The organism is Mycobacterium sp. C31M, from assembly GCF_053345865.1.
On sequence record NZ_JBKFAX010000003.1, the window covers coordinates 1 to 56,122 of the forward strand.

At 68.1% G+C, this 56,122-nt stretch carries 60 protein-coding genes and 2 pseudogenes (1 of these 62 cut by a window edge); 16 read left to right on the forward strand and 46 right to left on the reverse strand.

What is annotated here, in order from left to right; translation table 11 throughout:
• From ACLBYA_RS04860 to rimP, 4 genes are all read right to left on the reverse strand, one after another.
• On the reverse strand, positions 1 to 368 hold a 368-nt coding region (locus tag ACLBYA_RS04860), incomplete at its 3' end, for a translation initiation factor IF-2 N-terminal domain-containing protein (RefSeq protein WP_447708241.1).
• Positions 369 to 468: 100 nt separating this feature from the next.
• A complete protein-coding gene (locus ACLBYA_RS04865; RefSeq protein WP_447708242.1) occupies positions 469 to 795 on the reverse strand; it encodes a YlxR family protein in 327 nt (108 codons plus the stop codon).
• A gap of 80 nt (positions 796 to 875) precedes the next feature.
• Positions 876 to 1,889, reverse strand: a complete 1,014-nt coding sequence (gene nusA / locus ACLBYA_RS04870) for a transcription termination factor NusA (protein WP_447708243.1) — start codon at positions 1,887 to 1,889, stop codon at positions 876 to 878.
• On the reverse strand, positions 1,886 to 2,446 hold the full coding sequence (rimP, locus tag ACLBYA_RS04875) for a ribosome maturation factor RimP (protein ID WP_447708244.1): 561 nt from the start codon (positions 2,444 to 2,446) through the stop codon (positions 1,886 to 1,888). The genes nusA and rimP overlap by 4 nt, the downstream gene beginning before the upstream one ends.
• Positions 2,447 to 2,583: 137 nt before the next feature.
• Between rimP and ACLBYA_RS04880 the strand changes: the two genes are divergently transcribed.
• Together ACLBYA_RS04880 and ACLBYA_RS04885 are read left to right on the forward strand one after the other, a co-directional pair.
• Positions 2,584 to 3,108 (forward strand): hypothetical protein, encoded by a 525-nt coding sequence (locus ACLBYA_RS04880; protein ID WP_447708245.1) that lies wholly within the window; start codon positions 2,584 to 2,586, stop codon positions 3,106 to 3,108.
• Positions 3,105 to 3,587, forward strand: coding sequence for a ferritin-like domain-containing protein (locus ACLBYA_RS04885; protein WP_447708246.1), 483 nt, complete (start codon positions 3,105 to 3,107; stop codon positions 3,585 to 3,587). The genes ACLBYA_RS04880 and ACLBYA_RS04885 overlap by 4 nt, the downstream gene beginning before the upstream one ends.
• A 7-nt stretch (positions 3,588 to 3,594) precedes the next feature.
• Here ACLBYA_RS04885 and ACLBYA_RS04890 read toward each other — a convergent pair whose 3' ends face one another.
• The 5 genes and pseudogenes from ACLBYA_RS04890 to ACLBYA_RS04910 form a co-directional block, all read right to left on the reverse strand.
• Entirely contained in the window at positions 3,595 to 5,352 is a 1,758-nt protein-coding gene (locus ACLBYA_RS04890; RefSeq protein WP_447708247.1) for a proline--tRNA ligase, read from the reverse strand.
• A gap of 21 nt (positions 5,353 to 5,373) precedes the next feature.
• Positions 5,374 to 6,153, reverse strand: a complete 780-nt coding sequence (locus ACLBYA_RS04895) for a VOC family protein (protein ID WP_447708248.1) — start codon at positions 6,151 to 6,153, stop codon at positions 5,374 to 5,376.
• A pseudogene (locus ACLBYA_RS04900) lies at positions 6,036 to 6,411 on the reverse strand (MFS transporter); the annotation flags it as partial. The gene ACLBYA_RS04895 and the pseudogene ACLBYA_RS04900, both read right to left, overlap by 118 nt.
• Positions 6,387 to 6,575, reverse strand: coding sequence for a hypothetical protein (locus tag ACLBYA_RS04905; protein WP_447708673.1), 189 nt, complete (start codon positions 6,573 to 6,575; stop codon positions 6,387 to 6,389). The gene ACLBYA_RS04905 and the pseudogene ACLBYA_RS04900, both read right to left, overlap by 25 nt.
• A gap of 178 nt (positions 6,576 to 6,753) precedes the next feature.
• Complete coding sequence (locus ACLBYA_RS04910) at positions 6,754 to 7,458, reverse strand: TetR family transcriptional regulator (protein WP_447708249.1); 705 nt, start codon at positions 7,456 to 7,458, stop codon at positions 6,754 to 6,756.
• Between the two features lie 177 nt (positions 7,459 to 7,635).
• Between ACLBYA_RS04910 and ACLBYA_RS04915 the strand changes: the two genes are divergently transcribed.
• Positions 7,636 to 8,508: an SDR family NAD(P)-dependent oxidoreductase gene (locus ACLBYA_RS04915; RefSeq protein WP_447708250.1), complete on the forward strand. Its 873-nt coding sequence runs from the start codon at positions 7,636 to 7,638 to the stop codon at positions 8,506 to 8,508.
• Positions 8,509 to 8,616: 108 nt separating this feature from the next.
• On the opposite strand, the gene ACLBYA_RS04920 is transcribed toward ACLBYA_RS04915, so the two are convergent.
• The 7 genes from ACLBYA_RS04920 to mqo all read right to left on the reverse strand — a co-directional run bounded on the left by ACLBYA_RS04920 (position 8,617) and on the right by mqo (position 17,265).
• Positions 8,617 to 10,107, reverse strand: a complete 1,491-nt coding sequence (locus tag ACLBYA_RS04920) for an MFS transporter (RefSeq protein ID WP_447708641.1) — start codon at positions 10,105 to 10,107, stop codon at positions 8,617 to 8,619.
• 129 nt (positions 10,108 to 10,236) lie between these two features.
• Positions 10,237 to 11,454, reverse strand: a complete 1,218-nt coding sequence (cobA, locus tag ACLBYA_RS04925; RefSeq protein WP_447708251.1) for a uroporphyrinogen-III C-methyltransferase — start codon at positions 11,452 to 11,454, stop codon at positions 10,237 to 10,239.
• Positions 11,451 to 12,809 (reverse strand): cobyrinate a,c-diamide synthase, encoded by a 1,359-nt coding sequence (locus ACLBYA_RS04930; RefSeq protein WP_447708252.1) that lies wholly within the window; start codon positions 12,807 to 12,809, stop codon positions 11,451 to 11,453. The genes cobA and ACLBYA_RS04930 overlap by 4 nt, the downstream gene beginning before the upstream one ends.
• Entirely contained in the window at positions 12,803 to 13,417 is a 615-nt protein-coding gene (gene cobO / locus ACLBYA_RS04935; RefSeq protein ID WP_447708253.1) for a cob(I)yrinic acid a,c-diamide adenosyltransferase, read from the reverse strand. The genes ACLBYA_RS04930 and cobO overlap by 7 nt, the downstream gene beginning before the upstream one ends.
• 8 nt (positions 13,418 to 13,425) lie before the next feature.
• A complete protein-coding gene (locus ACLBYA_RS04940) occupies positions 13,426 to 15,279 on the reverse strand; it encodes a magnesium chelatase subunit D family protein (RefSeq protein WP_447708642.1) in 1,854 nt (617 codons plus the stop codon).
• Positions 15,280 to 15,287: 8 nt separating this feature from the next.
• Positions 15,288 to 15,752 carry a GNAT family N-acetyltransferase gene (locus ACLBYA_RS04945; RefSeq protein WP_447708643.1) on the reverse strand — a complete coding sequence of 155 codons (465 nt, stop codon included), beginning with the start codon at positions 15,750 to 15,752 and terminating at the stop codon, positions 15,288 to 15,290.
• A gap of 13 nt (positions 15,753 to 15,765) precedes the next feature.
• A complete protein-coding gene (mqo, locus tag ACLBYA_RS04950) occupies positions 15,766 to 17,265 on the reverse strand; it encodes a malate dehydrogenase (quinone) (RefSeq protein ID WP_447708254.1) in 1,500 nt (499 codons plus the stop codon).
• A gap of 61 nt (positions 17,266 to 17,326) precedes the next feature.
• Here mqo and ACLBYA_RS04955 point away from each other — a divergent pair, with 61 nt between their 5' ends.
• On the forward strand, positions 17,327 to 18,307 hold the full coding sequence (locus tag ACLBYA_RS04955; protein ID WP_447708255.1) for an alpha/beta hydrolase: 981 nt from the start codon (positions 17,327 to 17,329) through the stop codon (positions 18,305 to 18,307).
• 7 nt (positions 18,308 to 18,314) lie between these two features.
• Positions 18,315 to 19,709 (forward strand): mycothione reductase, encoded by a 1,395-nt coding sequence (mtr, locus tag ACLBYA_RS04960; RefSeq protein ID WP_447708256.1) that lies wholly within the window; start codon positions 18,315 to 18,317, stop codon positions 19,707 to 19,709.
• Here mtr and ACLBYA_RS04965 read toward each other — a convergent pair whose 3' ends face one another.
• The 12 genes from ACLBYA_RS04965 to ACLBYA_RS05020 form a co-directional block, all read right to left on the reverse strand.
• Positions 19,710 to 20,525 (reverse strand): class I SAM-dependent methyltransferase, encoded by an 816-nt coding sequence (locus tag ACLBYA_RS04965; protein WP_447708257.1) that lies wholly within the window; start codon positions 20,523 to 20,525, stop codon positions 19,710 to 19,712.
• 88 nt (positions 20,526 to 20,613) lie between these two features.
• Positions 20,614 to 20,934, reverse strand: coding sequence for an ArsR/SmtB family transcription factor (locus tag ACLBYA_RS04970; protein WP_447708258.1), 321 nt, complete (start codon positions 20,932 to 20,934; stop codon positions 20,614 to 20,616).
• A gap of 20 nt (positions 20,935 to 20,954) precedes the next feature.
• Positions 20,955 to 21,683: a FadR/GntR family transcriptional regulator gene (locus tag ACLBYA_RS04975; RefSeq protein ID WP_447708259.1), complete on the reverse strand. Its 729-nt coding sequence runs from the start codon at positions 21,681 to 21,683 to the stop codon at positions 20,955 to 20,957.
• Positions 21,684 to 21,693: 10 nt separating this feature from the next.
• A complete protein-coding gene (locus tag ACLBYA_RS04980; protein WP_447708260.1) occupies positions 21,694 to 22,467 on the reverse strand; it encodes a 3-oxoacyl-ACP reductase in 774 nt (257 codons plus the stop codon).
• A 23-nt stretch (positions 22,468 to 22,490) separates the two neighbouring features.
• A complete protein-coding gene (locus ACLBYA_RS04985) occupies positions 22,491 to 23,861 on the reverse strand; it encodes an aldehyde dehydrogenase family protein (RefSeq protein ID WP_447708261.1) in 1,371 nt (456 codons plus the stop codon).
• On the reverse strand, positions 23,858 to 24,634 hold the full coding sequence (locus tag ACLBYA_RS04990; RefSeq protein WP_447708262.1) for a gamma-glutamyl-gamma-aminobutyrate hydrolase family protein: 777 nt from the start codon (positions 24,632 to 24,634) through the stop codon (positions 23,858 to 23,860). Before ACLBYA_RS04990 ends, ACLBYA_RS04985 begins: the two co-directional genes overlap by 4 nt.
• Positions 24,621 to 25,970, reverse strand: a complete 1,350-nt coding sequence (locus tag ACLBYA_RS04995; RefSeq protein WP_447708263.1) for a glutamine synthetase family protein — start codon at positions 25,968 to 25,970, stop codon at positions 24,621 to 24,623. Before ACLBYA_RS04995 ends, ACLBYA_RS04990 begins: the two co-directional genes overlap by 14 nt.
• Before the next feature lie 101 nt (positions 25,971 to 26,071).
• Positions 26,072 to 26,635 carry an alpha/beta fold hydrolase gene (locus ACLBYA_RS05000; protein WP_447708644.1) on the reverse strand — a complete coding sequence of 188 codons (564 nt, stop codon included), beginning with the start codon at positions 26,633 to 26,635 and terminating at the stop codon, positions 26,072 to 26,074.
• Positions 26,636 to 26,699: 64 nt separating this feature from the next.
• Positions 26,700 to 27,368 (reverse strand): hypothetical protein, encoded by a 669-nt coding sequence (locus ACLBYA_RS05005; protein ID WP_447708264.1) that lies wholly within the window; start codon positions 27,366 to 27,368, stop codon positions 26,700 to 26,702.
• The gene (locus ACLBYA_RS05010) at positions 27,365 to 28,858 is read right to left on the reverse strand and encodes a cobyric acid synthase (RefSeq protein ID WP_447708645.1); all 1,494 of its coding nucleotides are present in this window, start codon (positions 28,856 to 28,858) and stop codon (positions 27,365 to 27,367) included. Before ACLBYA_RS05010 ends, ACLBYA_RS05005 begins: the two co-directional genes overlap by 4 nt.
• A gap of 2 nt (positions 28,859 to 28,860) precedes the next feature.
• A complete protein-coding gene (map, locus tag ACLBYA_RS05015; protein ID WP_447708265.1) occupies positions 28,861 to 29,718 on the reverse strand; it encodes a type I methionyl aminopeptidase in 858 nt (285 codons plus the stop codon).
• Between the two features lie 5 nt (positions 29,719 to 29,723).
• Positions 29,724 to 30,317 (reverse strand): acyl-CoA-like ligand-binding transcription factor, encoded by a 594-nt coding sequence (locus ACLBYA_RS05020; RefSeq protein WP_447708266.1) that lies wholly within the window; start codon positions 30,315 to 30,317, stop codon positions 29,724 to 29,726.
• Between the two features lie 32 nt (positions 30,318 to 30,349).
• Between ACLBYA_RS05020 and ACLBYA_RS05025 the strand changes: the two genes are divergently transcribed.
• Genes ACLBYA_RS05025 through ACLBYA_RS05035 form a run of 3 tightly spaced genes read left to right on the forward strand, consistent with a single transcriptional unit; the run spans position 30,350 to position 33,020 of the window.
• Complete coding sequence (locus tag ACLBYA_RS05025) at positions 30,350 to 31,411, forward strand: DUF1214 domain-containing protein (RefSeq protein WP_447708267.1); 1,062 nt, start codon at positions 30,350 to 30,352, stop codon at positions 31,409 to 31,411.
• The gene (locus ACLBYA_RS05030; RefSeq protein WP_447708268.1) at positions 31,408 to 32,583 is read left to right on the forward strand and encodes a sulfotransferase family protein; all 1,176 of its coding nucleotides are present in this window, start codon (positions 31,408 to 31,410) and stop codon (positions 32,581 to 32,583) included. Before ACLBYA_RS05025 ends, ACLBYA_RS05030 begins: the two co-directional genes overlap by 4 nt.
• Positions 32,584 to 32,639: 56 nt before the next feature.
• A complete protein-coding gene (locus ACLBYA_RS05035; RefSeq protein ID WP_447708269.1) occupies positions 32,640 to 33,020 on the forward strand; it encodes a PaaI family thioesterase in 381 nt (126 codons plus the stop codon).
• Here the strand turns inward: ACLBYA_RS05035 and ACLBYA_RS05040 are convergent.
• The 7 genes from ACLBYA_RS05040 to ACLBYA_RS05070 form a co-directional block, all read right to left on the reverse strand.
• A complete protein-coding gene (locus ACLBYA_RS05040) occupies positions 32,992 to 33,600 on the reverse strand; it encodes a DUF1707 SHOCT-like domain-containing protein (RefSeq protein ID WP_447708270.1) in 609 nt (202 codons plus the stop codon). The genes ACLBYA_RS05035 and ACLBYA_RS05040 overlap by 29 nt on opposite strands.
• Positions 33,601 to 33,612: 12 nt before the next feature.
• The gene (locus tag ACLBYA_RS05045) at positions 33,613 to 35,391 is read right to left on the reverse strand and encodes a penicillin-binding transpeptidase domain-containing protein (RefSeq protein ID WP_447708646.1); all 1,779 of its coding nucleotides are present in this window, start codon (positions 35,389 to 35,391) and stop codon (positions 33,613 to 33,615) included.
• Positions 35,392 to 35,578: 187 nt separating this feature from the next.
• On the reverse strand, positions 35,579 to 36,433 hold the full coding sequence (locus tag ACLBYA_RS05050) for a GNAT family N-acetyltransferase (RefSeq protein ID WP_447708271.1): 855 nt from the start codon (positions 36,431 to 36,433) through the stop codon (positions 35,579 to 35,581).
• A gap of 57 nt (positions 36,434 to 36,490) precedes the next feature.
• Positions 36,491 to 37,654: a flavodoxin-dependent (E)-4-hydroxy-3-methylbut-2-enyl-diphosphate synthase gene (ispG, locus tag ACLBYA_RS05055; RefSeq protein ID WP_447708272.1), complete on the reverse strand. Its 1,164-nt coding sequence runs from the start codon at positions 37,652 to 37,654 to the stop codon at positions 36,491 to 36,493.
• A gap of 21 nt (positions 37,655 to 37,675) precedes the next feature.
• A complete protein-coding gene (locus ACLBYA_RS05060; RefSeq protein ID WP_447708273.1) occupies positions 37,676 to 38,911 on the reverse strand; it encodes a M50 family metallopeptidase in 1,236 nt (411 codons plus the stop codon).
• Complete coding sequence (dxr, locus tag ACLBYA_RS05065) at positions 38,908 to 40,062, reverse strand: 1-deoxy-D-xylulose-5-phosphate reductoisomerase (RefSeq protein WP_447708274.1); 1,155 nt, start codon at positions 40,060 to 40,062, stop codon at positions 38,908 to 38,910. The genes ACLBYA_RS05060 and dxr overlap by 4 nt, the downstream gene beginning before the upstream one ends.
• A gap of 144 nt (positions 40,063 to 40,206) precedes the next feature.
• Complete coding sequence (locus ACLBYA_RS05070) at positions 40,207 to 40,365, reverse strand: hypothetical protein (RefSeq protein ID WP_447708674.1); 159 nt, start codon at positions 40,363 to 40,365, stop codon at positions 40,207 to 40,209.
• On the opposite strand from ACLBYA_RS05070, the gene ACLBYA_RS05075 reads away from it, so the two are divergent.
• From ACLBYA_RS05075 to ACLBYA_RS05085, 3 genes and pseudogenes are all read left to right on the forward strand, one after another.
• The gene (locus ACLBYA_RS05075) at positions 40,325 to 40,873 is read left to right on the forward strand and encodes a fasciclin domain-containing protein (RefSeq protein WP_447708647.1); all 549 of its coding nucleotides are present in this window, start codon (positions 40,325 to 40,327) and stop codon (positions 40,871 to 40,873) included. The genes ACLBYA_RS05070 and ACLBYA_RS05075 overlap by 41 nt on opposite strands.
• A gap of 110 nt (positions 40,874 to 40,983) precedes the next feature.
• Positions 40,984 to 41,589, forward strand: coding sequence for a fasciclin domain-containing protein (locus tag ACLBYA_RS05080; RefSeq protein WP_447708275.1), 606 nt, complete (start codon positions 40,984 to 40,986; stop codon positions 41,587 to 41,589).
• An 83-nt stretch (positions 41,590 to 41,672) separates the two neighbouring features.
• Positions 41,673 to 42,739 (forward strand): annotated as a pseudogene (locus tag ACLBYA_RS05085) (cytochrome c biogenesis protein CcdA).
• 1 nt (position 42,740) lies between these two features.
• Here ACLBYA_RS05085 and ACLBYA_RS05090 read toward each other — a convergent pair.
• Positions 42,741 to 43,586, reverse strand: coding sequence for a TIGR03619 family F420-dependent LLM class oxidoreductase (locus tag ACLBYA_RS05090; RefSeq protein ID WP_447708276.1), 846 nt, complete (start codon positions 43,584 to 43,586; stop codon positions 42,741 to 42,743).
• A gap of 1 nt (position 43,587) precedes the next feature.
• Positions 43,588 to 45,066 (reverse strand): amino acid permease, encoded by a 1,479-nt coding sequence (locus ACLBYA_RS05095; RefSeq protein WP_447708277.1) that lies wholly within the window; start codon positions 45,064 to 45,066, stop codon positions 43,588 to 43,590.
• A 111-nt stretch (positions 45,067 to 45,177) separates the two neighbouring features.
• On the opposite strand from ACLBYA_RS05095, the gene ACLBYA_RS05100 reads away from it, so the two are divergent.
• Complete coding sequence (locus ACLBYA_RS05100) at positions 45,178 to 45,432, forward strand: DUF2631 domain-containing protein (RefSeq protein WP_447708278.1); 255 nt, start codon at positions 45,178 to 45,180, stop codon at positions 45,430 to 45,432.
• Positions 45,433 to 45,495: 63 nt separating this feature from the next.
• Here ACLBYA_RS05100 and ACLBYA_RS05105 read toward each other — a convergent pair whose 3' ends face one another.
• On the reverse strand, positions 45,496 to 46,080 hold the full coding sequence (locus tag ACLBYA_RS05105; protein ID WP_447708279.1) for a hypothetical protein: 585 nt from the start codon (positions 46,078 to 46,080) through the stop codon (positions 45,496 to 45,498).
• Positions 46,081 to 46,175: 95 nt separating this feature from the next.
• Here ACLBYA_RS05105 and ACLBYA_RS05110 point away from each other — a divergent pair, with 95 nt between their 5' ends.
• Positions 46,176 to 46,871 carry a DUF427 domain-containing protein gene (locus ACLBYA_RS05110; RefSeq protein WP_447708280.1) on the forward strand — a complete coding sequence of 232 codons (696 nt, stop codon included), beginning with the start codon at positions 46,176 to 46,178 and terminating at the stop codon, positions 46,869 to 46,871.
• Between the two features lie 27 nt (positions 46,872 to 46,898).
• A complete protein-coding gene (locus ACLBYA_RS05115) occupies positions 46,899 to 47,366 on the forward strand; it encodes an SRPBCC family protein (protein ID WP_447708281.1) in 468 nt (155 codons plus the stop codon).
• Here the strand turns inward: ACLBYA_RS05115 and ACLBYA_RS05120 are convergent.
• From ACLBYA_RS05120 to ACLBYA_RS05150, 7 genes are read right to left on the reverse strand one after another with little or no spacing between them, the layout of a single operon-like run.
• Entirely contained in the window at positions 47,359 to 48,249 is an 891-nt protein-coding gene (locus tag ACLBYA_RS05120; protein ID WP_447708282.1) for an alpha/beta hydrolase, read from the reverse strand. The two genes, ACLBYA_RS05115 and ACLBYA_RS05120, sit on opposite strands and share 8 nt — an antisense overlap.
• A complete protein-coding gene (locus ACLBYA_RS05125) occupies positions 48,246 to 49,706 on the reverse strand; it encodes a flavin-containing monooxygenase (protein ID WP_447708283.1) in 1,461 nt (486 codons plus the stop codon). The genes ACLBYA_RS05120 and ACLBYA_RS05125 overlap by 4 nt, the downstream gene beginning before the upstream one ends.
• A gap of 5 nt (positions 49,707 to 49,711) precedes the next feature.
• A complete protein-coding gene (locus ACLBYA_RS05130) occupies positions 49,712 to 50,416 on the reverse strand; it encodes an SDR family NAD(P)-dependent oxidoreductase (protein WP_447708284.1) in 705 nt (234 codons plus the stop codon).
• Complete coding sequence (locus ACLBYA_RS05135; RefSeq protein ID WP_447708285.1) at positions 50,413 to 51,189, reverse strand: HpcH/HpaI aldolase family protein; 777 nt, start codon at positions 51,187 to 51,189, stop codon at positions 50,413 to 50,415. The genes ACLBYA_RS05130 and ACLBYA_RS05135 overlap by 4 nt, the downstream gene beginning before the upstream one ends.
• The gene (locus ACLBYA_RS05140; protein ID WP_447708286.1) at positions 51,186 to 52,154 is read right to left on the reverse strand and encodes a zinc-binding dehydrogenase; all 969 of its coding nucleotides are present in this window, start codon (positions 52,152 to 52,154) and stop codon (positions 51,186 to 51,188) included. Before ACLBYA_RS05140 ends, ACLBYA_RS05135 begins: the two co-directional genes overlap by 4 nt.
• A complete protein-coding gene (locus tag ACLBYA_RS05145) occupies positions 52,154 to 53,392 on the reverse strand; it encodes a cytochrome P450 (protein WP_447708287.1) in 1,239 nt (412 codons plus the stop codon). The genes ACLBYA_RS05140 and ACLBYA_RS05145 overlap by 1 nt, the downstream gene beginning before the upstream one ends.
• Positions 53,389 to 54,087 (reverse strand): NIPSNAP family protein, encoded by a 699-nt coding sequence (locus ACLBYA_RS05150; protein WP_447708288.1) that lies wholly within the window; start codon positions 54,085 to 54,087, stop codon positions 53,389 to 53,391. The genes ACLBYA_RS05145 and ACLBYA_RS05150 overlap by 4 nt, the downstream gene beginning before the upstream one ends.
• A gap of 67 nt (positions 54,088 to 54,154) precedes the next feature.
• Between ACLBYA_RS05150 and ACLBYA_RS05155 the strand changes: the two genes are divergently transcribed.
• The gene (locus tag ACLBYA_RS05155; RefSeq protein ID WP_447708289.1) at positions 54,155 to 54,961 is read left to right on the forward strand and encodes an SMP-30/gluconolactonase/LRE family protein; all 807 of its coding nucleotides are present in this window, start codon (positions 54,155 to 54,157) and stop codon (positions 54,959 to 54,961) included.
• Between the two features lie 9 nt (positions 54,962 to 54,970).
• A complete protein-coding gene (locus ACLBYA_RS05160; RefSeq protein ID WP_447708290.1) occupies positions 54,971 to 55,792 on the forward strand; it encodes a thioesterase family protein in 822 nt (273 codons plus the stop codon).
• Between the two features lie 79 nt (positions 55,793 to 55,871).
• On the opposite strand, the gene ACLBYA_RS05165 is transcribed toward ACLBYA_RS05160, so the two are convergent.
• Positions 55,872 to 56,122: the 3' portion of a DUF222 domain-containing protein gene (locus ACLBYA_RS05165; protein ID WP_447708291.1), read on the reverse strand. It continues 1,039 nt past the right edge of the window; 251 of the gene's 1,290 nt are visible here — the last part of the coding sequence; the start codon falls outside the window, past its right edge — the gene reads right to left on this strand; it ends in the stop codon at positions 55,872 to 55,874.

The following is a 56,122-nucleotide window of genomic DNA, read 5'->3' on the forward strand; positions in this document are numbered from 1 at the left end:
GCCGGGGCCGGTCCGGGCCGGGGGCCGGGACGCTGCGCCGCAGGTGCGGACGCGGCCGGTGCTGCCGGCGCGGCGGGTGCCGCAGGAGCGGCCGGCGGCGCTGCGGGAGCCGGAGCGGCGGGCTTGGGGCCGGGCCGGGGACCGGGAGTGGGGGCTCCACCACTGGGTGCCGACGGCCGAGCCGCGGGAGCCGACTTGGCGGGCTTTCCGCCGCCGAAAGATTCACGCAACCGGCGGGCGACGGGCGCCTCGACGGTCGATGATGCTGATTTGACGAACTCGCCCTGTTCGTTCAGTCGGGCGAGAACTTCCTTACTGGTGACACCGAGTTCCTTGGCCAACTCGTGCACGCGGGCCTTACCTGCCACTACTTCTCCTCGTCTGGAGGCGACAGCGGTGGTGGGCCGCGCCTCGGGTTTAGCTATGACGCATGGTCATCGGGACTTCACGGTGTGCTCATGTTCTTCGCTACCTGTTCTCTAACCGGTGATCGATGTACTCGACCACCGCTGTGGTGTCCGGCGAACCGGTGATGCGCAACGCCCGACCGATTGCCCGCCGGCGAAGTGCTACGTCCACACACTGCGGATCGGGATGCAGCCATGCACCCCGCCCCGGCAGGTTACCCGCTGCATCGACAGTCACGGCGCATGCGCCGGGCCTGTCGGTGACAGCGGCCAGTCGAAGCAGATCGACGGCCAGCTCTCGTTTCCGGCATCCCACACATGTCCGCACCGGTCCGTCGGGACTGCGGTGCGCACGAGCCGGGGTGGCGGAAGTCTCGCGCTGGATCACGGCTCAGTCTACCGTCAGGAGTTCCCGCAGACAGAATCGCGTGTCGACTGCACCGAAACGAGGGCTGCGACGTGCCTTGTTCAGTCGGCCCCGCCGACGTCAGCCGCCGCGGCGGCGTCACTGCGGATGTCGATGCGCCAGCCGGTCAGCCGGGCCGCCAGCCGGGCGTTCTGCCCCTCCTTGCCGATGGCCAGCGACAGCTGGAAGTCCGGGACGACCACCCGGGCCGCGCGCGTCGACTCGTCGATCACGGTCACCGAGACCACCTTGGCAGGCGACAGCGCATTGGCCACGAAGCGGGCCGGGTCCTCGTCGAAGTCGATGATGTCGATCTTCTCCCCTGACAGCTCGCTCATCACGTTGCGCACCCGCTGACCCATCGGGCCGATGCAGGCGCCCTTGGCGTTCAGCCCGGACACCTTGGAGGCGACGGCGATCTTGGACCGGTGGCCGGCCTCGCGGGCCACCGCGACGATGTCCACCGAGCCGTCGGCGATCTCGGGTACCTCCAGCGCGAACAGCTTGCGGACCAGATTCGGATGGGTGCGCGACAGCTCGATCTTGGGCTCGCGGGCACCACGGGACACCCCGATGACATAACAACGCAGCCGGTCGCCGTGCTCGTATCCCTCACCGGGAACCTGCTCGGCGGGCCGGATCATGCCGTCGGAACCCTTGGCCTCGGTACCGACCCGGACCACCACGTTGCCCCGGGTGTTCTCGCGGGCATCACGCTGCACCACACCGGCGACGATGTCGCCCTCGCGGGCGGAGAACTCGCCGTACATCTTCTCGTTCTCGGCATCGCGCAACCGCTGCAGGATCACCTGACGTGCGGTGGTCGCCGCGATGCGGCCGAAACCCTCTGGGGTGTCGTCCCATTCGCTGATCAGGTTGCCGTCGGCGTCGGTCTCGCGGGCCATGACCTTGACCACACCGGTCTTGCGGTCGACGTCGATGCGCGCATCCGCCTCATGGCCCTCGGTGTGCCGGTAGGCGGTCAGCAGAGCCGATTTGATGGTGTCGACCACCACATCGACCGAAATTCCCTTGTCCGCCTCGATGGCGTGCAACGCCGCCATATCGATGTTCACGTCGCGGCCCCCTCTCCTGACTGTTCGACGAGATCCAACTCACGTCGGTTGGGCTGTGAAAACTCCACTTGGACAATCGCTTTGGCGATATCGCCGATACCGATGGGGCGCACCGCGAAATCCCTGCCCGCCGGCACCACCAACCGCACCACCCCGTCGGCGGCGGCACCGATCCGTCCGGTGAGCGCCGCCCCGTCGGCCAGTGTCAGCGCGACCTTGCGCCCCTTGGCGCGCCGGAAATGCTTCTCGTCGGTCAGCGGGCGGTCGACACCGCGGGAGGTGACTTCGAGCACGTACGGCGCGAACTCGGCATCCGCGACGGTGCCGTCGACGGAATCGAGCAGCTCGGAGGCCAGCCGGGACAGTTCGGCGACCGCGTCCAGATCCAGCGCCTCGTCGCCGTCGGCCACGATGGTGATCTTGGGCGGCCGCAGCGACGCCGCGATCGTCACATCCTCGACTTCGTAACCCGCGCGTGCGAACTCGCCGTCCAGCAGTTCGATCACCTGCTCGCGCGACGGAAGTCGCGCAGACCGCAGCGGGTCATCCGATGCCACGGCGAGCTCCTCATCTTGAGTTGTGCGGACACAGTCTCCGGCCGGTGCGACCGGAGAATCGGTTACCAAACGATACGCCAGCCGCGACGCGCCAATCACCAAACGAACAGTGCAACCCAACATGGCAGGATGTGGGCGTGCCGAGCGCCCTGCCCCACCTCAATCGGCGGCGCCTGCTGCTGGGCACGCTGCCCGCCACCGTCGCCGTCGGCCTGTTGGTATCGACCACGGCCTGTGCACCCGATGTGCCGCCGGCCGATCTGGCCGACCTGCAGACGCAGTTCGACCGGGCCCGAGCCGACAGCGAGCTCGCCGGGGCGGCGGCCACCGCCTTGCGGGGTCCGCAACAGCAGGCCCGGATCGCGACACTGACGGCGATCGCCGCCGAGCGCGCCGCCCATGCCGATGCCCTGGGCGCCGAGATCACCCGGCTCACCGAGGGTGAGTCGCCGGTCACCAACAGCGAGACACCCACCACCAGCGCGGCCCCCGCACCTCCGCCGACCGTCGACGATGTCATCGCGGCGCTACGCGAATCGGCCGACAACGCCACCCAGACCGCCGAGCGACTGGCCGGCTACCGGGCCGGACTGCTCGGCTCGATCGCGGCATCCTGCACCGCGTCCTACCAGGTGGCCCTCGGCGGGAAGGCGAAGCCATGACCACCCCGACACCCACACCGGACCCCGACCGACCCACCGACCCGACGCACGCCGCACTGTTCGACGCGGTGGCGACCGAGCACGGCGCCATCTACGGCTACGGCCATGTCTCGGCGCATTCGACGCCGGAGGACAACTGGTTGGTCGCGGAGGCGATGGCCCAGCACCGCGAACGCCGGGAGCAGGCCCTGGAGTTGCTGGCCGAACAGCAGGTCACCGCGCCGCTGCCGGCACCCGGCTACCAGTTGCCGGCCGAGGTCACCGATCCCGGCGACGCCGCCGAGCTCGCGGTGCGGATGGAATCCGACACCGTCACGGCCTGGCGCGCGGTGCTGGAGCAGGCGCAGACACCGCAGGACCGCGCCTTCGCGGTGACGGCGATGACCCAGGCCGCGGTGCTGACCGCCCGCTGGAACGCCGTCCTCGGGGTCGCCCCGGTGACCACGGCGTTCCCCGGCGGCTCCGAGTCGGCCGGCTAGCGATTCACTAGCCGTTGAGTGCGGCCGCGACTTGGGCGGCCGCGCCCTCGACAGCCAGCTCGCGGGCCTCACCGGTGAACCGGTTGCGCAGCTCCACCTTCCCGTCGGCCCAGCCGCGACCGACGACCACGATCCACGGCATGCCGAGCAGTTCGGCGTCCTTGAACTTCACCCCCGGCGACGACGTTCGGTCGTCGAACAGCACCTCGAAACCCAACCGGGACAGCTCCCCTGTCAGCTCGGTGGCACCCTCTCGGGCGGCGGCGTCCTTGTTGGCGATGACCACGTGCACGTCGAACGGGGCGACCGCCGCCGGCCAGCGCAGACCGATCTCGTCATGCTGCTGTTCGGCGATCACGGCAACCAGCCGGGACACCCCGATACCGTAGGAGCCCATGGTGAGCCGCACCGGCTTGCCGTTCTCGCCCAGCACATCGGCGGTGAAGGCGTCGGCGTACTTGCGGCCGAGTTGGAAGATGTGACCGATCTCGATACCGCGGGCCGAGGTGAGCACCCCCGCACCGTCCGGGGACGGATCACCGTCGCGGACATCGGCGGCCTCGATGGTGCCGTCCGGGGTGAAGTCACGGCCGGCGACCAGGCCCACCACGTGCTTGTTGGGTTCGTCGGCACCGGTGATCCACGACGTGCCGGAGACTACCCGCGGGTCGACAAGGTAGCGGATCCCGTTGTCCTGCAGCGCCTTCGGCCCGACGTAGCCCTTCACCAGAAACGGGTTCGCGGCGAAGTCGGCGTCCTCGAGCAGCGCGAACTCGGCGGGTTCCAGCGCCGCGCCCAGACGTTTCTCGTCGACGTCGCGGTCACCGGGCACACCGATACCGAGCAGCTCCCACTCCCCGCCCGGCTCACGGGTCTTCAGCAGCACGTTCTTCAGGGTGTCCGCGGCGGTGACAGCGCGGCCGTCGAACTGCACCAGCGCGGCGGAGTTCGCCCAGTCCACCAGGGTTGCAATGGTGGGCGCGTCCGGGGTGTCGTGCACGACGGCGGCAGGCTGGCCGTCGATGGGGATATCGGCGGGCGCCCGGGTGACGACGGCCTCGACGTTGGCCGCGTAACCCGATTCGACGCAACGCACGAAGGTGTCCTCACCGACCTCGCTCTCGGCCAGGAACTCCTCCGAGGCACTGCCGCCCATGGCGCCGGACACCGCCGAAACGATCACATAGTCGACGCCGAGGCGGTTGAAAATGCGCTGGTAGGCGTCGCGGTGCTGGTGATAGGCGGTCTTGAGGCCGTCGTCGTCGAGATCGAAGGAGTAGGAGTCCTTCATGACGAACTCACGGCCGCGCAGGATGCCTGCCCGCGGCCGGGCCTCGTCGCGGTACTTGGTCTGGATTTGATAGAGCAGGACCGGGAGATCCTTGTACGAGGAGTACTCACCCTTGACCATCAGGGTGAACAGCTCCTCGTGGGTGGGCCCGAGCAGGTAGTCGTTGTTGCGGCGGTCCTGCAGCCGGAACAGCGTGTCGCCGTACTCGGTCCAGCGGTTGGTGGTCTCGTACGGGGCGCGCGGCAGCAGGGCGGGCAGCAGGATCTCCTGACCACCGATGGCGTTCATCTCGTCACGCACGATGTTCTCGATCTTGCGCAGCACCCGCAGGCCCAGCGGCAGCCAGCTGTAGATCCCGGGCCCGACCGGCCGGACATAGCCGGCCCGGACCAGCAGCTTGTGGCTGGGGACCTCGGCATCGGCCGGATCGTCACGCAGGGTACGAAGGAACAGCTCGGACATACGGGTGATCACGAGCGGCAAGCTTAGCCGGGCCTAGTCGCGTCCCTGCCAGGTGCAGAGGCACGCCTCGTTGCCTTCGGCGTCGGCGAGCACCCAGAACGCCGGTGCGGCGCGGTCGCTGAGCAGCACACCGCCGGCGGCCAGCGCCGCCCGAATGCGGCCGGCGGCCATATCGTGTGTGACGTCGACGTCGATGTGAATCCGATTGCGTTGCGCGCGTGGCCGATCCATCTGCTGGAACCAGATCACCGGGCCGCGACCGGCCGGGTCGCACAGGCCACGGTGCAGATCGGTCACTCCGTGCACGTCGACATAACCGGTGACGGCCTTCCAGAACGGACGCACTGAGGCGATGTCGAGTGCGTCGATCGCGATCTCGAAGGTCTGCAGCTCGGCGCCGCCGGGTTCGATCTCGTTGCCGGCCTCCTGCAGTACCCAGGCCAGCCGTTGCGCCAGTTCCAGGTCCTGCTCGGTCACCGCGCCGATGGTCTCGGACTGCAGCCGCAGCACCGCACGATCCGTGCGCAGGTCCAGGTGCAGATGTCCGGGCGCATCGGCACAGGCCGCTGCGGCCAGCGCCGCCACCTCGGTGGCCGCGGTCAGCGTCGGTACCCGGACCTGGGCGTAGATCGCACCGAGGATCAGCCGCCAGCCCAGCCGGCTGGTCGCATCCGAGATCTGCTGACGGGTCGGGTTCACAGTTCTCCTGCCTCGACGGCTTCCCTGGTGTGCTGCGCACTGGCGATCTGACGGGCGGTGGAACCGATGCCCAGCGCCGCGACCCCGACGAGTACCTCGATACCCGCCACCCACAACAAGTGAATACGTGTGGCCGTGCCCGAGCGCACCGAGTTGGGCCGGGCTCATATCGCGCACCGGGCCCGTCGTACCGCCCAGGTAGAGGGTGCGTGACGTCTGCACGGCCTGGATGACGACGAGCACGATCGGACCGCCGAGGTTGTAGACCATCAGCGTCACCGCCGAGGTCGGTCCGATCTCGGCGGGGCCGACCTCGGTGATCGCGCACAGCGGCAGCACCACCGAGATCACGCCGATGCCGAGCCCGCCCAGCGCCGAGACACTTCGGTCAGCGCCCCGCCCGGGATCAGCCCGAGCACCGCACCGAGGCCCTGCATGGCCGCGGATACCGCCAGTGCCTTGTTGCGGGCGTGCCCGACGGCGTAGGTGGTGGCGATCAGGGCCATACCGGTCGGCGCGGACACCGCGCCCGACATGGCTCCCCACCCTACCGACGGGCAGTCGGCCGTCCTGATCAGCAAGTGATCCACAGGATTCATGCACAGCTGTGGACAAACTACATCGATGTGATTTCGGCGCACAGCGTCACTGCCGATACGTCGCACTGAGACGGCATCATCCAGCCGATACCCTTGAACGCCTGCTTCGAAACCTTCATTCCGGATCTCGCCTGGCCCGCGTGCTGCTGTCCCCCTCGCGCTCGGACAGCAGCCCGGCGAGAGTCAGAAACAGCGGTCGACCGACGATATCGGCAAAGTTCATCCGCATTTCCGCGACTGCGGGGTCGGCGGCATACGCAGCTTCCAGGGCCGGTGTGGGAGTGCTGTGCGGCCATGCGGCGGTCACCGCCATGATGACTGTCGCTGCAAACTGAAAGCCGTCCTCGACTGTCAGCTCCGGCAGGACGCTCGTCACCATCCGTCCGATATCGCTCAAAGCCTGATGCACAGCTCTCTTGTGACGTAACACCACCTCGGTCGAGACGTTACGTTCCAGCACCGCGGCATGCGAACTGATGAGATCGCACAGCATCGGCCGGGCTTCCAAAGTCAGCAGTATTGCTGCTACCAGTCGACTGGAACGCTCTCTGTAGGGGCCGCCGGCAGAGCGGGAAGTCTCCCGCTCGAGGTCGACCAGCCATGCCCTCAACTCGGCGGCGAGCAGTTCCAGCAGGATCGCCTCGCGGGACTCGTAGTACCGCAGCACATTCGACTTTGCCAGCCCAACACGCCGACTGAGTTCGTTCAAGCTCAATGCCGCCACAGGCATCTCGGTCAGCATTCCCGCCGCAGTGTCGAGGAGCACCTGGCGGCGTTGTTCGCGCTGCTCTTCGGTGCGCGCTCGTTGAAACGAGTCCACGCCGCCAGCCTACAGACCACCTGTCTCTTGTTAAGGGACCGACGGTGTGTTAACTTGGCCGCGTTAAGAGACCGTCGGTCTTTAGTTTTATTCGCAATCCATCGGGAGTTGGTTATGTCTTCGTTGATCCGTACACCTTTCGGCGCCCAGAGCACTGCGTCCGAGGTTCTGGCCGGTGTGGATCTCGCCGGCAAGCGGGCAGTGGTCACCGGCGCTTCCTCGGGTATCGGAGTGGAGACTGCCCGAGCCCTCGCCGGCGCCGGCGCCGCCGTTACGTTGGCGGTCCGCGACATCGCCAGAGGCGCTGAGGTCGCGGCGGACATCTCCACAACCACGGGTAATGACCGCGTAGAGGTGGCGCCGATCGAGCTGGCGGACCCATCGAGTGTCGATGCGTTCGTGCAGACCTGGAGCGGGCCGCTGCACATTCTGGTCAACAACGCCGGGATCATGGCGATCCCCCAGCGGACCCTCACCGCCTATGACCAGGAGCTGCACTTCGCGACCAACCACCTGGGCCACTTCCGGCTGGCTGTCGGTTTGCGCCCCGCGCTGGCGGCAGCCGCAGGTGCCCGGATCGTCTCGGTCAGCTCTGCCGGAAACCTCCTATCCCCGGTCAACTTCGATGACCTCAATTACAGCTTCATCCCCTACGACGGGATCAGCGCATACGGCCAGTCCAAGACCGCCAATGTCCTGTTCGCGGTCGGAGTCGGGCAGCGGTGGGCAGACGACGGCATCACCGCCAACGCGCTGATGCCCGGCGCGATCGCAACCGGTCTGACGCGCCATATGGGTCCGGGCTGGTTCGATGATCAGACGGACAGCATGCCGATGAAGGCCAAGACGCCCGAACAAGGCGCGGCAACCTCGGTTCTGCTCGCCGCGTCGCCTCTTGTAGAAGGGGTCACCGGCCGGTACTTCGAAGACGTCAACGAGGCTGAAACCGTCACCGAGCGGGGCGACGGAGGGTCGGGCGTCGCACCCTATGCTGTCGACCGCGGCAACGCCGAACGCCTCTGGAACGTCTCGTTGGAGCTCATCCTCTGAGTGCGGGCCGAGGGTTGGGTCCAGGTCGTGGATGCGTGGCGCAGGAATCGGCGCGCCGGCTGCTGGAGACGCACCTGGGCGAGGCAGTGCCCCCGATGCGGGACTTCCTCAGTTCTCCAGCTCTCCGGCGTCGATCGCGTCCTTGACCTCCTGGGCGTGCGCGACCTCTTCGGCGGTGTAGCGGATGAACAGCGCGGCCGCACCCACCACGACGGCGACGGCGGCGACCCACAGCAGACCGTAGGTGTAGCCCTGGTCGAGCGCGTTGAGCTGCGCCTCGTTCATGTTCTTGACCGGGCCGGTCGTGCCACCCAGGTACAGGGTGCGCGACGTGATGACGGCCTGGATGATCGCGAGCACGACCGGGCCGCCCAGGTTCTGCAGCATCAGCGCGATGGCCGACACCGGACCGATCTCGTCGAACCCGACACCCGCGATGGCCGACACGGTCAGCGGCACGACGATCATGCCGATGCCGAACCCGCCGACGGTGATGGGGATGACCAGGTTCGGGAAGTACGGGATGTCCCCGTGCAGCGTGGAGCCGTAGATCATGGCGGCCAGCACGAGGACACCGCCGGAGATGACCAGCAGGCGCGGGGCGAACTTCGACACCAGCACCGAGGACAACCCCAGGCCGATACCGAGGGCGATGACGAACGGGATGAAGCCGATACCGGCGCGCAGCGCGCTGTAGCCCATCACGTCCTGGACATAGAGACCGATGAGCACCGTGAGGGTGAACATCACGCCGCCGGCCAGGAACACCGCGTAGAAGGTGGCCACCCGGTTCCGGTCGCGGAACAGTGAGAACGGCACGACCGGGTTCTCGGCGGTGCGCTCCACATAGAGGAATGCCCCGAAGAACACCAGGGCACCCAGTCCCGAGGCCAGCGTGACCGGATCCGTCCAGCCGCGTTCGGGGCCCATCGAGAAGCCGAACACCGCGGCGGTGCAGCCCAGGGTGGCAAGGATGGCGCCGGCCGCGTCGAGCTTCATCGGCGCCCGGTCGGTCTCGCGCAGGTGAGTGCGGGCCAGGTACAGCATGATCAGGCCGATCGGGACGTTCACCAGGAACGCCCAGCGCCAGGACACCTCGGTCAGCGCGCCGCCGACCACCAGGCCCATCACCGAGCCGACACCGGTCATGGCGGCGAAGACCGCCGTCGCGGTGTTACGGGCCGGGCCCTTCGGGAAGGTCGTGGCGATCAACGCCAGGCCGGTGGGCGAGGCGATCGCCGCGCCGACACCCTGCAGCAGGCGCGCGATTACCAGGGTGGCCTCATCCCAGGCCACACCGCACAGCACCGAGGCGATGGTGAACAGCGTGACGCCGACGATGAAGGTGCGCTTGCGGCCGATGGTGTCGCCCAGGCGCCCGCCCAGCAGCATCAGACCGCCGAAGGTCAGCACATAGGCCGTGATGACCCAGCTACGGCCGGCATCCGAGAGCCCCAACTCGTCCTGGATCTTAGGAAGCGCGACGATCGCGACGGTGCTGTCCATGGTGGCCAGCAGCTGCATACCGCCGATCGCAATGACGGCGGCGATGAAGTTCCAAGACGGCAGAAACGCCGGCGACTTGCTGTTTTGCTGCATATCCCCCCGGCCCACGTGTACTGGTAAGGCCCGGTCGCTGTCGTCTGCACCGTCTCGGCGGCCGGACTTGCGGCCGGCGTCGTTGAGAGCAGTCATGCCGGGTTACTTTACAGTAGTCTTAGAAATCCTTTAAGTACCGAACCCCGCCACGGGCCCGATGACGATGATGGCAGGGGGCCTAATACCCTCCGAGCGGACCTTTTCCGCAACATCGGTCAAATTCGCCCGCACCGTCCGCTGCGCCGCCGTGGTCCCGTGCTGGACCACCATCACCGGCGTATCCGCAGGTCGACCGCCTGCCAGCAGTGCCTGGGCGAAGAGTTCGATGCGCTCGACGGCCATCAGCAGCACGATCGTGCCGGACATCGCGGCCAGCGCATCCCAATTCACTAACGATTCGGGGTGCCCCGGCGCAACGTGCCCGCTGACCACCACGAATTCGTGGGTGACGTGGCGATGTGTGACCGGGACACCGGCCAGCGCGGGTACCGCTATGGCACTTGTCACACCGGGCACCACGGTCACCGGCACGCCGGCCTCGGCGCAGGCGATCACCTCTTCATAGCCGCGGGCGAAGACGAACGGATCGCCACCCTTGAGACGCACGACGAACTTGCCGGCCTTGGCCCGGTCGATCAGGACATCGTTGATGGCCTCCTGCGCCATGGCCCGCCCGTACGGGATCTTGGCGGCGTCGATCACCTCGACGTGCGGGGGCAGTTCGGCCAGCAGTTCCGGCGGGGCCAGTCGGTCGGCGACGACGACATCGGCGTGCGCCAACAGTCGGCGACCGCGCACCGTGATCAGCTCCGGATCCCCGGGGCCGCCGCCGACGAGCGCCACGCCCTCGTGCACGGTGTCGACCGAACCACCACCGGTATCGGTGATGACACCGCGCTGCAGCGCCTCGTGGATGGCCGACCGGATGGCCGCCGACCGGCGGTGCTCCCCGCTGGCAAGCACCCCCACCGCCAGCCCCTCGTATTCAAAGGACGCCGGTGTCACCGCGGTGCCCTCGCGGGCCACGTCGGCGCGTACGCAGAAGATGCGGCGCCGTTCGGCACCGGCGACGATCGCGGCGTTGACCTCCGGATCGTCGGTCGCGGCCAGCGCGTACCAGGCGCCGTCGAGATCCTCGTCGCGGAAATCACGCAGGGTCACGGTCACCGTGGCGCCGGAATCGCCGAAGGCCTCCACCGCGGGGGTCGCCGCCCGGGCGATCACGTGCACCTCGGCGCCGGCGGCCACCAGTAGCGGGAGCCGACGTTGGGCCACGGTGCCGCCGCCGACCACGACGACTTTGCGGCCTTCGAGGCGCAGACCGGCTAGGTAGGCGTTCTCTGTCACCCGCCGAGCTTAAAGGTTGCCGCCGCGGCCACGAAGCGGGAGCCAGCCTGCGGGTGCGCTGCCGGGTGGGTGTGCAGGTAGCCCGCGTGCACACCGCCGTGGATCGCACCGTCGCGGCCACCGGCCCCGGTGAAACCCCAGGCCGGCACATAGTCCTGCCCGAAATTGACTGTGGTGCGGTGAAATTCGTGCCCCGACACCCGCTCGCCTGCGGTGTGCAGCGACGAGTCGGCCACCGCGACGGCATCGCGGTACCCCAGGGTCAGCTTCTCGGTGAACCGGGCCGAGCCGGCCAGCACACCGCACATCGGCGCACCGTCCAGATCGTCGACCAGATAGGTCAGCCCGGCGCATTCGGCATGGATCGGCGCACCGGCCGCGGCCAGCGCGCGGATCTCGGAGCGCACCCCCGTGTTGGCCGACAGTTCGGCGGTGAACTGTTCGGGGAACCCGCCGGGGATGACCAGACCGGCGGTGCCGTCGGGCAAAGGTTCGGTCAGCGGATCGAAGTCGACGACCTCGGCCCCCGCCGCGAGCAGCAGTTCGCGGTGCTCGGCGTAACCGAAGCTGAAGGCCCGCCCGGCCGCCAATGCGACCCGCACCGGCGCACCGGTGGTGGACGTGGCCGGCGGACGCCACGGCTGGGCGGTGACGGTGACGGCGGCCACCCGGGCCAGCGCGGCGATATCGACGTGCCGGGCGATCAGGTCGGTCATCGCCGCGACGGCCCGGTCGGCGAGCGCGCCGAACTCGACGGCGGTCACCAGACCCAGGTGTCGTGACGGCACCTCCAGTTCGGCGGCCCGCGGGATGACGCCGAGTACCGGTACCCCGGCTTGCTCGCAACCCTGGCGCAGCACCTGTTCGTGGCGCGCAGACCCGACCCGGTTCAGGATCACCCCGGCCATCCGCACCGAGCTGTCGAAGGTCGAGAACCCGTGCAGCAGTGCGGCAATGCTGTGTGCCTGCCCGCGGGCGTCGACCACCAGCACCACCGGCGCGCCGAGCAGTCCGGCGACGTGCGCGGTGGACCCGCGGGCGGGGCCGGCGGCATGCTCACCGATCCGGCCGTCGAACAGTCCCATCACACCCTCGACGACGGCAATATCGGCACCGGCGGTGCCGTGCCGGTACAGCGGGCCGATCAACGACTCCCCCACCAGCACCGGGTCCAGGTTGCGCCCGGGCAGCCCGGTGGCCAGCGCGTGGTAGCCGGGGTCGATGAAGTCCGGGCCGACCTTGAACGGTGCGACGCGGTGCCCGGACCGGCGCAGTGCCCCCATCAGACCCGTTGCCACCGTGGTCTTTCCGCTGCCCGAGGCGGGTGCGGCGATGACGACCGCGGGAGCTACCACTCGATACCCCGCTGACCCTTGCGGCCGGCGTCCATCGGATGTTTCACCTTGGTCATCTCGGTGACCAGATCGGCGGCATCGATCAGGGCCTGCGGTGCGTCGCGGCCGGTGATCACCACATGCTGGGTGCCGGGCCGGCCACGCAGCACCTCGATGACCTCGTCGACGTCGATCCAGCCCCATTTGAGTGGATAGGTGAACTCATCGAGCACGTAGAAGTCATGGCGGTCCTGCGCGATCCGACGCTTGATCTCGGCCCAACCGTCCCGCGCGGCCTCGGCATGATCGACCTCGGACCCGTGTTTGCGCGTCCAGGACCACCCCGAACCCATCTTGTGCCATTGCACCGGACCACCGACACCGTGCTCGTCGTGCAGCTTGCCGAGCTCGCGAAAAGTGCTCTCCTCGCCCACCTTCCACTTCGCGCTCTTGACGAACTGGAACACCGCGATATCGAAACCCTGGTTCCAGGCCCGCAGCGCCATCCCGAACGCGGCCGTCGACTTACCCTTGCCCGGCCCGGTGTGCACCGCCAGCAGCGGAGCGTTGCGCCGGGCCTTGGTGGTCAGCCCGTCGTCGGGAACGGTCAGCGGTTGCCCCTGTGGCATGGTGCCTCCTACGCAGCGGTCTTGACCAGCGAGGTGAGCTCACCGGCCCGCAGGTGCGCCAACCGGACCGCGGGCGCGTCCAACTGCCGCGCCAGCTCCTCGGCCAAACCCAGACGCACAAACGATGTCTCACAGTCGACGACGACGGCGGCCGCGCCCTCGGCCACCAGCATCCGGGCCGCCGTGCGGGCCCGGCCCAGCGGGTCCGGTCCCCCGGTGGCGCGACCGTCGGTCAGCACCACCACCAGCGGCCGGCGCGCCCGGTCGCGGGCCTTCTCCCGTAGCACCACATCGCGGGCCGCCAGCAGCCCTTGAGCCAGTGGCGTCTTGCCGCCGGTGTCGAAGCGGGCCAGCCGGCGCCCGGCGATGTACACCGACGAGGTCGGCGGCAGCAGCAGGTCGGCCTGCTGACCACGGAAGGTGATCACGGCGACCTTGTCCCGGCGCTGATAGGCATCACGCAGCAGCGACATCGTCGCCCCGCCGACGGCGGCCAGCCGGTCGCGCGCCGCCATCGAACCCGAGGCGTCGACGACGAAGATCACCAGATTGCCCTCGCGCCCCTCCCGGACGGCGCGGCGCACATCGGCGACCTGCACCCGCGGGCGGCCGGAGTGTCGCTGATTGCCCACCGCCGCAAGCAGAGTCGCGAACACATGAGTGCCGTACCCCTCGCCCGCGACATCGGTGGCACCGACGGTGGCACCGGTGCGGTTACGCGCCCGCGACCGTCGTCCCGGGGCACCTTCACCCACCCCGGGCACCACCAGGCGCTGGGCGCGGAAGGTCGCCGACGGCGGCGCGCTCGATCGTGTCGGCGGCGGCGCGGCCTTGCCCTGTGGTTCACCGTCGGACGACGAATCAGTCTGCTGTGCGGAACTTTCCGACGGTGCGTCGGACCCGCCGCCGGGCGGTTCCGGGTCCGGTTCGGGTTCCTCGGGCGGTTCGGCGGTCTGCGACAACGCATCGTCGAGGCGCTCGGGGTCCAGGCCCGGGTCGTCGAACGGGTCGCGGCGGCGCCGGTGCGGCAGGGCCAGTTCGGCCGCCACCCGGATGTCCTCCTCCTCCACCACCGTCGACCCGCGCCAGGCGGCGTGCGCCACCGCGGTGCGGGCCAGCACCAGATCGGCCCGCATGCCGTCCACGTCGAAGGCCGCGCACAGTGCGGCGATGCGGCGTAACTCGTTGTCTCCCAACACCACATCCGGGAGCGCCGCCCGCGCGGCGGCGATCCGGCGGGCCAGCTCGGCATCGGCGTGGGCGTACCCGGCAGCGAAGCCCTGCGGATCGGCCTCGTAGGCCAGCCGGGAGCGGATCACCTCGACCCGGGTGTCCACATCGCGCGAGGCGGCGACATCGACGGTCAGCCCGAACCGGTCCAGCAGCTGCGGGCGCAGCTCGCCCTCCTCGGGGTTCATGGTGCCGATCAGCACGAACCGGGCGTCGTGCGAGTGTGAGACCCCGTCGCGTTCGATGTGCACCCGGCCCATCGCCGCGGCATCCAGCAGCACGTCGACCAGGTGGTCGTGCAGCAGGTTGACCTCGTCGACGTACAGCACACCACCGTGCGCGCGGGCCAGCAGGCCCGGGGAGAACGCGTGCTCGCCCTCGCGCAACACCTTCTGCAGATCCAGCGAGCCGACCACCCGATCCTCGGTGGCGCCGATCGGCAGTTCGACCAGCCGGGCGTCGTCGTCCACGTGGGCCAGCACCGCGGCCAACGCACGCACCGCAGTCGATTTGGCGGTGCCCTTCTCGCCCCGGATCAGCACGCCGCCGATATCGGGGCGCACCGCGCACAGCACCAGCGCCAGTCGCAGCTGGTCGTGGCCGACCAGCGCGGAGAACGGATAGGTCGCCACCGTGGCCGTCACGCCAGGGCCCCGGAGGCTGGGCGCAGCATGGCGATATGCGGTATGCCGTCCTCGATGTATTCCTCACCGTCCGGGATGAATCCGTGTGCGGCGTACATGTCCTGCAGGTAGGTCTGCGCGTCGATGCGGCACGGATAGGTGCCCACCTCGGCGATCGCGGCCTGCATCAGCCGCGCGGTGTGGCCGCGTCCGCGGTCGCTGCGTTTGGTGCAGACCCGCCCGATGCGGAACACCTTCTCGCCACCGGGATGTTCCTCCATCAACCGCAACGTCGAGATCACCTGTCCGTCTTCACCTTCCAGCCAGAAGTGCCGGGTCTCGGCGAGCAGGTCACGGCCGTCGAGTTCCGGGTACGGGCAGGCCTGTTCGACGACGAACACCTCGACCCGCAACTTGAGCAGTTCGTAGAGCGTGGCGGCGTCGAGATCCTTCGCCCAGTTGCGGCGCAGCGCGACGGTCATGGCGGGCTCATCGTCATAAGACAGCGGGTACATCCAGCTTGAGCACCTTGGTGCCGTAATCCCAGACCTCCTGGAACAGCCCCGGTTCCCCGGACAGCTTGGTGCCCAGCGAGGGCACCATCTCCTTGAGCTTGGGCAGCCAGCCCTGGTACTGGTCGGCGAAGCAGCGTTCCATCACCTCGAGCATGGCCGGCACCGCGGTCGACGCACCCGGTGAGGCACCCAGCAGACCGGCGATGCTGCCGTCGGCCGCGGTGAGCACCGTGGTGCCGAACTCCAGCACACCGCCGGCGCCTTTGCGCCGGATGACCTGCACACGTTGCCCGGCGATATCCAGTTCCCAGTCGGAATCGACTGCGCTGGGTGCGAATTCACGCAGCGTGTCGACGCGCGCGGCCTCGCTCAGCATCAGTTGCCCGACCAGGTATTTCACCAGCCCGACCTCGGTCAGGCCGACACCGATCATCGACGGCAGGTTGTCGGGTTTGACCGAGAATGGCAGATCGGTGACCTTGCCCTGCTTGAGGAACTTCGGCGACCAGCCGGCGAACGGCCCGAACAGCAGAAACGATTTGCCGTTGATGACGCGGGTGTCCAGGTGCGGCACCGACATCGGCGGGGCGCCCAGCGGCGGCAGCCCGTACACCTTGGCCTGGTGGCCGGCGGTGAGGTCCTGGTTGCCGGTACGCAGGAACTGTCCGCCGACCGGGAACCCACCGAAGCCCTTGGACTCCGGGATACCCGCCTTCTGCAGCAGCGCCAACGCGCCACCGCCGGCGCCGACGAACACGAACTTGGCGTTGATGGTCTGCTTGGACCGGGTCCGGCGGTTGGTGACCTTGACCGTCCAGGTGCCGTCGGACTCCTTGCGCAGATTGCGCACATCGTGGCCGAACAGCGTCGTCATGCCGTGGCCGGCGCTGTAGCCGATGAGCTGGCGCGACAGCGAGCCGAAGTCGACGTCGGTACCGGCCTGCGTCCAGTTCAGGGCGACCGGTTCGGCGAAGGTCCGCTTGGCCGCCATGAACGGCAGGCGCCGGGCGAATTCGTCCTTGTCGTCGATGTACTCCATGGTGGCGAACAACGGGTTGCGCACCAGCGCCTCGTGGCGCGCCTTCAGGTACTGGGCGTTGGCCGCGCCCTCGACGAAGCTCACATGCGGGATCGGGTTGAGGAAGCTGCGCACGTCGGGCAGCACTCCGTTCTCCACCGCGTAAGCCCAGAACTGCCGGGAGACCTGGAACTGCTCGTTGACGTTGATCGCCTTGGCGGTGTCGATGGTGCCGTCGGACTTCTGCGGTGTGTAGTTCAGCTCACAGAGTGCGGAGTGTCCGGTGCCCGCGTTGTTCCACGGGTCGCTGCTCTCGGCGGCCGCACCGTCGAGGCGCTCGATCATGGTGATCGACCAGTCCGGTTCGAGCAGGCGCAGCAGCGCGCCCAGGGTGGCGCTCATGATGCCGGCACCGATCAGTACGACATCCGTCTTGGCAGCTTTCGGGTCAGACACGGACATAAGGTTATCTCCCGGCTGACCGGGAGGACCGCCCGGCCGTTAGGTCACTAGAGTGGCAGGCGTGACCGGCTGGGAGCCCGATGTCTTGCCTGGCTATTGGCAGCGCCAACTGGCCCTGGGACCTGATCCCGACGGGGAGGGTGAGCTGGCGGCGACCCTGGTGTCCCGCGACGAACCAACTCCGCACCCGGACCGGGCCGTGCTGGTGGTGCACGGTTACACCGATTACTTCTTCCACACCGAACTGGCCGATCACTTCGCCGAGCGCGGCCTGGCCTGCTACGCCCTGGACCTGCCCAAGTGCGGTCGGTCCCGGCGCGACGGCCAGACCCCGCACTTCACCTCCAATCTGGCGCATTACGACCGCGCTCTGGATGCCGCCCTCGGTGTCATCGGCGCCCGCGAGGTGCTGGTGTACGGGCATTCGGCCGGCGGGCTGATCGTGACGCTGTGGCTGGACCGGCGCCGACGTCGGCACGCCACCCGCCCGGTCACCGGCCTGGTGCTCAACAGCCCGTTCCTCGATCTGCACGGCCCGGCCATCCTGCGCACCCCGCCCACCTCGGCGGCGCTGATGGCGATGGCCCGGGTGCGCAAGCTCAAGGTGGTCCGCAAGCCGACCGAGGGCGGCTACGGCACATCCCTGCACCGCGATTACGCCGGCGAGTTCGAATACGACCTGGAGTGGAAGCCGGTCGGCGGGTTCCCGGTCACCTTCGGGTGGATCAATGCGATCCGGCGCGGGCAGAAGCGGCTGCACCGCGGGCTGGATGTCGGGGTGCCGAGCCTGATCCTGCGCTCGGATCACAGCGTCGCCGAGGTCGGTGACCCGGACCGGATCCAGCGTGGTGATGCCGTGCTCGACGTCGACCAGATCGCCCGGTGGGCGGGCTGTGTCGGCAACCGGCTCACCGTCGTACCGGTCACCGACGCCAAACACGATGTCTTCCTGTCACTGCCCGGACCGCGGGCGGCGGCGTATCAGGAACTCGACGGCTGGCTGTACTGGTATCTCAAGACCGCCACCTCACACAGCGGATAGGACACGCATGCAGCATTACGACCTGACCATCATCGGCACCGGGTCCGGTAACAGCATCCCGGATCCGGGTGTCGACCCGCGGTACGCCGATATGCGGATCGCCATCTGTGAGGAGGGCACGTTCGGGGGCACCTGCCTCAACGTGGGCTGCATCCCGACCAAGATGTTCGTCTACGCCGCCGAGGTCGCCGAGACGGTGAAGCAGAGCTCTCGCTACGGGGTCGACGCGCATATCGACAAGGTGCGCTGGCCCGACATCGTGTCGCGGGTGTTCGGCCGGATCGACCCGATCGCCGAGAGCGGTAAGACCTACAAGCAGGGTCTGCCCAATATCGACGTGTACACCAGCCACACCAAGTTCACCGGCCGCGACGGGGACCGTTACACGCTGCGCACCGCCGCCGGCGACGAGTTCAGCTCCTCTTCTGTGGTCATCGCCGCCGGTGCCCGTGCGGTCATCCCGCCGGCCATCACCGAGTGCGGGGTGACGTATTACACCAGCGACAACATCATGCGCATCGAGACGCTGCCCGAACATCTGGCGATCGTCGGCGGCGGATTCGTGGCCGCCGAGTTCGCGCACGTGTTCTCCTCGCTCGGGGTCAAGGTGACCGTCGTGGTCCGCGGGCCGGGCATGTTGACGCACTGCGATGACACGATCTGCCACCGGTTCACCGAGCTGGCGGGCGAAAAGTGGGACCTGCGAACCGGAGTCAACGTCACCGGGTCTCGCCCGCATCAGGGTGACGGGGTGATCCTCGAACTCGACGACGGCACCGAACTGGCCGCCGATGCGCTGCTGGTGGCCACCGGCCGACACCCCAACGGGGACCGGCTGGACGCCGAACTGGCCGGTGTCGAGGTGAACGACGGCATGGTGACCGTCGACGAGTACCAGCGCACCACCGCGCGCGGAGTATGGGCGCTCGGTGATGTGTCCTCGGCGTATCAGCTCAAGCATGTGGCCAATCACGAGATGCGGGTGGTGCGGCACAACCTGTTACGCGACTGGGACGACACCGCCGCCATGGTGGCCAGCGATCACCGGTTCGTGCCGTCGGCCGTGTTCACCGATCCACAGATGGCCACCGTCGGGCTGACCGAGACCGAGGCCCGCGAGGCCGGTCACGACATCATCGTCAAGGTGCAGGAGTACGGTTCGACGGCCTACGGCTGGGCGATGGAGGACACCACCGGCATCGCCAAGCTGATCGGCGACCGGGCCACCGGCAAGATCCTGGGCGCACACATCATGGGTTATCAGGCGTCCTCGATCATCCAGCCGTTGATCCAGGCGATCAGCTTCGGTCAGACCGCCAAAGAAATTGCCACCGGCCAGTATTGGATCCACCCCGCGCTGCCCGAGGTGATCGAGAACGCGTTGTTGGGGTTGGTCGAATAGTCAGCGCCGAGTCGCCGTCACCAACAGATATTCGGCTTCCCAGCGCCCGTCACGCTGCGTGCCGGCCAGGTGGTCCAGGAACGCCTGGTCCAGCGCGGCGACCTGTTCGGGTGACTCGGCGTTGAACTTGTAGGCCGCGATGGTGGGCCCGTAGTTGCGCTTCCAGTACTCCCGGAACTCCAGTGGCTCGGTGCAGTGGTCCAGCGTCACCGTCTGTCGCCGCATGGTCAGGTCGGCCACCCGGTCACCCAGCAGTTCGGCCACATGCACCTCGTCACCCCACAGCGGCGCGGGGCTGGCTCCGGGCGGCGGCGGTGGCGCATACGGTTTCATGGTGGCGAACAGTCCGCCGATGAAACCTGTTGGCGTCCAATTGATCAGACCGATGGTGCCGCCGGGCCGGCACACCCGGACCAGTTCGTCGGCGGCCACCTGGTGCCGGGGTGCGAACATCACCCCCACACAGGACATCACGATGTCGAAGCTGTTGTCGCCGAACGGCATCGCCTCGGCGTCGGCCTCGACCCAGTCCACGTCCACACCGCGCGCCGTGGCAGCGGCGCGGCCGGCGGTGAACAGTTCGGGGGTGAGATCGCCCGCCGTGACCACCGCACCGGCTTCGGCGGCCGGGATGGCGGCGTTCCCCGCCCCGGCGGCGACGTCGAGGACACGGTCACCGGGCCCGACACGGCAGGCCCGCACCAGTTCCGGTCCGAGTGCCGGGATGAGTTCAGTGGCTACCGCCACATAGTCACCCGACGCCCACAGCGCCCGGTGTTTGGCCTTCACCGCCCGGTCGACATCGGTTGTGTCCATGGTCACTCCTCCCGATCTGTCAGCGGTACATGTCCATGCTGATCTTGACGGGAGTTCGATGTGTCCGAAATGACGCTTTCGGCCCAGGTCAGTTGTGGCCTGCGCCGATCCAATGCAACAGGTCGTGCACGATATCGTCGTCCAGACGGTAGCTGACCGACCGCCCAACGCGATCGCTACGCACCCAGCCCTGCCCGCGCAGCACCCGGAGTGCCTGGGAAACCGCGTTTTCCGAGCGGCCCAGCGCGGCGGCCAGCTCGCTGACACAAATGCCGGGAACCCGGTGCAGGCTCAGCAGGATCTCCAGGCGGTGGGGATCGGACAGCAGGTCGAAACGTCGCGCCCATTCGGCGGTGTCGACATCCGCGAGCGCCGAGGAGGCCTTCTGCACCACCGAGGCATCGTCCATACCGTGCAATCTAGTCGCGCTCAGTCCAGGAAGCCGTGCAGCAATGCCGACGATCCGGCCAGATGCGCGCACATGGCGTCGGCCGCGGCGGCCGAGTCGCCGGCCAGGATGGCCGCGATGATGGTGTCGTGCTGCTCGTCCGAGTGGGCGATGTTGCGGGCCAGCAACGGGATCTGGTCGAGCAGGGCGTTGATCCGCATCCGGTTCTCGGCGACCAGCGGTACCAGCGATACCGAGCCGGCGGCCTCGGCGATCGCCAGGTGCAACCGCGAGTCCAGCCGTCGGTAGTCCTCGGGCGCGGCCCCGCGCACATCCTCACAACGTGACCGCAGCTCGGCGCATTCGGCCTCGGTCAGCGCACGGGCCGCCGCCATCCGCGCGGCCCCCACCTCGAGGATCTCGCGCAGCCGCAGCGCATCGTCGAGGATCTCACGGGTGACCCCGTGCCCGCCGGGCGGATGCCGCAGATCGGGGAGTTCGTCGGCCAGGAAGGTGCCGCCGTAGCGCCCGCGTTTGGACACCAGGTAACCGGTGTCGGCCAGCGATTTGATGGCTTCGCGCACGGTGTCGCGGCTGACGCCGAGCCGGGCGGCCAGTTCACGCTCCGGTGGCAGCGACTCCCCCGGCGCCAGCACGCCGAGGCGGATCATCTGCAGCAGCCGCCCCACGGTGTCCTCGAATGCGTTGCCCAGCCGGACCGGGCGCAGCAACGCATCACTGGCGGGCTGCGGGTCCGGTCCGGCCGACAACGGATGTGCCTTACAGCGGGGTGACGTAGGCGGAGCTGATGCCACCGTCGACCAGGAACGACGACCCGGTGATGAAGGAGGCGTCATCGCTGGCCAGGAAGGCCACAGCTGCGGCCAGTTCCTCCGGTTCGGCGAACCGGCCGACCGGCACGTGCACCAACCGTCGGGCGGCGCGCTCGGGGTCCTTGGCGAACAATTCCTTGAGCAGCGGGGTGTTCACCGGGCCGGGGCACAGCGCGTTGACCCGGATCCCCTGGCGCGCGTACTGCACGCCGAGTTCGCGCGACATCGCCAGCACGCCGCCCTTGGAGGCGGTGTAGGAGATCTGCGATGTCGCAGAGCCCAGCACCGCGACGAAGGACGCGGTGTTGATGATGGATCCGCGCTGGGCCGGAACCATGTGCCGCAGTGCGGCTTTGGAGCACAGGAACACCGACTTGAGGTTGATGTCCTGAACCCGCTGCCAGGCGTCCAGGCTGGTGTTCTCGATCAGGTCGTCCTCGGGCGGGCTGATCCCGGCGTTGTTGAAGGCGATGTCCACCCCGCCGTGCACCTCGAAGGCGGTGTCGAACAGATTGTCCACCGCGACCGGGTCGGACACGTCCACCTGGACGAAGGTGACGTTCAGGTCGTTGGCGACGGACTGCCCGGTGGTCGGGTCGACATCACCGATGACGACGATGGCGCCCTCGGCCTGCATACGTTTGGCGGTGGCCAGGCCGATACCGCTGGCGCCGCCGGTGATGACGGCGACCTTGTCCTTGAGTCGCTGGCTCAGGTCCACTTACTTCTCCTCTGCTACGTGGCTCAATTGTCGGATTCGCCGACGGCGATGAAAACGTTCTTGGTTTCGGTGAACGACAGGGGCGCATCGGGGCCGAGTTCACGGCCGAGTCCGGATTGTTTGAAGCCGCCGAAGGGGGTGGTGTAACGCACCGAGGAATGCGAGTTGACGCTCAGGTTGCCGGCCTCCACCGCACGCGACACCCGCAGACCGCGCGACAGGTTGTCGGTCCAGATCGACCCGGACAGCCCGTAATGGGTGTCGTTGGCCAGCGCGATCGCGTCGGCCTCGTCCTCGAACGGCAGCACCGTGACGACGGGCCCGAAGATTTCCTCGGTGACGGTGCGGTCGGTGCGCGCCGGGGTGAGGACCGTTGGCGGGAACCAGAATCCGGGTCCGGTCGGGGCCGATCCCCTAAACGCCACCGGTGCGTCGTCGGGCACGTAACCGCGCACCGACTCCCAGTGTTTGCGCGATACCAGCGGACCCATCTCGGTAGCGGGTGAGGTCGGGTCCCCCACCGCCACCCCGGCCACGGCGGGTTCGAACAGTTCCATGAACCGGTCGTAGACGTTGCGCTGCACCAGGATCCGGCTGCGTGCGCAGCAGTCCTGGCCGGCGTTGTCGAAGACACCGTAGGGTGCGGTGGCGGCGGCACGTTCCAGGTCGCAGTCGTCGAAGATGATGTTGGCGCTCTTGCCGCCCAGTTCCAGGGTGACCCGTTTGACGTGGGTGGCGGCCCCGGCCATCACCCGGGTGCCGACGGCGGTGGACCCGGTGAACACCACCTTGCGGATATCGGGGTGACTGACGAAGCGCTCCCCCACCACCGAACCCGCCCCGGGCAGCACCTGGAACAGATCCGGGTCCAGGCCCGCGTTGACCGCGAGTTCGGCCAGCCGCAGAGACGTCAGCGGGGTCCACTCTGCGGGTTTGAGCACCACCGCGTTACCGGCGGCCAGCGCGGGCGCAAAACCCCAGGACGCGATGGTCATCGGGAAGTTCCACGGGGTGATGATGCCGACGACGCCGAGCGGTTCGTTGAAGGTGACGTCGATACCGCCGGCGACCGGAATCTGCTTGCCGGACAGGCGTTCCGGGCTGGCAGCATAAAAGGTCAGCACATCGCGGACATGACCGGCCTCCCATTCGGCCTGCCCGACCGGGTGCCCGGAGTTGGCGACCTCCAGCGCCCCGAGCTCACCGATATGGGCGTCGACGACGGCGGCGAAAGACCGCAGCGCGGCGGCCCGCTCGGCCGGTGCCAGCTTGGCCCAACGCCGCTGCGCGACGACCGCCCGCGCCACCGCATCGTCGACCGCGGCGACATCGAGCAGATCGACCTGCCGCAGCAGCTCCTCGGTCGCCGGATTGATGACGTCACACGTTGTCATGACACGCTTTCTTTTTGAATGTGGCGGGCTGTCGCATGGGTGCGCGCGGCGTCCACCACGGCGGCGAACAGGCGCAGGTCGTCGAGACGTTCCTCGGGATGCCACTGCACCGCGACCGCGAACTGGTCCGGGTGGGTCGTCGGATCCAGTTCGACGGCCTCCACGCTGCGGTCGTCGCTGTCGATCGCGCTGACGATCAGCCCGCGGCCCAGCTGGTCGATGCCCTGGTGGTGGTAGCACTGGGCATCGGTCGACTCGCCGACCAGGCCGGCCAGTCGGGTGCCCGGTACGGTGAGTACCGCAGAGGTGGTGAACACCGCGTTGCCCAGTTGGTGACGGGTGTGGCCGAGCACATCGGGCAGGTGTTGGTGCAGGGTGCCACCGAGCACGACGTTGAGAACCTGTGCGCCCCGGCAGATCCCGAGCACCGGGAGATGGCGGCCCAGCGCCCGTCGTACCAGCGCGAACTCCCAGGCGTCCCGGTCGCCGGCCGGCTCGTCGGTGGTGGTGTGCCGCTGGTTTCCGTACCGCGCGGGGTCGACATCGCGGCCGCCGGTGATGATCAACCCGTCGAGGCCGTCGAGCACCCGGTCGGCGACATCGGGCTGCTGGGGTGGCAGCAGCACCGCTGTGCCGCCGGCCAGGTTGACACCCTGCAGGTAGATCGCGGGCAGGAAGCTGGCCTGCACATCCCACACCCCGGTCTGGGCCTGTTGCAGGTAGGTGGTCAGCCCCAGCACTGGTCGGCTCACCACATCGTCAGAGCCGTTCAAAGCCGCGGACCCTCTCCCAGTCGGTGACGGCGGCGTTGAAGGCCTTCAACTCGACACGCGCGTTGTTGAGGTAATGCTCGACGACCTCGTCGCCGAACGCCTCGCGCGCCACCGACGAATTCTCGAACAGGGTGGCGGCCTCGGCCAGTGTCGTCGGCAGCCGGTCCGCACCGCTGGTGTAGGCGTTGCCCGTCAACGCATCGGTGAGTTCGAGCTGTTGGTCGATGCCGTGTAGACCACCAGCGATCAGCGCCGCGGTCGCCAGGTATTGATTGACGTCGCCACCGGGTGCCCGGCATTCCATCCGCATGCCGAGACCGTGCCCGACCACCCGCAGCGCGCAGGTCCGGTTGTCCAGCCCCCAGGCCACCGCGGTCGGGGCGAAGCTGCCGTCGGCGAAGCGCTTGTAGGAGTTGATGTTCGGGGCGTACCACAGGCTCAGCTCGCGCAGGGTGGCCAGCTGACCGGCGACGAAGCTGCGGAACATCGCCGACATGCCCAGCGGGTCATCGTCATCGGCGAACACCGCGGCGCCCTCGGTGCCGCGCAGGGAGATGTGGATATGGCAACTGTTGCCCTCACGCTCGTCGAATTTGGCCATGAAGGTCAGCGATTTGCCGTGCTGGTCGGCGATCTCCTTGGCGCCGTTCTTGTAGATGGTGTGGTTGTCGCAGGTCCGCAGCGCCTCGTCATAACGGAAGGCGATCTCCTGCTGGCCGAGGTTGCACTCGCCCTTCACGCCCTCGCAGTACATGCCGGCGCCCTCCATCCCGCGCCGGATATCGCGCAGCAGCGGTTCCATCCGGGTCGAGGCGAGCATGTTGTAGTCGATGTTGTAATCGCTGGCCGGGGTGAGGTCGCGGTAGCCGGACTTCCAGGCGTCGCGGTAGCCGTCGTCGAAAACCATGAATTCCAGTTCGGTGCCGACGAATGCGGCCAGGCCGCGGTCGGCCAGCCGGGCCAGTTGCGTCTGCAGGATGCCGCGCGGGGCGGCGCTGACGGCGCGGCCGTCGGTGAAGGTCAGATCGGCCATCAGCAGTGCCGAGCCGGGCAGCCAGGGCAGCAGGCGCAGCGTGCTGAAGTCGGGTGTCATCACCATGTCGCCGTAGCCGGTTTCCCAGCTCGACATGGCGTAGCCGTCGACGGTGTTCATGTCGACGTCGACCGCCAGCAGATAGTTACAGCATTCCGCGCCGTGCGCAGCGACCTCCTCGACGAACAACCGCGCCGAGACCCGTTTCCCGGTGAGCCTGCCCTGCATGTCGGGGAAGGCCACGATGACGGTGTCCACCTCACCGGCGGCGACAAGACGCTCCAATTCGATCTGCGTCAGCATGCTGGCTCCATCCGGTCGGCTCCGGCACGGATCGGCGTTGACCCGGCCGTCACCTCTAAAGGTAGGCCATCAGACCAATGGAGCGCGAGTGGACCCGCAAGTCACCAGGTACTGGTGCGCATCACGATCTCGGCGGCCAGCTGCGCGGTCGACTCGCCCGCGTTGCGGCGGCCCAGTAGTTCGACCAGGCGGAACTCGCCGAAGACGAAGCGCTGGCTGGCCTTGGCGACCGCGGCCGCCTTTGCGGTGCTGACCAACACGGTGGTGGCGACCTCGACCGCCTTGCAGTTCTCGTCCCGGATGGCGCCGGCCTCGTCGGTGACCCGTGGGTGTCCGCGGTCGATCACCACCAGCCCGGTGAACCGGTCCAACCGGTTGGCGGCCAGCTCCCAGGCCACCTCGGCGCCGACGCGGTCGCCCACCAGGGTGCTCCACCGCACGTCGAGTTGATCCATGATGCCGATGACCGATTCCGCGGTCAGCTGCGGATTGTGGGCGATGACGACGGTGCGCAGCGAGGCCGTGTGCAACCGCTGACACACCGACTCATAAGCGGCCGGTGCCAATTGCGCGGAGCCGATCAGCACCACGACGCCAGCGTTCTCGGGGCCGGTGACCTCAACCGCAAACGGGCAACCGGCAACGGTGACCGTGGCGGGGGGCATCTCGGTCACGCTAGGTCATCCCTCGGCTCGGTGCAGGTGTTTTCGCCGGTCTGCACAACGGTGCTCATACCTGCTCCAGACGCTGCGCCTGTTTGCCAGTGGTCTCCAGAAAGGTCTGCGGCAGCGTCGCTTTGACCGGGATGCGTGGGTCCGGCGTGGGGAACGCGACCCCGAACACCGCCATCGAGCCCACGTTCTCGAACGAGAAGTACACGCTGCTGCGCACCCCACCCAGGTCCATCGTCTGCTCGTAGACCAGCGCGCCGTCGCGGTCGGTGTCCAACGCGACGGTGGTCATCGGGATGCCCGGCGCGTCGGGGGCGAAGAACGTCGAGAACTCGGCGCAACGTTCGGCGATCGCCTGCAAAGTGTCCATGTCCAACGTCCAACTCAACACGGTGATGAGCATGCGGGCACCGTCGTAGCCGACGACGTACTTGGCCGCGCTGCCCGGTCCACGTTCGGCGGTCGCCCCGATCGACTTGCTGAATCCCTCACTGCAATTGGGCGGACTGGACAGCATCGGCGGCGGGCCGCCGGCCCCGTCGGGAACACCCGGCGACTCGACGATGCGGTCGACCTGGACACCCTCGGGGAAATCGTCCGCGGTCAGCATCGCCTTCTCCAGGCGTGCACCGGGCCAGGTCGCCGATCCCGAAATGGCGCTGCTGCAAGCGGTCAGCACCACGAGGATGGCAGCCAGCACCGGCAGCAGCACAACCTTGCGCATCATCGCTCCAGGCTACCGACGGACGTGCTGATCACCGGTCGCGGCGGCGGACCCGACAGCAACGCCAGGATGGCATCGAGATCGGCGTGCGCGACCAGCGCGTCGGCCATGAGGTCCAACTGGGCGTCGCGCCGGGCGGTGACGCTGATATCGGTCGCGCCGACGAACCCGCTGCGCCCGGCGGCCGCGGCGACCTCGCTCAGCCATGCCCGTCGGACGCCGTCGTTGTCGAGCAGGCCGTGCCAGTGTGTGCCGTACACCGCGCCGCGGCGAAGGCCCACGCCCAGCCAGTCGGCCTCGGCATGAGAGGCCACCTGGCCATGATGGATCTCATAGCCGTACAGCGGAGATTCCCAGTGCCGCAACGTCTTCTCCGGAGCGAACACGATATCGGCGGCCAGCAGTCCCAGCCCGTCGACGGCGCCGGCCCGCGATTCCACCGGGTCGTCGATGGTGTGGCACAGCATCTGGAAACCACCGCACACGCCGAGCACCGCGCGCCCGGCCGAGGCGTGGGCCACCACCTGCTCGGCCACTCCCGTCTCGCGCAGCCAGGCCAGGTCGGCGACGGTGGCCTTGCTGCCCGGCAACAGCACCACGTCGGCGTCGGCGAGATCGGCCGGATCGGTGACCCAGCGCACCGCGACGCCCGGCTCACAGGCCAGCGCCTCCACATCGGTGGAGTTGGAGATTCGTGGCAGCCGTACCGCAGCGACCCGTAGCCAGTCCCGGCCCAGCGGCGGCAACGGCTGCCCCAGCGATCGACCGGCCTGCACCGACAGCGAGTCCTCGGTGTCCATCCAGAGGTCGTCGAGGTGCGGGATCACCCCGTAGGTGGGGCGGCCGGTGAGCTCGTGTAACTGGTTCAGCCCGGGCGCCAGCAGCGCCGGGTCACCGCGGAACTTGTTCACCAGGAACCCGCTGATCAGCCGCTGGTCTGCGGGCCCCAGTACGGCGACGGTGCCGAAAAGGTGGGCCAGCAGGCCACCACGGTCGATATCACCGACCACCAGGACCGGCAGGTCTGCCGCGACGGCCAGACCCATGTTGGACAGGTCGGTGGCGCGCAGGTTGATCTCAGCGGGCGAGCCGGCACCCTCACAGATGACGACATCGAATTCTTCTCGCAGCGACTGTAATTCGGCGTTGACGACGTCGGCGAGCTGGGTGCGCCGGGTGAAATAGTCGCCGGCGGCCATGGTGCCTGCGACCTGACCGCGCACCACCAGCTGCGAGGTGCGGTCGCTGCCGGGTTTGAGCAGCACCGGGTTGAAGCGCACGCTCGGGGCCAGCCCGCAGGCCCGGGCCTGCACGGCCTGCGCGCGGCCGATCTCGCCGCCCTCGACGGTGACGGCCGAATTGTTGCTCATGTTCTGCGCCTTGAACGGCGCGACCCGAATCCCCTTGCGCGCCAGCAATCGACACAGACCGGCGACCACCATGGACTTGCCGGCGTCGGAGGTGGTGCCGGCGACCAGCAGCGCGCCGCGCAGGCTCACGGCAGGGTCAGGATGTCGGCGCCCTCGTCGGTGACCACCAGGGTGTGCTCGAACTGCGCCGTCCATTTCAGGTCGCGGGTGGCCACCGTCCAGCCGTCGTCCCAGATCTCGTAGTCCAGGGCCCCGAGGTTGATCATCGGTTCGATGGTGAACGTCATACCCGGCTCCAGCACCGTGTCCACCGCGGGCTGGTCGTAGTGCAGCACCACCAGGCCGTTGTGGAAGGTCTCACCGATGCCATGCCCGGTGAAGTCACGAACCACGTTGTAGCCGAACCGATTCGCGTAGGCCTCGATGACCCGGCCGACGATCGAGAGCTGCCGGCCCGGCTTGACCGCCTTGATGGCGCGCATGGTCGCCTCGTGGGTGCGTTCGACGAGCAGCCGGTGCTCCTCGGACACGTCACCGGCCAGGAAGGTGGCGTTGGTGTCGCCGTGCACCCCGTCGATATAGGCGGTGACGTCGATGTTGACGATGTCCCCGTCCTGGATGACCGTCGAGTCCGGGATGCCGTGGCAGATGACCTCGTTGAGCGAGGTGCAGCAGGATTTCGGGAAACCCTTGTAGCCCAGCGTGGACGGGTAGGCACCGTGATCGACCATGTACTCGTGTGCCACCCGGTCGAGGTGGTCGGTGGTGACCCCGGGGGCGACGGCCTTGCCGGCCTCGGCCAGCGCCGCCGCGGCGATCTGTCCGGCCACCCGCATCTTCTCGATCACCTCGGGTGTCTGCACCCAGGGTTCGCTGCCCTCCTTGGCCGTGGGCTTCCAGGCGTACTCGGGTCGCTCGATCGACTTGGGCACCGGCAGCGTCGGTGACAGGTCGCCGGAGCGCAAGGGGGCACGAACAGACATGCCGGTCAGCCTACCGAGATTGCGCCCAGTGCCGTACGCACCCGCTGCGGAAGTGAGCCGCCGTGGGCCAGCCAGTCGTCCAGCGCGATCCGCACCGAGGCCATCGCCAACGCCCCGATCAGTCGTGGCCGGGGATCATCGGGGGCCAGATCGGTGAACCGCGGTGCCACCAGATCGGCGATGGCTCCCTCGTAACCGACGTAGATCTGCAGTGTCCAGGCGTTCAGCGTGGGTGATGACCGGGTCAGTGTCGCCAGGTCACGCACCTGCCCGCTGATGGCCTCGAATCCGTCGCCGAGATCGACGAAGGCCGCGACCACCGCATCGCGCGCCGACAGTTCGGGCGGTTGGGCCGCCACCGACGCGGTGATGACATCCAGCCAGTGCCGAGTCATGCCGTCGGCGACGGCGTCCTCCTTGGCGGCGAAGTACCGGAAGAACGTGGCCCGCCCGACCTGCGCCTCGGCCGCGATGCGTTCGACCGTGGTGGCGGCCAGGCCGTCCGCGGCGACCAGTGCCGCGGCGGCCGCGGCGATGCGGTAACGGGTGGCCTGCCGCTTGCGGATGTTCAACGGGATGGGTTCGGTCATTTCAGCCATGAGACTACGTCTCATTTGAGATTCTGTCTCGTATGACACAAGCGTGCGCACCGAAGTCCTGGGAAGCCTGGCAGTTCGTGCAGAAGATGCTCGGGGACATCACCGCGGTCGTGGCGGCCGACGCCCGTGACGAATACGAACTGCTCGACGGTCTGCGGGTGATCTCCCGGGTGACCGCGCTGTGTTCGGAACTGTCCGTGGAGGCCGATCCGGAACTGCCGTGGTTCATCGACATGTGCTCACCCACCCGCCTGGTCGGCGGACCCAACCCCGACGGCCGCTACCTGCTCGCGATGATCCGCGGTGACCGCAGCTACCGCATCACCGGAACGCGCGGCAGCAGCGCCTATCTGGGTCTGCAGGTGCTCGCCGGCACCGGGATGACGCCACGCCGGATGGCGGGCCATCTCAGCGATACCGATCTGCTGCTCGACGGCGAGACCTTCACGATCATGGTCTCGGCCACCCGACCGGACAACCTTGCCGGCGCGCAGTGGCTGCCCATCCCCGAGGATGCCGCCTCGATCGTGGTGCGCGAATACATCGGTGATGCCACCGCCGAACGACCGGCCGCCCTGCACATCGAGACACTCGACGCCGGGCCGCTGCAGCCACCCACCGACGCCGAGGTCGCCGACCAGTTCACCGCGATGGCGTGGACGTTGATGAAGCTGACCACACTGCACCGCACCATCAAGCCCGAACTGCTGCAGACGCCCAACACCCTGGTCACCGCCGCGGCTGCGGCGCTCGGTGCGGCCGACACCACCCCGGATAACCTGTACATGATCGGCAGCTTCGACCTCGACGAGCAGCAGAGCCTGGTGCTCGAATTCGTCCCACCCGCCACCCGCTACTGGAACGTCACCTGCGAGAACATCTGGCACGAGTGCATCGAACCGCGTCGCAGGCACAGCTCGGTGACCGACCGGGGCGTCGGCCCCGGCACCGACGGAAAGGTGCGAATCGCGATCGGCGCCAGGGATTGCGGTCACGGGCACTGGTTGGACACCGGCGGCCGACGGCGCGGCTTCGTGGTGTTGCGCTGGCTGGACAACCCGGCCGCACCCGAGGTCGAGGTGGCGGTCAGATGAACAGATTCGACTCCGACACCCTGATCACCGCGGCTTGCGAGGCGGCCGGCAGCGACGATTTCGGCGCACCGGACGGCTGGCGCAAGAACCTGGACCGGCTGTGCGACGACCTGGCCGGCCAGGCCCGGCTCAACGATCTCGGCGTGGAGATCGCGGTCATGGACATCGTCGGGCCGCTCACCCATCGACTGCGAATCACCCAGTGGCGCAAAGAGAACCCCGCGGTGGCCACGACGCCGGTGACACGGCCCATCTTCATCGTCGGCCAGCCGCGTACCGGCACCACCATCCTGTTCGACCTGCTGGCCCAGGACCCGGCACTGCGCCCCCCGCTCACCTGGGAGGTAGACGCCCCGTGGCCGCTGCCCCGACCGGACACCTACGCCACCGATCAGCGCATCGCGGCCATCCAGGCCAGTATCGAGATGTCCGAACTGCTGGTGCCGGGCCTGCTGGCCCATCATCCGATGGGCGCACTGGTCGGCCAGGAGTGCGTTCGCATGACGGCCGCGCAGTTCTGCAGCATGATCTTCTCGGTGCAATACCGACTGCCCGCCTACTACCGCTGGCTGTTACACGATGCCGACCACCGCGACGCCTACCGTTACCACCGAATCTTCCTGCAGCACTTGCAGTCCGGGGTTCCCGGCGGCCCCTGCCAATGGTTGCTGAAATCGCCGGCCCACCTGTGGCAGTTGGACGCACTGGTCGCCGAGTATCCCGACGCGGTGATCGTGCAGACCCACCGCGATCCGCTCAACGTGATCTCCTCGATCACGGCGCTGACCCACCATCTGCGCCGGCTTGCCTCCGACCACAGCGATATCACCGAGTGTGCCCAGCAGTCCCGCGAGGAGATCCTCACCGGCCTGCGCCGCTCGATGGCGGTACGCGATTCCGGGGTGCTGGCACCCGGGCAGATCATCGATGTGCAGTTCGCCGATTTCATCCGCGATCCGTTCGCGACCATCGGCACGCTGTATGCGGCATTGGGACGCGAACTGACACCGGAGGCCGAGCACCGGATGCGGGCATATCTGGCCGCTCATCCCGGCGACGGCGGCGGGGCCCGCTACACCTGGGCGGCCACCGGCCTGGATGCCGACGAACTGCGCGCCGAGGTGACCGGCTACCAGGACCGGTTCGGCGTCCCGACCGAGGCGCTGCGCTGATCGGCAGCACTGAGAGCAACCCTCTCCATCTGCGGTAATGGTGTTACCGTGCAGGGATGACCGAGACCGTGCACCTGCTGCGACTGCTGGACTATCGCGAGGTGTCCTCGACCCCGGACCGACTGGTGCTCGAGATGGACAACCGCCCGGACCTGGCCAATGTCCGCGGTGCCCTGCAGGGCGGGCTGGTGGCCACCCTGATCGACATCGCCGCGGGAATGCTGGCCGGAACTGCCTCCGGTGTCGGCTACGACGTGACGACCGCGGATCTCAACATCCATTACCTGGCGCCGATCATGGGCACCGCCCGCGCCGAGGCGACGGTGGTGCGGGCCGGCAAGCGCCTGATCGTGGTGGCCGTCGACGTCACCGACACCACCCGCAACCGGTTGGCGGCCCGGGCCACCCTCACTTTCGCGGTGCTCGAACCCCGTTGATCGGCCGCAACAGCAGCGGTTTCCAGGTCCGGCGCGGGCCGCGGATGTCCACCGACCCGCACACCACCCGGCCGGTGAGCACGACGTGCGGAGTGCCCTCGGCGGGCGCGTCCCGGCGGTGATCGTTGGCACTGCCGACCGCGACCTCGACATCGTCGATCGAGGCGCTCGCCCCGTCGGGCAACCGCAGGTCCAGGCCGCCGAATTTGAGGTCGAGTTCCACCACCACGATCGGTCCGGCGAATTTGGCCCGGGTCAGGTCCAGGTCCACCGAACCCATCCGCCGGTGCAGCGCCAGCCGGGTCGGCACAATCCATTCGCCGTGCCGCTTCAGCGATCCCATCACCCCGCGCAACTCGACCCGGTCGGCGGCCGAGGTGACGATGGCGCCGGGGCCGGGTAGGTCGCCGACCAAGGCCTCCAGATCGCTGTGCAGCCGGGCCGCGGACACCAGTGCCGAGCGTTCCTCGAACTCACCGATATCGATCAGCCCGAGCGCCACCGCGTTGTGCAACCGGCGCAGCGTGCCATTGCGGTCGGCATCCGAGACGCGCAGTGGCGTGAGGTCGTCGTTGTTCATCCCATGACAAGATTAGGCCAGATAGTCCGGGGGCAGGCCGTTGAGCATGTCCCGGCACATCCGCACCGCGTACTCCGAGCTACCGCCTCCGACGATCAGCGCCGCGAAGGCCATGTCACCGCGGTAGCCGGTGAACCAGGCGTGCGAACCACCGTTGAACTCGGCCTCACCGGTCTTACCGCGCACATCCCCCAGGCCGTTGAGGTCCTTGGCCGTGCCGTTGGTCACCACCAGTCGCATCATCGGGCGCAGGCCGTCGATGATCTCCGGGCTCAGCGGCCCACCGACCTCACCGGTCACCTCGGTCTGGCGGCCCTCGATCAGATGTGGCACCGGGGTCTTGCCTGCGGCCACCGTGGCGGCCACCAGCGCCATGCCGAACGGGCTGGCCAGCACCTTGCCCTGGCCGAAACCGTCCTCGGTGCGTTCGGCCAGATCGACCGTCGGCGGTACCGACCCGGTGACCGTGGGCACCCCGTCGACGATGAAATCCGGTCCCAGCCCGTAATCGGCGGCGGCGGTGGTCAACCCGCGCGGCGGCATCACACTGGCCAGTTCGGCGAAGGTGGTGTTGCAGGAGTTCGCGAACGCCCGCGACAGCGGCACGGTGCCCAGGTCGAAGGCGTTGTAGTTGGTCACCGTGCGGTGACCGATATCGAGCGTGCCGGGGCAGCCGAGCAGTGTGTTCGGGGTCGCCATATCCCGCTCCATCGCGGCCGCGGCGGTGACGATCTTGAACGTCGACCCCGGCGGGTAGAGCCCCATCGTGGCGGTCGGACCGTCGGCATCGGCGGCGGCGTTCTGCGCCACGGCCAGGATCTCGCCCGTCGACGGTTTGATCGCCACGATCATCGCCTTCTTGCCGACCATGTTGACCGCATCCTGCGCGGAATTCTGGACCGCCCGGTCCAGACTGATGGTCACCGACGGGGCCGGTGTGCCCGACTCCTCGTTGAGCACGGCGACGTCGACACCGTTCTGGTTGACGCTGACCACCCGCCAGCCGGGTTCACCGGCCAGGTCGTTGCTGACCGCCTTCTTGACCTCCTGCACGATAGCGGGCGCGAATTTCTCGTCGGTGGGCAGCATTTCGGGCTGCGGGGTGGCCACCACCCCGGGGCGGTTGCCGATCGCGGCGAACACCCGGTCGTGGTCGGTCTTGCGCAGGGTGATCAGGCTCAGCGGACTGGTCCGCGAGCTGGCCTCCTCGGCGAGCCGCTGCGCGTCCAGGGTCCCGTCGAAGGGCCGCAGCGCGTCGACGACGGCCCGGGCGGTCGGCATCAGCTCGGCGCCGGCGGCGCGGGCGTCCAACGCGTAGTGGTAAAGGAAGCCGGGCACCAGCACATCGCTGCCGGAGCGTTCATTGACCGAGGCCCGTCGCGGCGGGTCGGCCCGCAGCGCCAGCGTCTGGTTCTCCCCCAGGCCCGGGTGCAGGCCGGTGGCCGTCCAGCGCACCTGCCACTGCCCCTCGTTACGGACCATGTCGAGTTCACCGTCGTAGGTCCAGGTCCGTTCCTTGGGCAGGTGCCAGGTGTAGCGGAAGCTGACGGTGCCGGTGTCCAGGGTGTACTTCGAGCCGGTGATCTGGGTGTCGAGCCGGTTTGCCTGCAGGCCCGCCCAGGCCTCGTTGAGACCGGCCTGCGCGGAGTCGGGCTTGTCGGCCCACTCCGCCGCGGCGGCGGTGTTCCCGGTCGACAGTGCCGCGAAGAACTGTGCGGCAACGGGTTCGGGGCCGTCGGGCTTCGGTGTGCAGGCGCTCAGGGCGCCGACAACCGCTGCGACGGTCAGCATCGCGGCCAGCCGCGAGCGCCGTGTTGCTGATGAGGTAATCGATGCCATTGGGACCGATGTTATGAGTGTGACGAGCGTGATTGTCGGAGGCGCACCGAGACGGAAATGTGACCGCGCCGAAATTGACCTTTTGGTGACGCCGTCCTGGCAGTTCCTCGCCCGATTGTTCGTTTGGGCGGAAAGTCGCTCAGTCCAGCAGGATGGTGGCGAAGGTGCCGACCTGGGTGAAGCCGATCTTGGCGTAGGTCGCCCGGGCCACCTCGTTGAAACCGTTGACGTACAGGCTCGCGATGCGCCCACCGCGCAGCACCGCGGCCGATACGGCGGCCGTGCCCGCCGCTCCGAGACCACGCCCGCGCCACGCCGGGTGCACCCAGACACCCTGTATCTGGCCGACGGTCGGCGACTGCGACCCGACCTCGGCCTTGAACACGACCTCGCCGTGTTCGAAACGCGCCCAGGCCCGGCCGGCGGCGATCAGACCGGCTACCCGTCGGCGGTAGCTGCGGCCACCGTCACCCAGGCGTGGGTCGATGCCGACTTCACCGATGAACATCTCGATGGCCGCCACCAGATAGGCGTCCAACTCCTCCATCCGCACCTGCCGCACTGCCGGGTCGACCGCACAGGCAGGCGGAACCGACAACGCCATCAACGGTTGGTCATCGCGGACATCGCGGGCCGGACCCCAGCCCGATTCCAGGTGCCGCCACAGCGGCAGGACCAGCTCGGCGCGCCCGACCAGCGACGAACACCGACGCGGCGCGGCGAGCGCCTTGGCCGCGAACGCCGCCATGTCGTCGAGGTCACCGCGCAGCGGGATCAGGTTGGCCCCGGCGTAACACAGCGACCGGTCCGGGTGCCGGCGCGTCCACAGCTCACCACCGATGGCATTGGGGTCCACCCCGAAGTCCTGCACCCGGCACGCCACCATGCACGAGGCCACCGGATCGGCGTCAAGGACCGACCGCACCTGTTCGAGATCGCGAACCACCGACACCCGTCGGTCTGCGGTGACGCGGGATAGCGGTGGAGCCGACATTCTTGACTCTTTCTGGGGGCCGGCCGATCGGGGTGGCCCCGCTCACAGGGCCGGAATTCAGCTTACGGTCACAACCGGCGGACCGGAGGGGCTTCCGGCGTCGGCCGCCCCAGTCTCTTCGGCGATGCGCATTGCCTCTTCGATCAGGGTTTCCACGATCTGCGCCTCGGGCACCGTCTTGACGACCTCACCCTTGACGAAGATCTGCCCCTTGCCGTTGCCGGAGGCCACCCCCAGGTCGGCCTCGCGGGCCTCGCCGGGGCCGTTCACCACGCAGCCCATCACCGCGACCCGCAGCGGCACATCGAGGCCGTCCAGACCGGCCGACACCTCGTTGGCCAGCGTGTAGACGTCCACCTGGGCACGCCCGCAGGACGGGCAGGACACGATCTCCAGCCCGCGCGGGCGCAGGTTCAGCGATTCCAGGATCTGGGTGCCGACCTTGATCTCCTCGGCCGGCGGCGCCGACAGTGACACCCGGATGGTGTCCCCGATACCGCGGCTCAGCAACGCGCCGAAGGCCACCGCCGATTTGATGGTGCCCTGGAATGCCGGCCCGGCCTCGGTGACGCCGAGGTGCAACGGGTAGTCGCACTGGGCGGCCAGTTGCTCGTAGGCCTCGACCATGATGACCGGATCGTTGTGCTTGACGCTGATCTTGATGTCACCGAAACCGTGCTCCTCGAACAGCGAGGCCTCCCACAGCGCGGACTCGACCAGCGCCTCCGGGGTGGCCTTGCCGTACTTCTCCAGCATGCGCTTGTCCAGCGATCCGGCGTTGACCCCGATGCGGATCGGAATGCCCGCCGCCCCAGCCGCTTTCGCGACCTCCTTGACCCGGCCGTCGAACTCCTTGATATTGCCCGGGTTGACGCGCACCGCAGCACAGCCGGCGTCGATCGCGGCGAAGATGTACTTGGGCTGGAAGTGGATATCGGCGATCACCGGGATGTTCGCCTTCTTGGCGATGATCGGCAGGGCGTCGGCATCCTCCTGGCGGGGGCAGGCCACCCGGACGATGTCACAGCCCGACGCGGTCAGCTCGGCGATCTGCTGCAGCGTCGAGTTGATGTCATGGGTCTTGGTGGTGCACATGGACTGCACCGAGATCGGCGACTCGCTGCCCACACCGACATCGCCCACCTTGAGCTGGCGGGTCGTGCGGCGCGGCGCGAGCACCGGTGGCGGCGGGGCCGGCATGCCGAGGCCGATGGAGGTCATCTTGGGCAGCTCCTAATGGATCTACTGGAAGAGTCTGATGGGGTTGACGAAGTCGGCGGTGACCGTCAACAGCATGTATCCGGCGACGACCGCCAGCACGACATAGGTGGCGGGCATCAGTTTGAGGTAGTTGACCGGCTCGCCGGCGACTTTGCCGCGGGCTGCACGCATCATATTGCGTAGCTTCTCGTAGACGGCGATCGCGATGTGTCCGCCGTCGAAGGGCAGCAGCGGGATCAGGTTGATCGCGCCGAGCACGAAGTTCAGCTGGGCCAGGAAGAACCAGAACGCCACCCACAGCCCGGCGTCGACGGTGTCCCCGCCGATGATCGAGGCGCCCACCACCGAGATCGGGGTCTCCGGGTCACGCTCGCCGCCGCCGATCGCGTCGACCAGCGCGCCGATCTTGGTGGGGATCTTGGCCAGCGCCTTGGCCAGCTCCACGGCCAGGTCGCCGGTGAAGGCGAAGGTGGCCGGGATGGCCGAGAGCGGGTTGTACTGGGTCGGGCCCGGGGGCAGTGCCGCACTGACACCGATTGCCCCGACGGTCTCCGGGGTCTGCGCGTCGCTGGAGGTGAAGCGCTGGGTCTGCGCGACGTCGATGACGGTGTACAGGCGCTGCCCGTCGCGTTCGTAGACCACCTGCACGGGTCCGTCGAGCCTGCGGATCTCGGCGGCCATATCGGCGAAGGTGGCGACGTCGGTCTCGCCGACCTTGACGATGGTGTCCCCCGGCGCGATCCCGGCCAGCGCGGCGGGACCGGGTCCCGGCTGCGGGCACGGCCCGTACGGGTCCTCGCCTCCCTTGGCGACCTGCGGTGCCACACAGGCGGTTTCGCCGACGATGGCGGTGGTCGGCGGGTGCAGGTTGGGCAGGCCCCAGACGATGGCGATGCCGTAGATGAGGACCAGACCGATGATGAAGTTCATGGCCGGGCCGGCGAACAGCACCGCGACGCGCTTCCACACCTTCTGCCGGTACATCGCGTACGGCCGGTCCTCGGGCGCGATCTCGTCGACGGCGGTCATCCCGGCGATATCGCAGAACCCGCCGAGTGGCACCGCCTTGACGCCGTACTCGGTGCTGCCGAGCTTGTTGGGCCGCCGCGTCGACCACAGTGTCGGGCCGAAGCCGACGAAGTAGCGCCGCACCTTCATCCCGGTGGCGCGGGCCACCCACATGTGGCCGCATTCGTGCAGGGCCACCGAGGCGAGGATGGCCAGTGCGAAGAGCACGATGCCGATCGTGAACATCATCGGCTTCCCACTACCTCCCGGTTGATTGCGCTGCCGGCCCGATCACGGGCCCAGTCCTGCGCTTCGAGTATCTCCTCCACGGTAGCTGGTTGCGCCGCCCACTGATCTGCGGCGTGCAGCACATCGGCAACGGTTCGGACAATCGCCGGGAAACGGATGCGGCCCGCCAGGAACGCCTCCGCGGCCTCCTCGTTGGCGGCGTTGTACACCGCGGTCAGGCTGCCGCCGCGCTTGCCGGCCTCCCGGGCCAGGTCGACGGCCCCGAACACGGTGTTGTCCAGCGGTTCGAACGTCCAGGTCGACGCCGTGGTCCAGTCGCAGGCAGCGGCCGCACCCGGCACCCGGGCCGGCCAGCCCAGAGCCAGCGCGATGGGCAGTTTCATATCGGGCGGGCTGGCCTGGGCCAGCGTCGAGCCGTCGGTGAACGTCACCATCGAGTGCACGATCGACTGGGGGTGCACGACGACCTCGATGCGGTCGTAGTCGACACCGAACAGCAGATGCGTCTCGATCAGTTCCAGACCCTTGTTGACCAGCGTCGCCGAGTTCAGCGTGTTCATCGGGCCCATCGACCAGGTGGGATGCGCCCCGGCCTGCTCGGGGGTGACATCCTCCAGGGCGGCGGCACTCCAGCCGCGGAACGGGCCGCCGGAGGCGGTCAGTACCAGGCTGGCGACCTCATCGGCGGTGCCACCGCGCAGACACTGGGCCAGCGCGGAGTGTTCGGAGTCCACGGGCACGATCTGGCCGGGCGCGGCGGCGGCCAGGGCCAGCGGACCACCAGCGACCAGCGACTCCTTGTTGGCCAGCGCCAGGCAGGCCCCGCTGTGCAGGGCGGCCAGGGTGGGCTTGAGGCCCAGCGCGCCCACGAGCGCGTTGAGCACGACGTCGGCCTCGGTGTTCTGCACCAGCTGGGTGGCCGCGTCCGGGCCGCGGTAGCGGGCCTCGATGGTGGCCGCCGGGTCGGCGACCGCGACCTCGGTGACACCGGTCTCGGCGGCCTGGCGGGCCAGCAGGTCGGCGTTGCCACCACCGGCGGCCAGCCCGACCACCTCGAAGCGGTCCGGATTGGCGGCGATCACCTCAAGTGCCTGGGTGCCGATCGAGCCGGTGCTTCCCAGGATCAGCACGCGCTGACGGTCAGAACTCACCCGACCATTGTGCCCCGCTGACGGGACCAATTCCGGCAAGCACCCATCCGGGCCCGCAACCGCACCGAATAAGGGATGTAGGGCGAAACGGGCTGGCACCGGTCGGCCCGCCAACAAGGAAGTTGAGCTCATGCCTGTAACCCATCATCGGATTGCGTTCGCCGGGATCGCCGCGGTGGCCGCACTGGGCCTGTCTGCCTGTTCGGGCGGCAGCGAGTCCGTGGAAAGCAGTGCCAGTGAGGCCAGTTCGTCGATCACATCGATGACCTCGTCGATGGCGGCACCGGAAACCAGCACCAGCATGGCGGCACCGGCGGGCAATCTGATCGGTTCAGGCTGCGCCGCCTACGCCGAGCAGAATCCGGAGGGCCCAGGCTCGGTCACCGGTATGGCCGCCGATCCGGTGACCGTGGCCGCCTCCAACAACCCCATGCTCAAGACCTTGACCCAGGCGCTCTCGGGCCAGCTCAACCCCGATGTGAACCTGGTGGACACCCTCAACGGCGGTGAGTTCACCGTCTTCGCGCCGACCGATGATGCGTTCGCCAAGATCGATCCGGCGACACTGGAGACGCTGAAGACCGATTCGGCGCTGCTCACCAGCATCCTCACCTACCACGTGGTGCCGGGTCAGGCGAGCCCCGATCAGGTGGCCGGTGAGCACACCACCGTGCAGGGCGCCCCGGTGACCGTCACCGGCGCCGGTAACGACCTGATGGTCGGCGAGGCCGGCCTGGTGTGCGGCGGCGTGCAGACCGCCAACGCCACCGTCTACATGATCGACACGGTGCTGATGCCGCCGGCGGCCTAGTTCGCAACTGGACCGGCGAGACAGCCCGTTCCCCCGACCGGGCTGTCTCGCCCTCACTTACGAAACGCACAACGGTACGAAAACGAAACGATACGAAAAGGAATGACTCGGTGACTCTCACCCTGAACACCCGCAAGCTCGTCGGCGCCGCTTGTACCGCGGCGGCCGCATCCGGTCTGCTGTTCGCCTCGGCCGGCGTGGCGCAGGCCGAGGCCGTCGGCCCCGGCTGCGCCGCCTATGCCGCCCAGAATCCGGAGGGCCCGGCCTCGATCACCGGCATGTCGATGGACCCGGTGGCCGTCGCGGCATCTAACAACCCGATGCTGAAGACGTTGACCCAGGCGGTTTCCGGTCAGCTCAATCCGAACGTCAACCTGGTCGACACGCTCAACAGCGCGCCGTCGCTGACGGTGTTCGCGCCCACCGACGAGGCCTTCGCGAAGATCGACCCGGCGACACTGGAGACGCTGAAGACGGATTCGGCGTTGCTCACCAGCATCCTGACCTACCACGTGGTCGAGGGGCAGGCCGGCCCCGAACAGGTTGTCGGAATGCACAAGACAATGCAGGGCGCCGAGGTGAACGTCACCGCCCCGAACATGGCGATGCCTGCCGAACTGAAGGTCAATGACACCACCAACGTAGTGTGCGGTGGCGTGCAGACCGCCAACGCGACGGTCTACCTGGTGGACACGGTGTTGATGCCCCCGATGTGATCGTTGTAGTCGAATTCAGCCCGGCCGGCTACACCGGCCGGGCTGATTCACATCTAAAAGCATTGCAGTGACGAATAACTCATATGACAACGCTGATCGTGATCGGAATCCTCGGGGGCTTGATCACCGGGATCTCGCCGTGCATCCTGCCGGAGCTGCCGGTGATCTTCTTCTCCGGAACAGGCGATCAAAAGGGTCGGCCCTACCTCGTGATCACCGGCCTGGTGCTGAGTTTCAGCCTCGTCACTCTCGTCGGGTCGGCACTGTTGGCCTGGGCGAACCTGCCGCAGGACACCATCCGCTGGGTGGCCCTGGTGGCCCTGGTGGCGATCGGTCTCGGATTGATCTTCCCCGGCGTGGAAGCGTGGGTGGAGAAACCGTTCTCCCGGCTACCGCAACGCCAGTTCGGTTCCGGTGAGAGCGGTTTCGGATTGGGCCTGGCCTTGGGTGTGCTCTACGTGCCGTGCGCGGGACCGGTTCTGGCCGCCATCGTGGTCGCCGGCGCGACCGGCACCATCGGCGCCGACATCGTCGCCCTGACGCTGGCCTTCGCCGTCGGCGCCGCGCTGCCGCTGCTGTTCTTTGCGCTCGCCGGGCGCCGGATGGCCGAACGGGTCGCCGCCTTCCGGAGGAGGCCAATGTCGTCAGCGGCGCCGAGGATCTCGGTATCACCTATCCGGTGGCGATGGACAACAACTTCTCCACCTGGACCAACTACCGCAACCGTTATTGGCCCGCCCACTACCTGATCGACAAACAGGGTGTGGTCCGGCACATCAAGTTCGGCGAAGGCGACTACGCCACCACCGAAAAGCTGATCCGCCAACTCATTTCCGACGGCGACGACAGCGCGCTACCGGCCGGCGGACAGCTTCGCCCTTCGCGGGACGTGGGCCCTGGACCACCAGGGCATCACCGCACAGGCGGCCGACGCCGCGATCCGGCTGAACTACCACGCCCGCAACGTCTATCTTGTCGTCGGCGGCACCGGCACCGTGCGGATCACCCGCGACGGCGTCACCCGCGAACTGCCGGTCAGCGGACCGCCCAACATGTGCGCACGATCGCCGCCGACGACAGCGACGGGGCGGGCACCGTCGAGGCGTCCCTCGACCCGGGATTGCGGGCGTATTCGCTCACCTACGGCTGAGTCACCGGAACTGCGTGATGATCTTGTCGGCGAACCGCATGGTGGCGTCGCGGTGATCCTCGGCGATCGCCCAGGGAGCACAGAGCACCGCGGTGATCCCGGCCTCCTCGGCGCGGCGGTACAGGTCCACCGACGGCGGGTCCAGCAGCGCCACCAGGACCTCGAACGGTTCGTCGCTGCGGCCGTATTCGCGGCGCAGCTCGGTCAACCGTTGGACGTATGGAAGGGCACCGTCGAGGGTGTAGACGGTGCCGACCCAGCCGTCGCCGAGGCGCGCGGCCCGGCGCAGTGCGGCCTCGGACTCGCCGCCGCACAGGATGGGCACCGGGCCCGGCGGATGCGGTTCGAGCATCATCTCCGGGACCCGGTAGTGCTCGCCTTGCCAGGACACCCAGCCGCCCTGCCACAGCGCGCGCAGCGCCGGGATCATCTCGTCGAGTCGCTTGCCGCGGGTGCCGAAGTCCTGCCCCATCAGCTCGAATTCCTCGCGCATCCAACCGGCCCCGACACCGAGGGAGACCCGGCCTCCGGAGATCTCGGCGGCGGTCGCGACCACCTTGGCGACCTCGACCAGTGGGCGTGACGGGGCCACGTAGACCGCGTTGGAGAACCGCAGTCGTTCGGTCAGCGCCGCCATCGCGCCGATCATCACCCACGAGTCGGGCCACGCGGTTTCCGGTGCCCAGCCGGGTTTCCCGCTCTCCGACGGGTACCGGGAGGTCAGCTCGCGCGGGTAGATCATGTGGTCGGCGCAGATCACCCCGTCGAAGCCGGCTTCGTCCAGGATCTGCGCGAGCGCCAACGCCTTGTCGGTCGCCATGAACGGCGTACCGCTCCAGAACTGCACGTCAGATCTTTTCGTCCAACGCCTGTCGCTGCCCGAGCAGCGAATGCCTGCGGCCGTACAGGAAGTAGACCAGCACCCCGAGCGCCATCCAGGCGATGAACCGGATCCAGGTCAGCGCCGTGAGATTCAGCATCAGCCACAGGCAGGCGACGATCGAGGCGATGGGCAGCAACGGAACCCAGGGCACCCGGAACCCGCGCTTGAGGTCCGGCCGGGTACGGCGCAACACGATGACACCGGCCGAGACGAGTACGAAGGCGAACAGCGTGCCGACATTGACCATCTCCTCCAGCCGGTTCACCGGGAACAGCGAGGCCGCCAGCGCGACGAGCACCGCGACGATCACGGTGATGTGGACCGGGGTGCCGCGGGTACCGGTGCGGGCCAGCGACCGCGGCAGCAGGCCGTCCCGTGACATCGCGAACAGCACCCGCGACAGCCCCAGCATCAGCACCATCACCACGGTGGTCAGGCCGGCCAGCGCGCCGATCGAGATGACCTTGGCCGCCCAGCCCACCCCGTTGAGCTCGAAGGCGGTCGCCAGGTTCGGGTGTCCCTCCCCGGCCGCCTGCATGTCCAGGTACGAGGCCATGCCGGAGAGCACCACCGCGACCGCGACGTAGAGCACCGTCACGATGGCCAACGAGGCGAGGATGCCCTTGGCGACATCGCGCTGCGGATCCTTGGTCTCCTCGGCGGTGGTGGCGACCACGTCGAATCCGATGAACGCGAAGAACACGATCGAGGCACCCGCCAGCAGACCGTAGATGCCGTAGTGGCTGCCGGCCGCACCGGTCAGCAGCGAGAACAGCGACTGGTCCACCCCGGAACCGCCGGCCTCCCCGGATTCGGCGGGCGGGATGAACGGGGTGTAGTTGGCCGCCTTGATGTAGAACGCGCCGACGATCACCACCAGCAGCACCACCGACACCTTGATAGCGGTGATGACGAGGCTGAAATGGGAGGACAGTTTGGTGCCCAGCGCCAGCAGCGTCGCGACCGTGATGACGATCAGCAGGGCACCCCAGTCAAAGTCGAGTGGTCCCACCTCGATGACACCGCCGGAGAACCCGAACACCGTGCCCAGATAACTCGACCAGCCCTTGGCGACCACGGCGGCGCCGACAGCGAACTCCAGGATCAGGTCCCACCCGATGATCCAGGCGACGAACTCGCCGAACGTGGCGTAGGAGAACGTGTAGGCGCTGCCGGCCACCGGCACCGTGGAGGCGAACTCGGCGTAGCACAGCGCGGCCAGCCCGCAGGTGACCGCGGCCAGGAGGAACGACACCGAGATGGCCGGCCCGGTGATGTTGGCCGCAGTCGAGGCGGTGACGGTGAAGATGCCCGCGCCGACGACCACCGAGACGCCGAAGACCGTCAGGTCCCACCATGTCAGGTCCTTGCGCAGCCGGGTGCCCGGTTCGTCGGTGTCGGCAATCGACTGCTCCACAGATTTCCTGCGCAAACGTTCAGTCACGCTGGCAACGTACCCACAACCGGGTGTTTCGCACGCCCCATCGGGCGTAATCGTGGCCGTGTGCCAGAATGGGCGCATTCATTCGGGTTTCACCGAACGTGAGGAGAACGTGTGTCCGGCACCGAGGTCGAGCGTCACAACGGCGTCGATGTAGAAGATGTGCCTTCGGCAGCCTGGGGCTGGTCGGTGGAGAACCCGCGGGTGCTGCACATCATCGGCATCTTCAGCGCGATCTTCCTGGTGACCATGACGCACGGCAACCACGTCGGCCGCGTCGAGGACATCTTCCTGATCCTCTTCGCGGTGGTGCTCCTCGGCATCGTGGCGCGCGACTGGATCGCCCGCAGCCGCGGCTGGTACCGATAAAAGACCCTCTTCTTCACGAGAACGCCCCGGAGCTTCGGCTCCGGGGCGTTCTTGTCGTAGTCGTCAGCGCACGGCCACCAGGTCGGGTCCGTCCGCGGGATACCAGAGCGCGCAGCTGTGGAACTGCTCGGTCGCCGCGACTCGGTCCGGAACTCCGGCCGCGGCCAGGGCATGCGATTTGAAGGCCCGGGCGGCCGGGCTGAGCCGGAACTGCACCCGATCGACCCGGTAGCCGATGTCGGCGGCGCCGCCCTCACCCCACATGGTCACCTCCGCGGATCCTTGCTTGAGCGCCCGGGTGACGTGGCGCTGCACCTCGGCGTCGACACCGAAAGCCCGTGCCGAAACGGCCAGCGCGGCGGGGTCGGTCGGTAGTTCGCGGGCGTGCCGGCCCGCGTGGGCGGTGCGTACGCCGAGGATGTCCAGTGGACGGGCATCGCTGCCCGCGGGCACCACGACGTTGACCTTCCAACCGGCGCGGACCCGGTCATAGAGCCAGCCGCCGGCTCCGCTGACGACGTCGAGGACATCGTCGGCGACGACGGTCAGGTCGTAGGTCAGCAGCGCTGTCGCCGACGCGCGGACTCCGACACCGCGTCGGTCACCGAAGACAGTGCGCTCGTCATGACGCATCGATTGGGCTTTCACGCTGGCTGTCTCCTTCGCGAAACGACAGTGGGCGGGGCCGCCGGAGCGACCCCATCAGCGTGACATTTATTCGACAATCTGTAAAGCTCTTGGCTGTGACTCTCTACGCCGGCCGTGGCCCGTTCAGCCGGGATCCCGCCGGCGTCTTCTTCCCCGCCATCCCCGGCGAGCTGGTGTTCATCGAGCCCCATCCGCGACGTGTCCAGGCCATTGTCAACGGACACAACGTGATCGACACCGAATCCGCGTTGCTGGTACATCGCCGCGATCAACCGTTGAGCTACGCGTTCCCGGCCACCGAGGTCTCCGGTCTACCGACCGAACCGGTACCCGAACGGCCCGGCTATGTGCGGGTGCCGTGGGAGGCCGCCGACGGCTGGGTCGAAGAGGGGCGCCGCCTCGTGCACTACCCACCCAACCCGTACCACCGGGTGGACTGCCTGCCGACCGGGCGCGGGCTGCGGGTCAGCGTGGGCGGCACCGTGCTGGTCGACACCGCCGACACGGTGATCGTCTTCGAGACCGCGCTGGCGCCGCGCCTGTATGTCGACCCGCAGCTGGTCCGCACCGACCTGCTGCAGCGCAGTGCCACCACGAGCTACTGCAACTACAAGGGCCATGCGGAGTACTGGTCGGCGGTCATCGATGGGCAGGCCATCACCGACATCGCCTGGAGCTATCCGAACCCGCGACCGGAATCCACTGCCGTTCAAGGCTTCCTGAGCTTCGACGAAACACGGGTCGACATGATCGCCGAGCTGCCGGCCGGTGGCCCGGGTCGCGGTTGCTGACCTCCTCCCACCCAGAAAGGCACCCCGTTGGGCATCGTCACCACCAGTTCCGAGACCGCATTCGCCCAAACTGCGGAGCAGATCTACGATTTTGTCACCAATCCGGTCAACTGGGCCAAGACCTATCCCGGCGCACCGCGTATCACCGGGGTCGGCGACACGCTGCCGCTGCAGGTCGGTGACACCTGGCAGGAGGCCCACCCCACCGAGGACCGGGTGTTCACCTGGCAGCTCGCGGTCGCCACCCGGCCACGGATGTGGGTGTTCAGTTCGGTGGGCACCCTCGGGGCCGACTACCAGGGCAACGGCGGGTTCGAGGGTCGGATGACGATCGAATACCATTTCAGTGCACCGGATCCCGGCGTCACGCTGTTCAAGCGGACGATGACCATCGAGGCCTATCGGGAAGCGCCGATGGGTGACGGGTTCTTCCGGATCGTCAACCCGTCACATATCGACGCCTACCACGCGGCGGTGGCGCGCGAACTCAGCTGAGTGCGCGGCGCAGCGCCGCGCCCTGGGCGTCGAACAACTGCGTGCTGACCTCCCAGCCGGGCACCAGCGAGTCGAAACCGTGGCAGGTGCCCGGGACGACATGCAACTCGGTGGCGACACCGGCCCACATCAGCCGCAACGCGTAGTCGACGGCCTCGTCACGCAACGGATCTAGCTCCGAACAACTGATGAAGGCCGGTGCCAGCCCGGTCAGGTCAGAGGCGCGGGCCGGCACCGCGCCGTTCGGGGGCTGCTCCCCCGCCAGGTAGTACCGCCACATCAACTCCGTTGCCGGGCCGTCGAATCCGGGCGTGCTGTCGAACTCCTGCTTCGACGGTGTCAGCCCGTCGTCGAGCACGGGTTGGTGCAGGAGCTGATAGACGATGAGCGGTGCCTGCCCGGCGGCCGCACACTGTGCCAGTCCCGCGGCCAGCGCACCCCCGGCGCTGTTACCCGCCACCACCAATGGCTGCCCCTTGTAGGTTTCGGCGGCCCAGCCCAGGACGGTGAGCGCATCGTCGAGGCCGGCCGGATACGGATGTTCGGGCGCCAGCCGGTAGTCGACGCTGATGACCGTGACCTGTGCCCGGCGGGCCAGCTCGACGCATTGCAGGTGATCGGTGTCCAGATTGCCCAGCACAAAGGCCCCGCCGTGGCAGTACACCACCACGCCGGCCTGCCCACCGGCATAGATCCGTAACGGAACGTGTTTGCCCACTGAGGTTTCCGAGATTTGCACCCCGGAACTGTCAACGGTGGCCGCCGACTCGCGGCGGCGCACGTTCAGTCCCTCGCGTACCGCAGGCAGCAGTTCGGCGGAAAGATCTGTCCGTGCGTCCAGCAGATGTCGCAGTGCCGGGGCCAGCCGATCGTGGATCGTCATGGCCGGTCGAAGGTGTACGGGCCGGGACGGAATCGGCGGGTCATCTGCCAGAACGCTCGGGCGCTGCGCGGCCACTGCGTGACCACCCGGCCATTGGCCGCTCGGAAGTAACTGTTACAGCGGGTCAGCCAGACGGTGCCCTGCATCCAGCCGTCGATGCGCGTCAGATACTCGGACATGGCCTCCGGGCGCACGGCCACATAGGTTTTGCGGCGCCGACGCAGATGCCGCAGGGCCCGCACGATGTAGTGCGCCTGCGCCTCCAGGACGAAGATGACACTGTTGGACCCGACGTTGGTGTTGGGTCCGTACAGCATGAAGAAGTTCGGGAACCCGGGTACCGCCATGCCGAGGTAGGCGTAGGCGCCGTCGCTCCAGGTATCGCGCAGGGTGACACCGTTCTCGCCGGTGACCTCGATCTGCCCGAGGTAGTCGGCGGCGGCATAGCCGGTGGCACACACCACGACGTCGACGTCGAGTTCGCGCCCGTCCGCGGTGACCAGGGCATCGGCCGTCAACGACCGGGCCGGGCTGTCGACGACCTCGACATTGGACCGTGTCAGGGTCGGCACAAAATCAGAGGAGAACACCAGCCGTTTGCAGCCCAGCGGATGGTCCGGGGTGAGCCTCTTGCGCAGGTCCTCGTCCTTGACCGACGCCTCGAGCATGTTCAGCGCCAAGGCCTTGAACTGCTGGGTCTTGTCGCTGCCGTCCTCGATCACCGAGATGTTCGATTCGCTGCGCAGCCAAAGCCGGGTGCGGTAGATCTTCTTGGCCAGCGGGACGTGGGCGAACATCCAGCGCTCACGTTCGGTGTATCCGCGGTTGGGTTTGGGCAGGATCCAGGTCGGTGACCGCTGCACCGAGTAGACCTTGTCGGCGACCTTGGCCAGCTCCGGAACCACCTGCGAGGCAGTTGATCCGGTACCCAGCACGGCAATCCGCGACCCTTCCAACGGCACCGAGTGATCCCACTGCGCGGTGTGCATCACGGTGCCGCCGAACTGGTTGCGGTCGCCCAGGTCCGGCATCAGCGGCTGGGTGAACAGCCCGACCGCCGACACCACGATGTCGAAGGTGTGCCGGTCACCGCTGCCGGTGGTCAGCGTCCAGTTGGCCGCTTCGGCGTTCCAGTGTGCCGCGGTGATCTCGGTATTCAGCCGCAGGTGAGGTTGCAGGCGATGCCGGCGGGCCGAGTCCTCGAAATAGGCCAGGATCTCGCGCTGGCCGGACCACAGCCGTGACCATTGCGCATTGAGATCGAACGAGAACGAGTACAGGTGTGATTTCACATCGCAGGCCAGGCCCGGATAGGTGTTGATACGCCAGGTTCCCCCGACCCCGTCCTCCCGATCGAAGATGGTGAAATCGCGGAAACCTGCCTTGCGTAGAAAGATTCCCAGCGCCAGGCCACCCGGACCGGCACCGATGATCCCCACGGACGATGTTGTGGTCATGCTGCTCATCCGATCTTCAGGATCTGGCCACCGTCGATCACCAGCTCCGAACCGGTGATGAACGAGGCGTTCGGCGATACCAGGAAGGCGACGGCGTCGGCGACCTCTGCCGGGGTGCCGAGCCGGCCGGATTCGCCGAGCCGGGCCTGGGTGCGTTCGTCGAGCATCGGGGTGGCGATGGGTCCTGGGAAGACGGCGTTGACCCGGATGCCCGCGCCCAGCAGTTCCACCGCGGCGGCCTGGGTCAGCCCGCGCAGCGCCCATTTCGACGATCCGTAGGCGGCGTGGTTGGGGAACGGCCGGACCGCGCTGGTGCTGCAGGTGTTGACGATCGCGGCGCCATCGGCGGCACGCAGGTGTTCCAGCGCGGCACGAATGCCCACGAAGGGGCCCAGACAGTTGACCCGCCAGCTGTTCTCGAAGCCCGCGGCGGTTTCCTCGCCGAGCGAGGCCCGGTGCAGCACACCGGCATTGTTGACCAGTGTGGTCAACCCACCGAAGCGTGCCACCGTCGCAGCGACGGCGGCCGTCCATTGTTCTTCGGAGGTGACGTCCAGGTCGATGGCGAGCACACCGTCGGGATGTTCGGCGCCCGCACCGGGCAGGTCACACGCGGCCACCCGGTAGCCGTCGGCGTGCAACCGGGCGACGATTGCCGCGCCCTGCCCGCGGGCGGCACCGGTCACCAGCGCCACTGGGTGCCCCGTCATTGCAGGTAACCTTCCGTCGCCTGGGCCCCGCCCGCACCGGCCTCATCAAGATGTGCCGCCGCGCCGCGGCGCAGCGCCTGCGATTCCGAGGCCAGTGTGATCATCCGAAATCCCATGTCCACCATGCTTTTCCCGATCGATCCGGTGCCGGCGTGGATTCCGGCGACCAGGCCGGCTGCGGTAGCCGTCGCGGCGATATGAGCCATCGCGGCGCGGATGTCGGGGTGGGTGAACGCATCCGCGAGCCGGTGGCCCATCGAGATCGCCAGGTCGGCCGGACCGACGTAGATACCGGAAAGTCCCGGTACGGCACAGATCTCGTCGAGGGCGGCGAGCCCGCGCGCGGTCTCGATCATCAGGTATACGCTCGCCGCGGCTTCCAGCGCGGCGGTGTCATGGCCGAGTGATGCCCGCAACGGGCCGAAGCTGCGCACACCGGCCGGGGCGTAGCGCGTGGCGGCGACGGCCGCCGCGGCCTGGCCGGCGTCCTCGACCATGGCGATGATGACAGCGTCGGCCCCGGCGTCGAGGACCCGGCCGATCGGCGCCGGATCGGCGTTCGGCAGTCGCACCGCCGTGCCGATCGGCAGGTGTTCGAGGCGGCGCAGCAGCAGGGCCACATCGGCGTCGTCCAGATAGCCGTGCTGGACGTCGAACCCGACATAGTCGTAACCGGCGGCGGCGAACTCCTCCGGACCGATGATGGTCGGGCCGACGACCCAGCCGCCCCAGATCCGGTCCTTGGCGTTCAATGCATCCTGCAGTCGTGTCATGCGACGATCGCGATCTTGACGCGGCCGGGATCGGGCCGGCAAGCGTGCTCGAATGCGGCCTGGGCGTCCTCGGGGGCGAAGGTGTGGGTCAGATAGGCCGGCAGCAGCTGCGGATGGGCCCGTGCGTATTCGTCGGCGGCGGCCAACACGCGCCGCCGTTCCTGTGTCACACCGGATTTCAGGGTCAGGTTGTTGCGCAGCATGGTCCTGATACTGATCGGATACACATCGTCGTCGGTGACGCCGAAGTAGAACACCGTGCCGCCGAAGCCGGCCGCCTCGATGGCATGCCCGAGGGTGGCGACCTGGTGCCCGACGGCCTCTATGACGACGTCGTATTTCGCATCCGGTGCGAGGTGGCGGATCCAGCGGTCGCTGGTGGCCCGGACCGGTTCGTCGACACCGAAGATGGGGGCGAGCGCGCTGCGGTCGAGTGGGTCGACACCGGTGACGTGTCGGGCACCGGCCGCCTTGACGACGTGGCTGAACAGCAGTCCGATGGAACCCTGGCCGATCACGGTGACCCGCTTGCCGGTCAGATCGCCGAGCTGTTCGACGGCGTAGAGCACGCAGGCCAGCGGCTGCAATCCGATCGCATGCGCCGGAGTGAGCTCCGTTCGGTAACCGGCCAAACCATTGCCGTCGGCGATCACCTGGGCCTGCAGCCCGTCGAAGCCGGAGGACCAGCCGACCACCCGATCCCCCACGGCGTGCGCCGGGTGGGCACTGGCCAGCACCTCACCGGCGATCTCGTGGATGGGGAATCCGTCGATCCCGGCGGCGCAGCACCCGGTGTCGGCGGGTAACCGACCCTGCGTACCCCGGAAGCCGGGAACGTCGCTACCGCAGATTCCGGCGGCCTGGAACTTCAGCAGCACCGCGCCCTCGGCGAGTGTCGACGGATCGGGGGGCTCGCGGTCGGTCCGTTCGAAGGTATACGGCGCGCTCAGCCGATAACCCCACATCAGCGGCCCTGCACTTCGACCGGGATGTTGTTCCAGCCCCATTGGAAACTCGACGGCGGCCGGGACGCGGCCTCGGTCAGGATGCGGTAATCGGTCACCCGCTTGAACCACTCCTGCATCATGATGGTGATCTCCAGGCGGGCGACGTGGACGCCCAGGCAGAAGTGCTGACCGTGTCCGAAGGACAGCAGTCGGTCGATGGGCCGGTTCCAGATGAACCGGTCGGGCTCCGGGTACTCGCGTTCATCGCGGGCGGCCGAGGCCAGCAGGGTGATGATCCGCTGACCGGGATTGATGGTCGTTCCGTGAATCGTGTACGGACGCCGCACAGTTCGGGCGAACCACTGCGCCGGTGCGGTGAAACGCAGGATCTCCTCCCGTGCGACCGGAACGTTGGCCTCCGGGTCGGCCCGCACCGCGGCCAGTTGGTCGGGGTGTTCGCTGAGCTGCCACAGGCCGGTGGCGGTGACCTTGGGGACCGTCTCGGTGCCACCGATGAACACCCCGAGCATCTGGATGGCGGCCTCCATATCGGTGAAGCCCGTGCCGTCGGGCAATTCGAAGTTGATCAGACTGTCGGCAATGGGACAGCTGCCGTCGGCACCGGCGGCCCGGCGCGCCTCGATGATCGGTGTCAGATAGCTGAGATAGCCGGGCCGGGCGTTGGCGACCTCGACACCTTCGCCGGGCTGCGCCAGGCTGCCCGCGTTGACCGAGGCCAACACATCGGACGCCATTTCTGCTGGCAGACCGACGAATTCGCACACCATGGCGGCGGCGACGATACCGCCGTAGTCCTGGGTGAGGTCGAAGGTGCCGCGCGGGAGCAGTTCGTCGAGCCGTTCGTTGGCCAGGGTGCGGATGCGGTCGGCCAGTTTGGCCGCCGCACGCGGCCGGAACTGCGCCGACGTACAGCGCCGCACGTTCTCATACAGCGGGGAATCGAAATTTGCGTGGAACGGCATGGGGTGCAGCAGCGGATCGGCGACCGGCCCGTCGTTGTGATGTTCGAGCACATTGGCCGCGGGCAGGGTGCCCTCGGAGGCGACGAAGGTGCCGTCGGTCAGGCGCAGCGCCTCCCAGATGTCGTCGAACCGGGACAGCGCGTAGGTGTCCCACTGCGGCAGGTAGTAGACCGGGTGTTCGTCGCGTAGCACCCGGTAGAACGGCAGTGGGTCGGCCATCACATCCGGTGCGAACGGATCGTAGGAAAAGGACTGCGGCACGGCGGTTCTCATTGCAGCGGCGAGGGCGGCAGCGCGGCCAGGATGGAATCTTCCCAGCCGTCGCGGAGGGCGGGCGCCACGCTCATCCAGGTGACGATCTCGGCGGGTGGACTGTCCTTCCAGGACGGGTAGTGGTTCTCGAAACAGTCCCAGCCACCGTCGAGTGCCCAGTAGTGGATGACTTCGTTGAATCGGAAGGTGGTGGTGAAGGATCCGAGCCAGCGTTTGCCGGTGCTCTCCGACCACGGCACGTAGAGCCGTTCGAGCTCACGGATGTAGTCGTCCTGCCGGCCCGGTTTGGTCTGCATGATCTCCTGGATGACGAGTTCGGCTTTGAAGCCTTCCTCCTGCAGTTGGGCCAGGTTGCGGTTCTGCGGGGCCGCGTACATGATCCGGCCCTCACCGTGGGCGCCGATTCCGGCCAGATAGCCCGACCATTCGGCGGCCGCGGCGGCGTGGCTGCCACCCGCGGCCTGGGCCCTGCCGATCCGGGCATAGTCGGCGAACGAGTCGATCTCCCAGATGATGGTCGCCTGCGGCCAGTGCCCGTTATAGGGCGTCGTCTCCCAGATCGAGAACAGTCGCGCGCCCAGTTCGGCCATCATCGGGTGGTACACCACCGAGAACTGCGCGGTGAAGTCGTCGCCGCGGCCGAGCTCGATGGTCTCGTGCAAGTACAGAAGTGTGTGGCGGTGATATTTACGCACTCAGCGAGCGTGACATTTTGGACATGTTTTGTAAAGGTGCGACGCCGTGATGGGTTATCGTGATGCCATGACAGTCCAGCCGTTGGCCAACGGATTCTGCTTCGGCGAGGGTGCCCGCTGGTTCGAGGGGCTGGTGTGGTTCTCCGACATGCTCGGCGAGGCGGTGCACACCGTCACCCTGCACGGTGAGATGTCGACGCTGCCGTTGCCCGGTCACGCACCGTCGGGCCTGGGGTTCCGACCCGATGGGACCTGCCTGATCGTGTCCACCGTTCGTCGTGAGGTGCTCGCCTATGACGGCGAAAGCGTCACCGTGCTGGCCGATCTCACGGATCTCGCACCCGCCGATCTCGGCGATATGGTGGTCGACGACCGCGGCGGCATCTACGTCGGGTCCCAGGCCCGCGACGGCGGTGTCATCATCCGGATCGGCCCCGATGGCCGGGTGTCCGTGGTCGCCGAGGATCTCAGCTTCCCGAACGGCATGGTCATCACACCGCGAGGAACGCTCATCGTCGCCGAATCGACCGCGCGCCGGCTCACCGCGTTCGATATCGCCGCCGACGGCACCCTGAGCGGGCGCAGGGTGTTCGCCGACGGCCTGGACGGACCGCCGGACGGGCTGGCCGTGGACGCCGCGGGTGGGGTGTGGGCGGCGATGACGCTGGCGCACAAGTTCCAGCGATTCCTGCCCGACGGTGTCGCCGATGACATCGATATGAATGACCGGGCTGCCATCGCGTGCGCACTGGGTGGCCCGGAGGGACGCACCCTGTTCCTGCTGTCGTCCACCGATGCCTACCCGGAACGGTTGCGTGGCACCAAGTTGTCCACCCTCGATGCTGTCACCGTCGACGTTCCGGCCGCCTACTGAAGGGCACGCATGTCCTACTACACGCTCGTTGATGCCGACGATCCGATCGGCGAGAAATTCGCCGCATCCGATCTGGTGCGCAGCACCTGGTCGCCTGCCATCCAGCACGGCGCTCCGCCGTCAGCCCTGTTGGTCCGCGCGTTGGAGCGCTGTGAGCAGCGGTCGGATACCCGATTGAGCCGGGTGCTGATCGATCTGCTCGGGCCGGTCCCCGCCGAGGGCGATCTGTGGGCGCGGGCCACCAAAGAACGTACCGGATCGCAGATCGAACTGATCTCGGCCGAGCTGCTGGCGCCGGGACCCGACGGAGCGCCCCGGCCGGTGGCCCGGGCCAGCGGATGGCGGTTGCAGCAGCAGGACACCGCCGAGGTGGTCCACGCGCCGGCGCCGCCACTGCGCCCGCTCGCCGACGCCAAAAGCCGTGATATGGCCAAGGATTGGGATCCCAACTATGTTCACAGCGTCGACTGGCGTTGGCTGACAAAGCCGTTGGCCGACGGGCCGGGCGAGTCGTGGATCCGCCCGACCGTGGACCTGGTCAAGGGCGAGGTGATGACGCCGCTTGAGCGTTTGTTCACCGTCGCCGATGACGCCAACGGTATCGGCACCAAGATCGACATCCGGACATGGACCTTCCTGAACACCGACCTGGTGGTGCACATCCACCGGGTTCCGGACGGCGAGTGGATCGGCATCCGCGCCGAGACCAACTACGGGCCCGACGGCATCGGAACCACCTTGGGCACGCTGTTCGACGAGTGCGGACCGATCGGCGCGATCCAGCAGTCGGTGCTGGTGCGCCGCCGACCGCCGCGCGTCCCGAGACGCTGACCATCCGCGGACAACGACTCGGGACGCTCCGCGCCCCACGGTTCACTATGGAGTTTTCAAGGTGCCGTGCAGCTTTGGGTCAGGCAGCCGTGGGTAGGTGTGTCATGGTTCGTCTCGCGTGGGATCTGAGATGCTCGGGTGCGGGTCCCGTCGGGTCGTGTGGTGGGATGAACCAGGGGTGGCGGTCGGGGCCGAGGTAGACCTGCCAGCCACTGTGGTGGATCAGGGTGTGGTGCATCCGGCACAACAACACCCCGCCGTCCAGACAGGTGGTCCCGCCTTCACTCCACGGGGTGATGTGGTGGGCATCGCACCACGACACCGGCCGCC

Coding starts and splice junctions, on each gene's coding strand:
- ACLBYA_RS04995 (WP_447708263.1), bottom strand. CDS start 25,970: ATGCTGACGCAGATCGAATTGGAGCGTCTTGTCGCCGCCGGTGAGGTG.
- ACLBYA_RS05070 (WP_447708674.1), bottom strand. CDS start 40,365: ATGCTGGTGCTGGTTTCCGGTGCCGCCATCGACGAGGTCATCGATGTG.
- ACLBYA_RS04965 (WP_447708257.1), bottom strand. CDS start 20,525: ATGGACACAACCGATGTCGACCGGGCGGTGAAGGCCAAACACCGGGCG.
- ACLBYA_RS05125 (WP_447708283.1), bottom strand. CDS start 49,706: ATGACCACAACATCGTCCGTGGGGATCATCGGTGCCGGTCCGGGTGGC.
- ACLBYA_RS05120 (WP_447708282.1), bottom strand. CDS start 48,249: ATGACGATCCACGATCGGCTGGCCCCGGCACTGCGACATCTGCTGGAC.
- ACLBYA_RS05145 (WP_447708287.1), bottom strand. CDS start 53,392: ATGAGAACCGCCGTGCCGCAGTCCTTTTCCTACGATCCGTTCGCACCG.
- ACLBYA_RS05005 (WP_447708264.1), bottom strand. CDS start 27,368: ATGATGCGCAAGGTTGTGCTGCTGCCGGTGCTGGCTGCCATCCTCGTG.
- ACLBYA_RS05050 (WP_447708271.1), bottom strand. CDS start 36,433: ATGTCGGCTCCACCGCTATCCCGCGTCACCGCAGACCGACGGGTGTCG.
- ACLBYA_RS04920 (WP_447708641.1), bottom strand. CDS start 10,107: ATGCAGCAAAACAGCAAGTCGCCGGCGTTTCTGCCGTCTTGGAACTTC.
- ACLBYA_RS05160 (WP_447708290.1), top strand. CDS start 54,971: ATGTCCTACTACACGCTCGTTGATGCCGACGATCCGATCGGCGAGAAA.
- ACLBYA_RS05060 (WP_447708273.1), bottom strand. CDS start 38,911: ATGATGTTCACGATCGGCATCGTGCTCTTCGCACTGGCCATCCTCGCC.
- ACLBYA_RS05000 (WP_447708644.1), bottom strand. CDS start 26,635: ATGCCCCCCGCCACGGTCACCGTTGCCGGTTGCCCGTTTGCGGTTGAG.
- ACLBYA_RS05030 (WP_447708268.1), top strand. CDS start 31,408: ATGAACAGATTCGACTCCGACACCCTGATCACCGCGGCTTGCGAGGCG.
- ACLBYA_RS05020 (WP_447708266.1), bottom strand. CDS start 30,317: ATGGCTGAAATGACCGAACCCATCCCGTTGAACATCCGCAAGCGGCAG.
- ACLBYA_RS05035 (WP_447708269.1), top strand. CDS start 32,640: ATGACCGAGACCGTGCACCTGCTGCGACTGCTGGACTATCGCGAGGTG.
- ACLBYA_RS05075 (WP_447708647.1), top strand. CDS start 40,325: ATGACCTCGTCGATGGCGGCACCGGAAACCAGCACCAGCATGGCGGCA.
- ACLBYA_RS04905 (WP_447708673.1), bottom strand. CDS start 6,575: ATGTCGGGCGCGGTGTCCGCGCCGACCGGTATGGCCCTGATCGCCACC.
- ACLBYA_RS04970 (WP_447708258.1), bottom strand. CDS start 20,934: ATGGACGATGCCTCGGTGGTGCAGAAGGCCTCCTCGGCGCTCGCGGAT.
- ACLBYA_RS04945 (WP_447708643.1), bottom strand. CDS start 15,752: ATGACCGTCGCGCTGCGCCGCAACTGGGCGAAGGATCTCGACGCCGCC.
- ACLBYA_RS05140 (WP_447708286.1), bottom strand. CDS start 52,154: ATGTGGGGTTATCGGCTGAGCGCGCCGTATACCTTCGAACGGACCGAC.
- ACLBYA_RS05135 (WP_447708285.1), bottom strand. CDS start 51,189: ATGACACGACTGCAGGATGCATTGAACGCCAAGGACCGGATCTGGGGC.
- ACLBYA_RS05155 (WP_447708289.1), top strand. CDS start 54,155: ATGACAGTCCAGCCGTTGGCCAACGGATTCTGCTTCGGCGAGGGTGCC.
- ACLBYA_RS04985 (WP_447708261.1), bottom strand. CDS start 23,861: ATGACAACGTGTGACGTCATCAATCCGGCGACCGAGGAGCTGCTGCGG.
- ACLBYA_RS05045 (WP_447708646.1), bottom strand. CDS start 35,391: ATGCTGACCGTCGCAGCGGTTGTCGGCGCCCTGAGCGCCTGCACACCG.
- ACLBYA_RS05025 (WP_447708267.1), top strand. CDS start 30,350: ATGACACAAGCGTGCGCACCGAAGTCCTGGGAAGCCTGGCAGTTCGTG.
- ACLBYA_RS04885 (WP_447708246.1), top strand. CDS start 3,105: ATGACCACCCCGACACCCACACCGGACCCCGACCGACCCACCGACCCG.
- cobO (WP_447708253.1), bottom strand. CDS start 13,417: ATGCCACAGGGGCAACCGCTGACCGTTCCCGACGACGGGCTGACCACC.
- ispG (WP_447708272.1), bottom strand. CDS start 37,654: ATGACCTCCATCGGCCTCGGCATGCCGGCCCCGCCGCCACCGGTGCTC.
- ACLBYA_RS05130 (WP_447708284.1), bottom strand. CDS start 50,416: ATGACGGGGCACCCAGTGGCGCTGGTGACCGGTGCCGCCCGCGGGCAG.
- mtr (WP_447708256.1), top strand. CDS start 18,315: ATGCAGCATTACGACCTGACCATCATCGGCACCGGGTCCGGTAACAGC.
- map (WP_447708265.1), bottom strand. CDS start 29,718: ATGTCTGTTCGTGCCCCCTTGCGCTCCGGCGACCTGTCACCGACGCTG.
- mqo (WP_447708254.1), bottom strand. CDS start 17,265: ATGTCCGTGTCTGACCCGAAAGCTGCCAAGACGGATGTCGTACTGATC.
- ACLBYA_RS05040 (WP_447708270.1), bottom strand. CDS start 33,600: ATGAACAACGACGACCTCACGCCACTGCGCGTCTCGGATGCCGACCGC.